Source organism: Tellurirhabdus rosea, assembly GCF_026278345.1.
GTDB classification, from domain to species: Bacteria; Bacteroidota; Bacteroidia; order Cytophagales; family Spirosomataceae; genus Tellurirhabdus; species Tellurirhabdus rosea.
In genome coordinates this window covers 2,042,486-2,098,794 of sequence record NZ_CP111085.1, presented here as the reverse complement: position 1 = coordinate 2,098,794, position 56,309 = coordinate 2,042,486, and the positions used below count along the sequence as shown (strand labels likewise).

At 56.3% G+C, this 56,309-nt stretch carries 50 protein-coding genes (2 of these 50 running past the window's edge); 24 read left to right on the top strand and 26 right to left on the bottom strand.

What is annotated here, in order from left to right; all coding sequences use genetic code 11:
- The 6 genes from ORG26_RS08755 to rplU all read right to left on the bottom strand — a co-directional run.
- Positions 1-895: the 5' portion of an OmpA family protein gene (locus ORG26_RS08755; protein ID WP_266368507.1), read on the bottom strand. Its footprint begins 473 nt before the window's first position; 895 of the gene's 1,368 nt are visible here — the first part of the coding sequence; the start codon lies at positions 893-895; its stop codon lies off the left edge, out of view.
- A gap of 96 nt (positions 896-991) precedes the next feature.
- Complete coding sequence (locus ORG26_RS08750) at positions 992-2,323, bottom strand: OmpA family protein (RefSeq protein WP_266368506.1); 1,332 nt, start codon at positions 2,321-2,323, stop codon at positions 992-994.
- 56 nt (positions 2,324-2,379) lie between these two features.
- Positions 2,380-3,816: a DUF5723 family protein gene (locus ORG26_RS08745; protein ID WP_266368504.1), complete on the bottom strand. Its 1,437-nt coding sequence runs from the start codon at positions 3,814-3,816 to the stop codon at positions 2,380-2,382.
- A 182-nt stretch (positions 3,817-3,998) separates the two neighbouring features.
- A complete protein-coding gene (locus tag ORG26_RS08740; RefSeq protein ID WP_266368502.1) occupies positions 3,999-4,601 on the bottom strand; it encodes a NifU family protein in 603 nt (200 codons plus the stop codon).
- A 173-nt stretch (positions 4,602-4,774) separates the two neighbouring features.
- Complete coding sequence (gene rpmA, locus ORG26_RS08735) at positions 4,775-5,062, bottom strand: 50S ribosomal protein L27 (protein WP_266368501.1); 288 nt, start codon at positions 5,060-5,062, stop codon at positions 4,775-4,777.
- A gap of 91 nt (positions 5,063-5,153) precedes the next feature.
- Entirely contained in the window at positions 5,154-5,465 is a 312-nt protein-coding gene (gene rplU, locus ORG26_RS08730; protein WP_266368499.1) for a 50S ribosomal protein L21, read from the bottom strand.
- A 332-nt stretch (positions 5,466-5,797) separates the two neighbouring features.
- On the opposite strand from rplU, the gene ORG26_RS08725 reads away from it, so the two are divergent.
- The 4 genes from ORG26_RS08725 to ORG26_RS08710 all read left to right on the top strand — a co-directional run bounded on the left by ORG26_RS08725 (position 5,798) and on the right by ORG26_RS08710 (position 9,480).
- Positions 5,798-6,433, top strand: coding sequence for a thioredoxin family protein (locus ORG26_RS08725; RefSeq protein ID WP_266368497.1), 636 nt, complete (start codon positions 5,798-5,800; stop codon positions 6,431-6,433).
- Positions 6,434-6,587: 154 nt separating this feature from the next.
- Positions 6,588-7,142 (top strand): sll1863 family stress response protein, encoded by a 555-nt coding sequence (locus tag ORG26_RS08720; protein ID WP_266368495.1) that lies wholly within the window; start codon positions 6,588-6,590, stop codon positions 7,140-7,142.
- A gap of 229 nt (positions 7,143-7,371) precedes the next feature.
- Entirely contained in the window at positions 7,372-8,706 is a 1,335-nt protein-coding gene (nhaA, locus tag ORG26_RS08715; RefSeq protein WP_266368493.1) for a Na+/H+ antiporter NhaA, read from the top strand.
- Between the two features lie 66 nt (positions 8,707-8,772).
- Positions 8,773-9,480, top strand: a complete 708-nt coding sequence (locus ORG26_RS08710; RefSeq protein ID WP_266368492.1) for a DUF3291 domain-containing protein — start codon at positions 8,773-8,775, stop codon at positions 9,478-9,480.
- A gap of 362 nt (positions 9,481-9,842) precedes the next feature.
- Here ORG26_RS08710 and ORG26_RS08705 read toward each other — a convergent pair whose 3' ends face one another.
- From ORG26_RS08705 to ORG26_RS08690, 4 genes are all read right to left on the bottom strand, one after another.
- On the bottom strand, positions 9,843-10,622 hold the full coding sequence (locus ORG26_RS08705; RefSeq protein ID WP_266368490.1) for a 3-hydroxyacyl-CoA dehydrogenase: 780 nt from the start codon (positions 10,620-10,622) through the stop codon (positions 9,843-9,845).
- Positions 10,623-10,727: 105 nt separating this feature from the next.
- The gene (locus tag ORG26_RS08700) at positions 10,728-12,707 is read right to left on the bottom strand and encodes an FAD-dependent oxidoreductase (RefSeq protein ID WP_266368488.1); all 1,980 of its coding nucleotides are present in this window, start codon (positions 12,705-12,707) and stop codon (positions 10,728-10,730) included.
- A 38-nt stretch (positions 12,708-12,745) separates the two neighbouring features.
- Positions 12,746-13,438 (bottom strand): YjjG family noncanonical pyrimidine nucleotidase, encoded by a 693-nt coding sequence (locus ORG26_RS08695; RefSeq protein WP_266368486.1) that lies wholly within the window; start codon positions 13,436-13,438, stop codon positions 12,746-12,748.
- A 115-nt stretch (positions 13,439-13,553) separates the two neighbouring features.
- The gene (locus tag ORG26_RS08690) at positions 13,554-13,859 is read right to left on the bottom strand and encodes a (2Fe-2S) ferredoxin domain-containing protein (protein WP_266368485.1); all 306 of its coding nucleotides are present in this window, start codon (positions 13,857-13,859) and stop codon (positions 13,554-13,556) included.
- A gap of 416 nt (positions 13,860-14,275) precedes the next feature.
- Here ORG26_RS08690 and ORG26_RS08685 point away from each other — a divergent pair, with 416 nt between their 5' ends.
- The 3 genes from ORG26_RS08685 (at position 14,276) to nth (ending at position 15,871) form a co-directional block, all read left to right on the top strand.
- Positions 14,276-14,872, top strand: a complete 597-nt coding sequence (locus ORG26_RS08685) for an RNA polymerase sigma factor (protein WP_266368483.1) — start codon at positions 14,276-14,278, stop codon at positions 14,870-14,872.
- On the top strand, positions 14,850-15,086 hold the full coding sequence (locus ORG26_RS08680; protein ID WP_266368482.1) for a hypothetical protein: 237 nt from the start codon (positions 14,850-14,852) through the stop codon (positions 15,084-15,086). Before ORG26_RS08685 ends, ORG26_RS08680 begins: the two co-directional genes overlap by 23 nt.
- 113 nt (positions 15,087-15,199) lie before the next feature.
- Positions 15,200-15,871 (top strand): endonuclease III, encoded by a 672-nt coding sequence (nth, locus tag ORG26_RS08675; protein WP_266368481.1) that lies wholly within the window; start codon positions 15,200-15,202, stop codon positions 15,869-15,871.
- 111 nt (positions 15,872-15,982) lie between these two features.
- Here the strand turns inward: nth and ORG26_RS08670 are convergent, their stop codons facing one another.
- A complete protein-coding gene (locus ORG26_RS08670; RefSeq protein ID WP_266368480.1) occupies positions 15,983-16,402 on the bottom strand; it encodes a nucleoside-diphosphate kinase in 420 nt (139 codons plus the stop codon).
- A 192-nt stretch (positions 16,403-16,594) separates the two neighbouring features.
- Here ORG26_RS08670 and ORG26_RS08665 point away from each other — a divergent pair, with 192 nt between their 5' ends.
- The 4 genes from ORG26_RS08665 to rdgB all read left to right on the top strand — a co-directional run bounded on the left by ORG26_RS08665 (position 16,595) and on the right by rdgB (position 20,392).
- Complete coding sequence (locus tag ORG26_RS08665) at positions 16,595-17,608, top strand: DHH family phosphoesterase (protein WP_266368479.1); 1,014 nt, start codon at positions 16,595-16,597, stop codon at positions 17,606-17,608.
- A 122-nt stretch (positions 17,609-17,730) separates the two neighbouring features.
- A complete protein-coding gene (locus ORG26_RS08660; RefSeq protein ID WP_266368478.1) occupies positions 17,731-18,636 on the top strand; it encodes an FKBP-type peptidyl-prolyl cis-trans isomerase in 906 nt (301 codons plus the stop codon).
- Positions 18,637-18,790: 154 nt separating this feature from the next.
- Positions 18,791-19,708: an FKBP-type peptidyl-prolyl cis-trans isomerase gene (locus ORG26_RS08655; protein WP_266368476.1), complete on the top strand. Its 918-nt coding sequence runs from the start codon at positions 18,791-18,793 to the stop codon at positions 19,706-19,708.
- 72 nt (positions 19,709-19,780) lie between these two features.
- Positions 19,781-20,392: an RdgB/HAM1 family non-canonical purine NTP pyrophosphatase gene (gene rdgB / locus ORG26_RS08650; RefSeq protein WP_266368475.1), complete on the top strand. Its 612-nt coding sequence runs from the start codon at positions 19,781-19,783 to the stop codon at positions 20,390-20,392.
- Between the two features lie 151 nt (positions 20,393-20,543).
- On the opposite strand, the gene ORG26_RS08645 is transcribed toward rdgB, so the two are convergent.
- From ORG26_RS08645 to ORG26_RS08625, 5 genes are all read right to left on the bottom strand, one after another.
- Positions 20,544-22,655 carry a peptidylprolyl isomerase gene (locus ORG26_RS08645; protein ID WP_266368474.1) on the bottom strand — a complete coding sequence of 704 codons (2,112 nt, stop codon included), beginning with the start codon at positions 22,653-22,655 and terminating at the stop codon, positions 20,544-20,546.
- A 197-nt stretch (positions 22,656-22,852) separates the two neighbouring features.
- A complete protein-coding gene (locus ORG26_RS08640) occupies positions 22,853-25,636 on the bottom strand; it encodes a TonB-dependent receptor (RefSeq protein ID WP_266368473.1) in 2,784 nt (927 codons plus the stop codon).
- 95 nt (positions 25,637-25,731) lie between these two features.
- Positions 25,732-26,538 (bottom strand): MBL fold metallo-hydrolase, encoded by an 807-nt coding sequence (locus tag ORG26_RS08635; RefSeq protein ID WP_266368471.1) that lies wholly within the window; start codon positions 26,536-26,538, stop codon positions 25,732-25,734.
- Positions 26,539-26,622: 84 nt separating this feature from the next.
- Positions 26,623-27,549: an FKBP-type peptidyl-prolyl cis-trans isomerase gene (locus ORG26_RS08630; RefSeq protein WP_266368469.1), complete on the bottom strand. Its 927-nt coding sequence runs from the start codon at positions 27,547-27,549 to the stop codon at positions 26,623-26,625.
- Between the two features lie 205 nt (positions 27,550-27,754).
- Positions 27,755-28,726 carry a fasciclin domain-containing protein gene (locus ORG26_RS08625; protein WP_266368467.1) on the bottom strand — a complete coding sequence of 324 codons (972 nt, stop codon included), beginning with the start codon at positions 28,724-28,726 and terminating at the stop codon, positions 27,755-27,757.
- A gap of 221 nt (positions 28,727-28,947) precedes the next feature.
- Between ORG26_RS08625 and ORG26_RS08620 the strand changes: the two genes are divergently transcribed.
- The gene (locus tag ORG26_RS08620) at positions 28,948-29,505 is read left to right on the top strand and encodes a 3-keto-disaccharide hydrolase (protein ID WP_266369349.1); all 558 of its coding nucleotides are present in this window, start codon (positions 28,948-28,950) and stop codon (positions 29,503-29,505) included.
- Positions 29,506-29,616: 111 nt separating this feature from the next.
- On the opposite strand, the gene ORG26_RS08615 is transcribed toward ORG26_RS08620, so the two are convergent.
- Positions 29,617-29,898 (bottom strand): hypothetical protein, encoded by a 282-nt coding sequence (locus ORG26_RS08615; RefSeq protein WP_266368465.1) that lies wholly within the window; start codon positions 29,896-29,898, stop codon positions 29,617-29,619.
- A 360-nt stretch (positions 29,899-30,258) separates the two neighbouring features.
- On the opposite strand from ORG26_RS08615, the gene ORG26_RS08610 reads away from it, so the two are divergent.
- The 4 genes from ORG26_RS08610 (at position 30,259) to ORG26_RS08595 (ending at position 35,212) form a co-directional block, all read left to right on the top strand.
- Positions 30,259-32,445 (top strand): TonB-dependent receptor, encoded by a 2,187-nt coding sequence (locus tag ORG26_RS08610; RefSeq protein ID WP_266368463.1) that lies wholly within the window; start codon positions 30,259-30,261, stop codon positions 32,443-32,445.
- Positions 32,446-32,486: 41 nt separating this feature from the next.
- Positions 32,487-33,137 (top strand): hypothetical protein, encoded by a 651-nt coding sequence (locus ORG26_RS08605; protein ID WP_266368462.1) that lies wholly within the window; start codon positions 32,487-32,489, stop codon positions 33,135-33,137.
- A 10-nt stretch (positions 33,138-33,147) separates the two neighbouring features.
- Positions 33,148-34,323 (top strand): sensor histidine kinase, encoded by a 1,176-nt coding sequence (locus ORG26_RS08600; protein ID WP_266368460.1) that lies wholly within the window; start codon positions 33,148-33,150, stop codon positions 34,321-34,323.
- A gap of 127 nt (positions 34,324-34,450) precedes the next feature.
- Positions 34,451-35,212: a LytR/AlgR family response regulator transcription factor gene (locus tag ORG26_RS08595; protein WP_266368458.1), complete on the top strand. Its 762-nt coding sequence runs from the start codon at positions 34,451-34,453 to the stop codon at positions 35,210-35,212.
- Position 35,213: 1 nt separating this feature from the next.
- Here ORG26_RS08595 and ORG26_RS08590 read toward each other — a convergent pair whose 3' ends face one another.
- A complete protein-coding gene (locus tag ORG26_RS08590) occupies positions 35,214-35,765 on the bottom strand; it encodes a GNAT family N-acetyltransferase (RefSeq protein ID WP_266368457.1) in 552 nt (183 codons plus the stop codon).
- A 220-nt stretch (positions 35,766-35,985) separates the two neighbouring features.
- On the opposite strand from ORG26_RS08590, the gene ORG26_RS08585 reads away from it, so the two are divergent.
- From ORG26_RS08585 to ORG26_RS08565, 5 genes are all read left to right on the top strand, one after another.
- Positions 35,986-36,726 carry an isoprenyl transferase gene (locus ORG26_RS08585; protein WP_266368455.1) on the top strand — a complete coding sequence of 247 codons (741 nt, stop codon included), beginning with the start codon at positions 35,986-35,988 and terminating at the stop codon, positions 36,724-36,726.
- A gap of 98 nt (positions 36,727-36,824) precedes the next feature.
- A complete protein-coding gene (gene bamA / locus ORG26_RS08580) occupies positions 36,825-39,485 on the top strand; it encodes an outer membrane protein assembly factor BamA (protein WP_407704819.1) in 2,661 nt (886 codons plus the stop codon).
- Between the two features lie 298 nt (positions 39,486-39,783).
- Positions 39,784-40,407, top strand: a complete 624-nt coding sequence (locus ORG26_RS08575) for an OmpH/Skp family outer membrane protein (RefSeq protein WP_266368453.1) — start codon at positions 39,784-39,786, stop codon at positions 40,405-40,407.
- A 12-nt stretch (positions 40,408-40,419) separates the two neighbouring features.
- Entirely contained in the window at positions 40,420-41,097 is a 678-nt protein-coding gene (locus ORG26_RS08570; RefSeq protein WP_266368451.1) for an OmpH/Skp family outer membrane protein, read from the top strand.
- A gap of 201 nt (positions 41,098-41,298) precedes the next feature.
- Entirely contained in the window at positions 41,299-42,885 is a 1,587-nt protein-coding gene (locus ORG26_RS08565; protein WP_266368449.1) for a hypothetical protein, read from the top strand.
- 66 nt (positions 42,886-42,951) lie between these two features.
- Here the strand turns inward: ORG26_RS08565 and ORG26_RS08560 are convergent, their stop codons facing one another.
- Both ORG26_RS08560 and ORG26_RS08555 read right to left on the bottom strand, forming a co-directional pair.
- The gene (locus ORG26_RS08560; protein WP_266368447.1) at positions 42,952-43,692 is read right to left on the bottom strand and encodes a lipoprotein signal peptidase; all 741 of its coding nucleotides are present in this window, start codon (positions 43,690-43,692) and stop codon (positions 42,952-42,954) included.
- A gap of 130 nt (positions 43,693-43,822) precedes the next feature.
- Positions 43,823-45,028 carry a proline dehydrogenase family protein gene (locus ORG26_RS08555; protein WP_266368445.1) on the bottom strand — a complete coding sequence of 402 codons (1,206 nt, stop codon included), beginning with the start codon at positions 45,026-45,028 and terminating at the stop codon, positions 43,823-43,825.
- A gap of 243 nt (positions 45,029-45,271) precedes the next feature.
- Between ORG26_RS08555 and ORG26_RS08550 the strand changes: the two genes are divergently transcribed.
- Positions 45,272-46,375 carry a chorismate mutase gene (locus ORG26_RS08550; protein ID WP_266368443.1) on the top strand — a complete coding sequence of 368 codons (1,104 nt, stop codon included), beginning with the start codon at positions 45,272-45,274 and terminating at the stop codon, positions 46,373-46,375.
- Between the two features lie 58 nt (positions 46,376-46,433).
- Here ORG26_RS08550 and ORG26_RS08545 read toward each other — a convergent pair whose 3' ends face one another.
- The gene (locus tag ORG26_RS08545) at positions 46,434-47,357 is read right to left on the bottom strand and encodes a DUF4249 domain-containing protein (RefSeq protein WP_266368441.1); all 924 of its coding nucleotides are present in this window, start codon (positions 47,355-47,357) and stop codon (positions 46,434-46,436) included.
- Between the two features lie 5 nt (positions 47,358-47,362).
- Positions 47,363-49,774 (bottom strand): TonB-dependent receptor, encoded by a 2,412-nt coding sequence (locus ORG26_RS08540; RefSeq protein WP_266368439.1) that lies wholly within the window; start codon positions 49,772-49,774, stop codon positions 47,363-47,365.
- A gap of 190 nt (positions 49,775-49,964) precedes the next feature.
- On the opposite strand from ORG26_RS08540, the gene ORG26_RS08535 reads away from it, so the two are divergent.
- Positions 49,965-51,314, top strand: a complete 1,350-nt coding sequence (locus ORG26_RS08535) for an NAD(P)/FAD-dependent oxidoreductase (RefSeq protein WP_266368438.1) — start codon at positions 49,965-49,967, stop codon at positions 51,312-51,314.
- A gap of 87 nt (positions 51,315-51,401) precedes the next feature.
- Entirely contained in the window at positions 51,402-53,486 is a 2,085-nt protein-coding gene (locus ORG26_RS08530; RefSeq protein ID WP_266368436.1) for a S46 family peptidase, read from the top strand.
- Between the two features lie 48 nt (positions 53,487-53,534).
- On the opposite strand, the gene ORG26_RS08525 is transcribed toward ORG26_RS08530, so the two are convergent.
- The 4 genes from ORG26_RS08525 to ORG26_RS08510 form a co-directional block, all read right to left on the bottom strand.
- Positions 53,535-53,966: a hypothetical protein gene (locus tag ORG26_RS08525; protein ID WP_266368435.1), complete on the bottom strand. Its 432-nt coding sequence runs from the start codon at positions 53,964-53,966 to the stop codon at positions 53,535-53,537.
- An 88-nt stretch (positions 53,967-54,054) separates the two neighbouring features.
- Positions 54,055-54,840, bottom strand: coding sequence for a DUF4476 domain-containing protein (locus tag ORG26_RS08520; RefSeq protein WP_266368434.1), 786 nt, complete (start codon positions 54,838-54,840; stop codon positions 54,055-54,057).
- 173 nt (positions 54,841-55,013) lie between these two features.
- Positions 55,014-55,766: a DUF4397 domain-containing protein gene (locus tag ORG26_RS08515; protein ID WP_266368433.1), complete on the bottom strand. Its 753-nt coding sequence runs from the start codon at positions 55,764-55,766 to the stop codon at positions 55,014-55,016.
- Positions 55,767-55,845: 79 nt separating this feature from the next.
- Positions 55,846-56,309, bottom strand: the 3' end of a protein-coding gene (locus ORG26_RS08510; protein ID WP_266368431.1) for a SusD/RagB family nutrient-binding outer membrane lipoprotein. It continues 1,075 nt past the right edge of the window; the window shows 464 of its 1,539 coding nt (coding positions 1,076-1,539); its start codon lies beyond the right edge, outside the window — the gene reads right to left on this strand; it ends in the stop codon at positions 55,846-55,848.

Here is a 56,309-nt window from a genome sequence, read left to right as displayed (position 1 = left end):
CCTCGACCGAGGCCGGTCTGGGAATATCGCGGTACATAACGACCAGAATCAGCGACTGCGGCGGCCGGGTCAGCGGACCCTGGTGGGTGATGAATCCCTGCGCCTTTACTTCGATGTTGTAGGAAACATCGTCTTCCAGCAGCACCCGCCAGTCGCCCGTATAGCGGTCGTTGGTGACTGTGACGGGCCGGTTCTGCTGGTCCCAAATCCGGATGTCGCAGCGGGGCAGCACATAGCGGTAATCGCCGTCCATAACCCGGATGTCGTAGGGCCGGATGGTGGCTTCCTGCTGTTTGCGAAGCTTGACAATCACGTCTTTGGGTTCCCGCACATCCGCGACCTGATGCTCGTGCGAATGATAGCCGCGCGCCCGGACAATGAACTGGAACGGCTTTTCGGGACTGGCTTCCAGCGTAACGGACGGCTCGGTGATGATGCGTGAATCCGCGGCCTGCTCGTCGGCATCCGCGCCCATCTGCACCATAAACCCTTCCTTGATAGGCTGCCCGGTTTCGGCGTCGAGCACGACGATGGTCACCGGCGTTTTGTGGGTTCCCAGCACCAGCACGAGGGTCTGTTCCATCACCGAATTATCGGTCGGAACCTCCAGCCGTACATTCTGGCGGACGGGCGGGAAGCCCGCTGCGCTGGCTTCGAACTGATAGGTGTCGCCGCCCGGAAGCTGAAACGTGAAGCTGTCGCCTTTGAGCGTTCGGCGGCGGACGGTCTTATTTTTTACGCCGGTCACGGTCACGGTAGCCGTGATCGACTGGCCCTGCTGATTCTGTACTTCAACTTTGATTTTGTAATCGCCCGGCCCGGTCAGGACAGTTGCCGACAGCCCGAACGGCATTAGCCCGAGGCATATGACCAGAATGTATAACCAGCGTTGCATGAGACAGAGAAGTGGCGTAAGAGTTACAAAATAACGCAATTCTCCCGTTCGTCAAGCAAAAACCGAAAATCGTTGATTGAACGTTGCCGGACGGTGTTATTCGGACAGGACGCGAACTTCCACCCGGCGGTTCTTCCGTTTGTTCTCCTCCGAATCGTTCGGGGCCACTGGCTGCTGGGAGCCATAACCCCGAAACCGAATCCGGCCCGCTTCAATGCCTTTTCCGGTCAGATAATTGGTAATGACCCGGGCGCGGTTTTCCGAAAGGGCCTGATTCAAACGAGGGTCTCCCACATTGTCGGTATGGCCCGCGATTTCAATCCGCAGCGTCGGGCGGTTCTTCAACTGGTCGGCCAGCAGATCGAGCTGGGCGTGCGACTCGGGTCGCAGCTGGTAACTGCTCTGGTCGAAGAAAACGTTGTCGAGGGTGGTGGCCCGCGTGCGGGCGGTCAGTTCGGGCAGCGTGGCCGGAGCCGGGGCGATGGGGCGGGCCGTCACCACCTGTTCTTCCGGTTTTGCCGGAACAGGCGTTTCGGCGGCTTTCCGCATGGGCAGCAGAATCAACGGGCCTGCCGGGCGCGGCAGGGGCAGGGCCAGCGGCTCGTAGCCCGTGGCTCGCACGGTCAGGCGGTAGGAGGTGCTGTCGTCCAGCGCCGCGAGCCACTCGCCCGGGTCACGGTCCTGTTTCAGTTCGACGGCCTGTTCGTATTGGCTGATGAGCTGAATGTCGGCCGTGCGAATCCGGGCTTGGGACGCTTCATCGACCAGCCGCAGGGTGTACGTTTTGGGCGTCCGGCCCGCTTCCCGGCGCAGCGGAATGATGATGTCGTTGCGCATCCGGGCTTCTGATTCGTAGCGATAAGGCTGAAAGCCGTTGGCTTTGACCACAAACCGAAAGCGGTGCAGCGGTTGCGTGCGGAAGGTTACCGTGTTCTTGCTGGCCGTAATGAGCTGAATGGTTTGTCCGCGGGTCAGGTCTTCTACCCGGATGTCAAAACCTTCGTTGAGGGGGCGGCCGCTGGTTCCGTCGATGATGCGGACCGTCACGGCTGTCTGAGCGGTTTCCTGCCGGGGCTGTCGGGGCAGCATGGTCAGTTCGACGGTTTCGCGGGCAAGAGCCGGATCGCGGACAACGCCCAGCACCAGTTTCTTGCGGACCGTCCGGTATTCCTCGTGGTTGGCTTCAATTTCGTACGTCGCACCGGCCTTCAGCGAAACGGTATAGCTTCCGTTCCGAAGGGTGCCTTTCTGGGAAAGACCCGTTGACTCCGAAGTAATCGTCAGCGTGGCCGGGACCAGCTCGCCCTGAGCGTTTTTGGCCTGTATCTGGACGACAAATTCGGTCACCGGCGACTGGGCCGCCGCCCTGCCGAAGCAAAGGGCCAGAAAGAGGATGTTTAACAGAAACAGGCGTTGGCGGGTACTCATGGGCAAGCTAATTCGGTAATGCGGAAGCCGTTCAGCAGCTTCCGGGAATGATAAATTTACGGTTTTCGTCGCAGCCCTGCAATGTTCAGCCCGGCGTACACATCCGCGCCGCGGGGTTGAAGGGCATTGCCGCTGCTGGCAATCAGGCCGATGAGGTTGTCGGTACCGACAAACACCGGTCCCAGCCGGAAACTGGCCCCGGCCGTGAACGTACGATTCAGGTACAATAACGGAATGGCAACGCCCAGCGCGCCCGTTTCAAGCCGGGGCGTAATGGCCAGCAACGTCGGCTGGTGCATCGCAATGGCGTTTTTGCCGCGGAGGTCACGCAGGTACGTCGCGGTCAGGTACAGGTCGCCCGTCATCTGAAAATCCGCGTTCAGGCTGAGGGCGGCGGGCAGACCCGACGAATAGGCCCGCAGGTTCTGCGACTCGTCGGTCAGCTGGTCGCGAAGGACCCGGGCCGCGTCGTCTATATCCCGGACGTCCCGAAAATCGTCCTCGTCGAGCCGACGGGCCGTTTCCCGGATCGAATACCGCTGGATGTACTGGCTGCTCTGGTACCGGATGGAGCCGAGGTCCGTCAGGGCCGCTCCGAGCCGGAAGCGGTAGCGGGTCGGGTCTTCTTCGTCCAGCATCTGGTACGAAAAGCCGACATCAGCTCCCCAGCCCTTGCCCGGATTGTTGGCGTCGAACAGCTGCCGCAGCGTGACCGAACGGCCCCGGTCGCCCAGATAGGTCGAATAGCCCAGCTCCGCGTTGACCTGGTCGATTTGCAGATAAGCGTCGTTGATGTTGTTCGAGTTCAGCACGATGCGGTAATCCAGACCGCGGTTGATCAGAAAGCCGGAAGTCAGGCCCTGCAGCCGTTTGACGGTGGCCCCGAAGCTCAGCCGCTGGTAGCCATCATCGAGCAGCGTGGCGGCCAGCGTCAGACCGGCTTCGGCGTACGTCGTAGTATGGGTGCTGAACTGGTTGTTGCGGTTGGGAATGTTGTACAGGGCGTCGTTTTCCAGTCCGGCCCGAAAGACCGACAGGATTTCCTCCGAAGCGTTGGAAAACTGGGCCGAGGAGCGGAGCCGGGTGGTCAGCCCGAGCGCGGCGCGGTCGCCGAGCCGGAACAGGGCGGAAGGGCCGCGCAGGTCTGTCCAGGCCGTCCCGGATTTGGCTTTGCCATCCAGAATTTCGCCGGTATACTCCGTGCGGAATTCAACCGAGCCGTCGGGCCGTTTGTACTGAGCCGGAACCCGCCCGGTGGCGAGCTGAAACAGGGAGAACGGCGCCTGATAACGAACGTAGTTGTTGCTGATGTGCGCGTTGCCGGCCAGCCCGTTCAGGTAAAAACTGTGGCGGGAGTCGGCCGCAAAAGCCGGATTCAGATACAGGCTCTGCGTCCCGCCGTACGGGCTTGACGAAACACCCAGCATATTCTGCGCTCCGGCCGAACTTGCCAGAACCAGACTCACCAAAAGAGAAAAAAGGATTTTTTTCATGCACCGAAGCAGCCGGAAACCAGCCACGAATGTTGGTAGGAACAGATAGATAACGCCCGTAAAGCGTTATTTCGGTGCAAAAATGATTAAACGGAAGGAAAATTGAATGAATAATGAAAAATGAAGAATGAACCGCCCGCCCCGATCCGGCAAAGCTTCATTCTTCATTTTTCATTTCGGAATCAAACGCCCTGCGCCTCGACGGTCCGGACTTCCGGAACGAGGCGGGTCAGCAGGTTCTCGATGCCTGCCTTGAGGGTCAGTGTGGACGAGGGGCAGCCGCTGCACGATCCCTGCAGCAGAACTTTGACCAGGCCGGTTTCTTCGTCGAACGAATAGAACGTGATGGCTCCTCCGTCGGATTCCACGGCCGGACGGACATACTGGTCGAGGGCCGCTTTGATTTTCTGCACCGCGGGCGAATCGGCTTCGACCACGGTCGAGTTAGCTTCCACGGTCCGCTGGGTAAAGACGGGCTGGTCTTCGTCCAGGTATTTTTTCAGGAACGGCTTTACTTCGAAAAGCACTTCGCCCCAGTCGGTGTCCTCGTCCTTGGTCAGGGTGACGTAGTTGCGGGAAATAAACACGCGCCGGACGTATTCAAAGCCAAACAGGGCCACGGCCAGCGGGGAGGATTTGCCGTCGAGCAGGGCATCGGACGGAGCGGCGTAATCGAAGGACAGCCCCTCCGGGACGAGTTCGCGGTTGACCACAAACTTCATCGAGTTCGGGTTCGGACTCATCTCCGTATACAGCATCACGGGCGGGCGGAGTGCAGCGTTCATATCTTTGGGAATCGTTTAACGTGTAAGGTTCAACGGGTAACGTACGTTGCCGGGCCGAATACCCCGAACGTTGAACCATCTACCTAACAGCATTCGTACGGCTTTCAGTTTCCGGACATAAAAAAACCTGTCAGCCCTAGGGCTGACAGGTTTTTACGGGTGCTTTGGAGCAATTAAGCTTCTGCCGGAGCTTCAGCGGCCGGAGCAGCAATCGGCTGGATGCTCACGAATGAGCGGCCGTCTTTGCCTTTCCGGAACTGAACCGTTCCGTCTACCAGAGCGAACAGGGTGTGGTCTCGGCCGATACCCACGTTCTTGTCCGGGTGATGTTTGGTGCCGCGCTGGCGAACGATGATGTTCCCTGCGATGGCCGACTGGCCGCCGAAGAGCTTCACGCCCAAGCGTTTGCTATGCGAGTCACGGCCGTTTTTGGAGCTACCTACGCCTTTCTTGTGTGCCATTTTTCAACTAGTTTCTAGTTTATGGTTTATGGTCTATAGTTTGACGGCTCAGGTTGACTGAACTCGAAACGATAAACTTTAAACTCTAAACTTAAATTGTGATATCTTCAATCAGGACTTTGGTCAGATACTGACGGTGGCCGTTTTTCTTCCGGTACCCTTTCCGGCGCTTCTTCTTGAAGACGATCACTTTTTCGCCTTTCAGATGCTCCAGAATTTTGCCAGATACTGATGCGCCTGCGACGGTCGGGGCGCCTACCGAAATCGTACCGTCATTGTCAACAAGCAGAACCTTGTCGAATACAAGCGCAGCGTCCGTATCGCCTTCCAACCGATGGGTGTAGACGTAACGGCCCTTCTCAACTTTAAATTGCTGGCCTGCAATTTCTACGATTGCGTACATGATTAATTAGGATAAATCGAATGTTCCTGAAAATGAGGTGCAAATATAGGAGATTCTGCGCAAAAGAAAAATAGTTGCCCCGTGTTAATCTTATCCCTTATTCCGGTATCTAAGGATCGTCGGAAAGATTTACTTCGACATACACACAACCAGTTTATATTTTGCTTATTATCGGACGCCGATCGACAAGGAGGGTCATGCACACCGGACCTGTCCATCTCCGCCAGTTACCCGCAACTCTGCACGATATTTGCTCTACTTCAGACAACACCGTGAACGCGCAGGAGACAGGCGCAGGGCATGTTCTTAACGAACTGGTTATCAGTACTTACATGAGAGAGAAACAAGTATTTGGATGGATGGTTGTCGGGCTGGTTCTGCTGCTAACGGGCTTCCGGCCCGCCGCGGAACCGCAAAACGTGCTGTCCTATACCGTCGGGGACGTCGTGGCCGACTTTCGGCTGCGAAACGTGGACGGCCGGATGGTAGCTTTATCAGACTACAAAACGGGTCGGGGCGTGCTGGTGGTCTTCACCGCCAACCACTGCCCGTTTGCCAAAGCCTACGAAGACCGGATCATTGCGCTCGACCGTCGCTATGCGGCCCAGGGATACCCGGTGCTGGCCATCCAGCCCAACGACCCGTCGGCGTACGAAGACGACTCGTTTGATAACATGAAACTGCGGGCCGCCCAGCGGAGCTACCCGTTTCCGTACCTGCTCGACGAAACGCAGGACGTGGCGCGGGCGTTCGGCGTGACCCGAACGCCGCAGGTGTATATCCTCCGGCGGTCGGGCGAAAAGTTTACGGTGGAGTACGTGGGTGCCATCGACGACAGCCCGCAGGATGCGACCGGCGTCAAAAGACGCTACGTAGATGAGGCCCTCGGCAACCTGCTTACCGATAAGCCCGTCGTGACCACCACGACCAAAGCCGTGGGCTGCGCGATCAAGTGGAAGGGAATGTGAAAAAAGGTAGTAAGGCGGTAAGGCGATAAGTTGGTAAGTGCGCTGCCTCCATTGAAAAGCGGCGGAGCCACTAACAACTTACTGCCTTACTGCCTTTTTGGTCCGGCATGAGATTTGCGAAAGACGTTTCTGCAAACAATAACTCCACACTGGTATGAAAAAGATACAAATGGTAGTCAAGCAGATTCGTTTATTCGCCGGGGCATTTATGGTTGTCGCCTCGATGTCGCTGGTAGCCTGTGATAATAATAAGAACGATGCCCAGACCGACGACGCGCTGGAGCAGACGGGTGAAGCGATTGAAAATGATGCAGAGAAAGCCGGTGACGAAATAGGCCAGGAAACCCGCGAAGCCGGGGCTGAAGCCGAAGCCGCCGGAGACCGCGCAGCCGCCAATTTTGAGGAGGAGCGCAAGGAAGCAGTGGCTGAAATCAACGCACGGACCGAAAAACTGGACCGTCGCATTGATGAACTGCAGGCCAAAATGAAGCGCGAAGGCCGCGAAGCCAAAGCCGAAAGCAAAGAAGAACTGGCCGAACTGGAAGCCGAGCGCAAGGAGTTAGGTCAGGACCTGGACCGGGCCCAAAACGCTACTGCCGCCGCCTGGCAGGATGTGAAAACGGGTTTCAAACGGGCCGGTAAAAACATCGGACGTGCCTTTGATAAAGCCGAGGATAAAGTCGATCCGGATGGCAAAGATGATAATTAAGAACAGGTAGGACGAGGGGAGGTAGGTGTCCGGTCGCTGCAAGGCGACCGGACTTTTTTGTGGAACTTCGTCTACAACTTGTCAGAAGGTTTCAACAAAAAGCTTTTGATGAGCTTTTGGTAACGGCCGCTTCCGAAAAATTCTTTTGGGCCAACTTTGTAGAAACAATTCAGAGCCGGGCTAATTATATACGGTATCCGGGCTTCACGGCCGCAAAACATTTCTCCCCATGCAAGAGAGCGTATTGGCAAAAATCCTCCGGCCGCTTGTCCGACCTTTTGCCGAGTTTATCAGGACGGAAACGTCCAGCGGAATCATCCTCCTTTTCAGTAGTATCCTGGCGCTCCTGCTGGCCAACATCAACGAGGGCATCGCCGCCTATTTTCCCTTTATCTGGGAAAGCCAGCTAACGTTTTCCGTCAACGATTTTGTGCTGTCGAAAACGCTTTCCCACTGGATCAACGACGGGCTGATGGCGCTGTTTTTCCTCATTGTCGGTCTGGAAATCAAGCGGGAAGTGCTGGAGGGAGAACTGTCGACGGTGCAGAAAGCGGCATTGCCGCTGGTGTGCGCTCTAGGAGGCATGGTGGTTCCGGCGAGCCTGTTTCTCCTGCTGAATACGGGGACGCCTACCGCGGGCGGCTGGGGAATTCCGATGGCTACCGACATTGCCTTCGCGCTCGCCATTGTTCTGCTGCTGGGCGACCGGGTGCCGCTTTCCCTGAAAGTCTTTCTGACGGCGCTGGCCATTGTCGACGACCTGGGCGCGGTGCTGGTTATCGCGTTTTTTTACACGGAAGAAATCCAGATGTCGTACCTGTACTCCGCGGCGGGCGTCTTCGCCGGACTGCTGCTCTTAAACCGTCTGCAGGTTAGGGCGCTGCCGGTTTATCTGCTTCTAGGGCTGGTTTTGTGGTATTTTACCCTTAAGTCGGGAATTCACGCGACTCTGGCGGGTGTGCTGCTGGCCGCCGCCATTCCGTTCCGGATTCGCTACAGCCGGGAGGAAGTGACCCGGCTCATCGACGACCGCCTGCTGGTGATCAATGAATCGATGACCGTCGGCGACGTGCATCCGCGCGACATCAGCGAAGAACTGGAAGACCTGAACAACACCATCAGTTCCCCCGCCCAGCGGCTCGAAAATCAGATGCATGGTCTGGTGGCTTTTTTTGTGATTCCCCTGTTTGCTTTCTGCAACACGAGCCTGGTCATCGAACTCGGCGGCCTGAGCGAACTGGGCAGTCCACTGGCGCTGGGCATTCTGACGGGTCTGGCCCTTGGCAAACCGCTGGGCATTGCGCTGTTTGCGTGGCTGTCGGTGCGCTTCGGCCTCGCTGCCCTGCCGACGGGCGTTGCGTGGCGGCAGTTGATCGGCGTGTCGGCACTGGCCGGCATCGGCTTTACAATGTCCATTTTTATCACGCTGCTGGCTTTCCCCAACAACCCGGAGGCGCAGACAACGGCAAAGCTGGCCATTCTCCTGGCCTCGCTTCTTTCGGGAATCATTGGGTATGGACTGCTGCGCATGAGTGGCGGCTCGTCCGCCGCTGCCCCACGCTAAGGAAATTAACGGGTTATGAACAAAGCCGGTAGACGAACACTTACAGCAGGGTAGTCTATCCTGAAAATGTTCGTTACGTTTACGCTTCTAAAGTACGCACCGGGCCGTCATTACCGGGCATTTGCCAACATGGGCCGCTGGATGATGAACCCATTCAAAAGCCGTGGGCTGCAGTTTCAGAAAATGATGGGCAGCGGCAGGCAGTTTGGCCTCATGCCCAACTGGTCAACCTATGTTTTTCTGGCGGTATGGGATACGGAGAAAGACGCCGCCGCCTTTTTTGAGTCCCCAGCCTGGAGCCGGTACATTAACGGAACGGAGGGTACCGGAACTTTGTGGCTTCGTCCCTACCGGTCGCACGGGAAATGGGACGGCCAGAATCCCTTCACGGATGATTCGGTTGAGCACGAAAGGCTGGAAGACAGGCCGGTAGCCGTTCTGACGAGGGCAACCATCCGGTTCCGGGCGCTGCTGGATTTCTGGCGGCATGTTCCCCAAGCCCGCAAACGTCTTCAATCCCTGACCGGAGACCTTCTTTTTTCCATCGGCGTGGGCGAAAAGCCTGTGGTACAGCAATGTACGTTCAGCGTGTGGCGGGATGAGAAGGCGGTCGAGCAGTTTGCCTACCGGCAGGCCGGGCATCGGGAGGTGGTTCGGCGAACCCGGCAGAAGCAGTGGTATCGCGAGGAGTTGTTTGCCCGAATGAGCGTCTGGAAGGCCGACGGGCTGTTTTCGGAGCTTCTGGCTGCCCAGAAACAAACAACCCCGCCGTAGCGGGGTTGCCAAACAAATTTACCAGACTCGGAGCCAGGGCATTCCGCTGCGTATGTATTTATCTAACGGCTTCTGGGCAAGGAGATTGAATCGTTCTTCCAGGGCTTCGGTACGCGGAGACTTATTTTTTTTGGATTTCTCTTTGTACAATTCGTCACCCATCAGGCACGTAATCAGGAAATAGCGATCGTAGTTCATAAGGAATAGAGGTGGCGCGTGTTAGGGATGTGTTAAGTACTGTGCAAAGGTGCAAAGCGTTCGCAAATCCTGCAACCATGTAACCTTACTTTAATTGCCTTTTAACCGGCATTTAACAGACAAAGCATCAGGAGGTTATCCTTAATCAAAATTTAATTTTGCGATTACTTTGGTGCCATCCGGATGGCACCGTCGAGCCGGATGACCTCGCCGTTCAGCATCGGATTTTCGACGATCGACTTGGCCAGCAGGGCATACTCCTGCGGGCGGCCCAGGCGGGAAGGAAACGGCACCTGTTGCCCGAGCGACAGGCGGGCTTCTTCGGGCAGGCCCATCAGCAGCGGCGTCTCAAAAAGGCCCGGTGCGATGGTCATCACCCGGATGCCGGTCCGTGCCAGATCCCGCGCAATGGGGAGCGTCATGCCCACAATGCCGCCTTTTGAAGCCGAATAGGCCGCCTGACCGATTTGCCCGTCATAGGCCGCCACCGAAGCCGTGTTGATGATGACGCCGCGTTCGCCCTCTTCGTTCGGACTGTTCTTTTCCATCGCAAACGCCGCCAGACGGATGACGTTGAATGTCCCGATGAGATTGATTTTTACGGTTTTCTCAAAAGCCGCCAGCGAGTGCGGACCATAGGTGTCTCCGGTCTTGCCGATCGTCTTACGAGCCTCGGCAATGCCTGCGCAATTAACCGTAATTGTCAGTCCGCCGAATTCGGAAAGAGCCAGGTCAACAGCGGCCTGTACATCCGGTTCACTGGTGACATCCGTGCGAATGAACCGGGCCCGTTCGCCCAGTTCGCCGGCCAGCGTATGTCCTCGTTCTTCGTTCAGGTCAACGATGACCACATGGGCCCCCATTTGGTGAAAGAGCCGGACCGTTGCCTCTCCCAGACCGGAGGCCCCGCCGGTGACGAGTGCGGTAGAAGTAGAAAGCTGCATAGGAATAGGTTGATTGAGTGTCGAATGATTGAATGATTGATTGACTGAATGACTGATCGGTAGTCTGCTGCCGCTCAAAATTGAACCAATCAATCATTCAATCATTCAGTTAACCGGCTGGAAAAGAACGGCATCCGCGACCGTCAGGCCCGTAGCGTTAAGGCCGGATACCCAGACGGCGTTTTGGCGGCCTTTCTGGAGCGTGTACTCGCCCAGCAGCACCCAGTCGTTGGCCGCTTCGCGCGTATCGAGCGTCAGCACGGTTTTCTGCGCGCCGGCTTTCACCCCGACGGCAGTTTTGGGCGACTGCCCGTTGATGTTCAGATTATAGAAGTAAATGCGGTACTTCCCGGTTTTGGGAATCATCGGAGAGAACTCAACCACCGGAGCGGCCAGTTCGCCCGCCGGAGCCACCAGATAGGAGCGCCCGAAGCGGCCGTGAACCGATTGGCTGTCCCGCTTCCAGAGGCCGTTGGTCACGATCTGGGTCGTGTCCGCATCGTCGAGCAGAATCTCCGGCTGGCGGTAGTCCATCAGCGGATTGTCCCGCAGGATGCTCTGGACCAGTTTAACGTCTACATCCTGCACGGCCTGATTGCGGTTAACGGCCAGGCAGGCCGCCACTGCCGCCGACTGGGCGAGGACCATGAACACCGGCTCCATGCGAATCGACCCGTAAGCAATGTGCGTGGCCGACAGACAGACGGGCACCAGCAGATTGGAGCATTCCGCCCGCTTGGGCACCAGCGCCCGGTAGCTCACCGGATACGGCGGAAAACCGCCCACCTGCACGTCGCCTTCATTTTTAACCATACCGTCGACCACAATCCGCTGACAGTTGTGTGAATCCATGGTGTAGGCCGCCATGCCGACACCGTCGTCCACGATGACCCGGCTTTCGCAGTTGGCCTGCGCCATGACGTATTCGCCAATCATCCGGCGGGCTTCGCGGACGTACAACTGGGGCGAGAAATTGCCGTTGTCCGTGTATTCGTCTTTCGGATAACCCCACTGCCGCATTTCCACCCGCAGGTGTTCCGGCACGCGCGGGTCGTTGCCCAGAAAATACAGGAAGCTTTTGGTATAGTGTTCGTGTTCGCGAATGATCTGGGCGCGGCGCTCATAGCTGGCCTCCGGGTAATCGTAGTTCGCGCCGATCATATCCGTCGAAAACGGGCCGCTGTTGTTGATGTCCGTCTTCTGGTTCGGCATGGGCTGAATATGCATCAGCAGCCAGTTCAGTTCGTTCGGCTTCCGTTTCTCGATGTAACGCAGCAGCAATTCGAATTTTGTCGAATCGTAGCCCTGCGGGCGGGTGATCGGAATGCGGTTGGCGGGGTTGTTGGTCAGGCAGAGGCGGAAGTTGTACGCCTGAAGTTTCTGGTCGCCCGTACCGTTTGGGGCCAGCCGTTCCGGACTGATGCCCCACAGCAGGCCGCTTTCGGGCTTGCCGGGAAGTCTGTAGGGGTCAATGCCCTCCGGAAACTGGTGTTTGTCCTTCAACTGCACGCCGTTGTACGATTCGCCGTAGAGACTGGCCGCTTCCCGCCCGACGGCATAACTGACACCGGCTTTGACCATCAGATCCCCTTCGTAGGAGCAGTCGATGAAGACCTTCGCCCGCACCGTGCGGCTGCCCTGCACCCGACCGGAGGCCGGTTCGAGCGTGATCCAGGCCAGACGGTCCTTTAATTTTTCGGCCGTAGCAATCCGGTAGTCGTACCAGACCGGCACGCCGGCCTCTTTGATGTACTGGTTGAAAATCCGTTCGGCGACCGACGGCTCAAACGTCCACTGCTCCAGGCGGCCGTAGTGGCGGCCGATGCGGCGGTAAAAATCGCGGGACAGGCCCGAAATGGCGTATTTGTTGCCGATGTCCGTTTGTCCGAGTCCGCCGGAACTCATGCCGCCAAGGTGGCGGCCCGGCTCGATCAGCAACACGGATTTGCCCGCTTTTTTGGCGGTATAGGCCGCAATAACGCCCGCCGAAGTGCCCCCGTAAACGCATACGTCGACCGTCAGCGGCTGGGCCTGCAGGGGAAGGAAAAAGAAAGTGGAAAGTAAGGTAAGGACAAGGTACTTCATACTGAATCCGGACAGGGGTTTCCTACGAATCAGCAATACTACAACATTGTCATCAATTCTTTCAAATGCGCAATCTCGTAAGTGGGTTTCCCTGAGGGAATGGGTAATCCGGCCGGATTGTAATACACCACATCCATGTCGGCGTTCTGGGCGCCCTGCACGTCGGCTTCAAAATTATCGCCGATCATGAGGCTTTCCCGCAGCCTGGCCCCGGTTACAGCGAGAGCAAATTCGAAAATGCGCGGGTCGGGTTTCTTGGCCTCCGCGATGTTATTGGTAATGACGTGTTCGAAGTAATCCGTCAGGCCGGCGCTGGCCATTTTGAGGGCCTGAATTTCGTCGAAGCCGTTGGTGATGATGTGCATCCGGTAGCGGCCCCGCAGGTGGTCCAGTACGTCCAGAGTCGATTCGATGAGGTGGGCTTTCCGGGGCAGCAGGTGGAGGTATGCTTCGTTCAGGGCGTCGCAGACCGAATGGTCGTCGAGCCCCATCGCCTCCAGCACCATCCGGAACCGGCGCTGCCGGATTTCGGTATGCGTCAGCCGGTTGTGGTTAAACTCGGACCAGAGGTGCAGGTTGATCGTGACAAAATGCCGGTTGAATTCTTCCACCGAAGCCACGCCGTGGTCCACCAGTTTGAAGGTTTCGTACACTTCGCCGATCGCCTCCGCCGAGTTGCGATCAAAATCCCAAAGGGTGTGGTCAAGGTCAAAAAACAGGTGTTGGTACATGAGCAAGGGATCAGTCAAAAAGATAGCCCGGGACTTCAGCCCCGGATCAAGGGTATCCGGGCCGTAACGTGCCAGCCTGTTCCCGGCAATAACGGGGCTGAAGCCCCGGGCTACATTAGAAATTCAGTTTCAGCCGCTCGACTTCTTCGCCGCCAACCAAGTGTTTTTCAACCAGTTCTTCCACATCCGACAGCTGAACGTTGCCGTAGTAAGTTCCTTCCGGGTAAACGACCAGCGCGGGTCCGAAGGCGCAGGCGTCCAGGCAGCCGGCCCGCTGCGCGCGGATTTCTTTTTGTAAACCCCGTTTGGTCAGTTCCTGTTTGAAGGCTTCCACCAGGGCGGCACCGTGCTCGCTGCCGCAGCATTTTTTTGGGGCTTCCTTCTGGTTCGTACAAATGAAAACGTGTTTGGTAAATTTCATAAAATAAGAGAGTGATGTTCGGTATAACGACGGACTATCCTGCAAAGTTGAAACAAACCCTCCAGAAGTCCTGCCTGCCAGCCGGGCCGGTTAAAAAATTTCTTCAGGTATTTAAACTTAATACCTGTAGTTTTAGTCTACTATGAGCTAAAGGTAACCTGGGGGTTAGTTTGACGAGTCCAACTTATTCTTTGGATAATAAAAAACAGGATTTCCGGGGCGGTAATGGCCATAAACTGGGAAAATCAGTAAAAAAGTATAGTTAGGGGTCAAAAATTGCAATAAAAATTTCACAGCCACTTGCGAAAGACAGCGGAAATATCGTACTTTGAAATAAGCTAGAATCTCACTTAAAAAATCACGGAGGCAATACACTATCGAAACACTCTTCTACGTTACCTTAATACATTCTCAAAATGGAAAAATTGCAGGTAAGCGACAGTGAGCTTATATCCCTGTATATCCGTGGTAACGAAAAAGCCTTCGAGAAACTGGTTCAGCGCCATAAGTCAAAAGTATACACGACCATCTATCTGATTGTTAAGGATCAATATGTGGCCGAGGACCTGACGCAGGACACGTTTATTAAAGCGGTAGAAACGTTAAAGTCGGGTCGGTATAACGAAGAAGGTAAATTCCTGCCCTGGGTCATCCGGATTGCTCACAACCTCGCTATCGATTATTTCAGAAGAGATAAACGCTACCCCAATGTAGTGTTCGAAGATGGTAGCAGTGTGTTCAATACGCTGGAATTTGCCGAGGATTCGATCGAGTCGCTGCAAATCCGCAAGGAAACACACGAGCACTTACGTGAACTGATTCAACGTCTGCCCGAACAGCAGCGTCAGGTTCTGATTATGCGGCATTACGAGGAAATGAGTTTCCAGGAAATTGCCGATGCAACCGGAGTCAGCATCAATACAGCATTGGGGAGAATGCGTTATGCTTTAATCAATTTGCGGAAGCAATTAAGCAAACGTTCGCCCTATTATGATAAAAACTTTTACCAATGATGATGTGATTCGGTATGTCTACGAGGAAACTACCTCCGAAGAGAATCACCTGATTGAAGACGCCCTGATGGCGGAACCGGACCTGATGCTTTTTTATCTCGACACGCTGGAGATAAAGATGCTCATGAACAAAATCGAGCGCCAGCCCTCCGAGCGCACCCTGCAAAACATTTTCGAGTTTTCCCGGAATTATTCCGGTAGCCCATCCGCCTGAGGTCAAGAGGTGCGATGGGTTTATTTTTGGAAAAAAGAGGTTAGAGAAAGGAAGAAAGACTGCTCACAAGGTCTTTTCTCTTTTCTCTGGCTTCTTTTCTCTTATAATTACTCATGCAAAAGAAAGAGCGGTTTCGCCATTTCCTCGATTACTTCACCCACCATTTTCCCGAGCCGAAGACCGAACTGAACTTTGGCAATCCGTATGAACTGCTGGTGGCGGTGATTCTGTCGGCGCAGTGTACCGACAAGCGCATCAACCAGATTACCCCCGCGCTCTTTGCCCGTTTTCCCGAGCCGGAGTCGCTGGCCGCGGCTTCGGTGGACGAGGTGTTTTCGTACATCCGGTCGGTTTCGTACCCCAACAACAAGGCGAAACACCTGGTCGGGATGGCCAGAATTCTGATGGACGAATTTGGGGGAGAAGTGCCGGGCACGGTCGAAGAACTGACCCGCATGCCGGGGGTAGGTCGCAAAACGGCGCACGTGATCCTGTCGATTGTCTACAACCAGCCCACGATGGCCGTCGATACGCACGTGTTCCGGGTGTCGCACCGGCTCGGGCTGGCTCCGCTCACGGCCACCACGCCGCTGGCGGTCGAAAAAGCCTTAACGGCCTACATCCCCCTCCAGTACGTGCCGAAAGCGCACCACTGGCTGATCCTCCACGGCCGCTACATCTGCGTAGCCCGCACCCCCAAATGCCTGGAGTGCCCGCTGACGCATTTCTGTAAATACTACGAGAGGATTCGTCTTGCACCCGGATTACGCAAACCGAAGGAGTAACTTTGCTGTCTTTGAACCTGGATTACACAGAGTAAAGGATGCACTGTGATGTTTTGCTTTTTGCGGAGCATCCAGTGCATCCTTTACTCTGTGTAATCCAGGTTCAGAAGATTAAAACTGCTCCACGCCGGCGAAGAAGAAGTCGCCTTCGATGTTGGCGTTTTCGTCGGAATCCGAGCCGTGGATGGCGTTGGCTTCGATGGACTTGGCAAACTGCTTGCGGATGGTGCCTTCGGCGGCCTGCGCCGGGTTGGTCGCCCCGATCAGCGTGCGGAAATCCGTGACGGCGTTGTCCTTCTCCAGAATCATCGGAACAATCGGGCCGGACGACATGTACTTGCACAGGTCGTTGTAGAACGGACGCTCTTTATGAACGGCGTAAAACTGTCCGGCGCGCTCCGCCGTCAGCTGAACTTTCTTCAGGGCGACGATCCGGAACCCGGCTTCTTCGATCATTTTGATAATAGCACCCGTATGGCCGTCGGCAACAGCGTCCGGCTTGATCATCGTAAATGTGCGGTTCGTGGTCATTCGTTTATTGTGAAATAGTGAGCGGAATTCCTGCATTCCGCGCGCAAAAGTACAGACTTTCAAGCATAAACCACAGGCACCCGCCGTTATTACTTCGCCGGGCCGGTGACATTAACCGGCACAATTTCCCAAAATCTTTGTACTTTTGAGGATGCAATCCGGGCAAGGTGTGTCCGGACTGCCATAGAAGCAATGCAAGAACTGGAGGCCATCCGTCAATTCATTCAAACCCCGCAGACGATTTTTATTACCACGCATCAGAATCCTGATGCCGACGCCATGGGGTCGTCGCTGGGACTGGCCGGATACCTGAAAAAACGGGGCCACCGCGTGACCGTCGTCACACCGACGGACTACCCCGAGAACCTGAAGTGGATGAGCGGCACCGACGAGGTGATCGTCTTTGAGGAGAAGAATCGGGTGGCCGTTACCAGACTGCTCGACGAAACTGATCTGATTTTCTGCCTGGATTTTTCGGCCATGGCCCGCATCCGCGACCTCGAACCGCTGGTTCGGCAGGCTCGGGCGCGGAAGATCCTCATCGATCACCACCTGGAACCGGAAGGCTTTGCCGATGCCATGTTCTGGGACAGCAAAGCGGCCGCTACCGCCGAACTGATTTACCGCCTCATCAGCCAGCTGGGCGATGCCGAACTGATTGATAAACCGATTGCGGAGTGTCTGTACGCGGGCATCATGACCGATACCGGCTCGTTCCGGCATGCCAGCACGACGGGCGATGTGCACCGGGTGGCGGCGGCCCTCCACGATGTCGGCATTGAGGTCAACACGATTCACCGCCGGATTTTTGATAACGTGTCGGTCGATAAGCTGCGTTTTCTGGGGTACGTCCTGAACGAAAAACTGGTCGTCTTGCCGGAGTATAAGGCCGCTTACATCACCATCACGTCGGACGAACTGAAACGTTTCCGCTCCAAAAGCGGGGATACCGAAGGCATGGTCAATTATGCCTTGTCGGTGGAGGGCGTCGTGATGGCGGCTATTCTCATCGATCGGGGCGACGAAATCAAGATGTCTTTCCGGTCGGTCGGCGATTTCTCCGTGCGCGATCTGGCCAGTGAACATTTCAACGGCGGCGGTCACCGCAACGCCTCGGGCGGACGCACCAACCTGTCGCTGGAAGAAACCATCCGGAAGCTGCGCGACGTGCTGCCGCTTTATCAGGAGCAATTAAACGTCGTTTAACGGGCAAAGTTTAAGGTTCAAAGCTGTTCCGCCAGGCGGTAGAGCGTCATCAGACAGAGCAACCTTAAACGTAACGCCTTAAACGTTAGACTGTAAACCTTAAACGTTAAACCATTTTTTCAATGAATTTTAAGTCCATTGCCACGCTGAGTCTGTTGGGTGCTGCTCTGACGGCCTGCAACCAAAACCGCGTACAGGTCACCGAAAGCGGCCTGAAATACCAGATGCACGAAGACAAGGAAGAAACCCGCAAAGCCAAAGTGGGCGATATCCTGACGCTGCAGATGACCGTCAAAAACAGTAAGGACTCGGTGCTGGGAAGTTCATACAAAAACGGTTCGCCCATCATTCAGCAACTGCAGGTGCCCTCCTTCAAAGGCAGCCTGGAAGAAGGTCTGGCCATGCTGAGCAAAGGCGACAGCGCCACCATTTTCGTTTCTTCCGATTCGCTGGCGGCCCGTTCGGGTCAGCCGCTGCCGGCTTTCATTCCGAAAGGCTCGGACCTGTCCTATACCATCCGGGTGGTCGAAGTCCAGTCGGAAGAGGAATTCCAGAAGGCGCAGGCTTCCCAGCGGGATAAGCAGAAAGGCGTTGACGACAAACTGATTGCGGCTTATATCGCCAAAAATAGCCTGAGTGCGAAGAAAACTCCTTCGGGCGTGTACTACGTGGTGAGCCAGCCGGGTGCCGGTGCCGTACCGAGCCGGGGCGACGTGGTGAAAGTGAAATACACGGGCAAAACCCTCGACGGCAAGGTGTTCGACAGCTCGAACAACCAGCCGCAGACGGCCGGCGGCATTGATTTCCCGCTGGGCATGGGTGCCGCTATCCCGGGTTGGGAAGACGGCCTGATGCAGCTTCCGAAAGGCAGCAAGGCTACGCTGATTATCCCCTCGACGATGGCTTACGGCCAGCAGGGTGCCGGTGACGCCATCAAGCCGAACACGGTGATCTCGTTCGACGTTGAGGTGGTAGACATCAAGAAAGGCGCAGCGGCCCGCGGCGGCGGCATGCCGGGCGGCAACTAAAATTTGTGCAGAAGCAGCGAACCCGATACCGAATTTTGTATCGGGTTCGTTTGTTTTAGGATAGAATACCGTTCAGAGTTCAGGGTTTATGGTTTATAGTTGAGGAAACGCGAACTATAAACCATAAACCCTGAACCATAAACTTTAAACTACGATGGCACTACAAAAAGCAAAGTCGGCGCTCCGAAACGCCATGACAGTAGGTCTGGCGGCCGGTTTCGCATTCCTGCAGTGGAGTTGCCAGCCAGAAGAGGGTGAAGCGTACAGCACGCGCAAGCTTACCGAAAACAAAGCCGATATCGAGGCCTACCTGCAACGGCAGGGACTGACCGCCCAGCGGACCGAAAACGATCTGTATTATGTCGTTTCGACGACCAATCCCAACGGCCAGAAGCCGCAGACGGGGGATGAAATCCGGTTTCAGTATGTGAAGTACCGCCTGGATGGTATCGTGGTAGACAGCACCACGACCGCCAGTCCGGCCCGGCTCATTTATGATGCCTATGGTTATACGCTGGCTCCGGGTATCATCGAAGGCGTTCAGCTTCTGAAAGAAGGAGAAACCGCCACGCTGTTTTTGCCCTACAACCTGCAAAACACTAACCAGGGAACCCTGCTGTTGCCCGCTTTTTCTCCGGCGCGCTACGTGGTTCGCGTAACCAGCGTACGGACGGAAACCGAGCAGATCACCGATTACCTGACGGCCAACAAACTGACCGATAAGTTTGAAACGACCAGCTCCGGGCTGCGTTTTTACCGGACGGCCACCTATGCCGATTCGGCGCAGGTGAAGACGGGACAAACCGTTACCATGAAGTATACGGGTAAGCTCCTCGACGGCACTCAATTTGACTCTTCTACCAATTTCAACTTCAAACCCGGTGAAGGGCAGGTTGTAAAGGGATATGAGGAGGCTGCCTTGAAAATGCGGGTCGGCGAGAAGGCAACCGTTATCATGCCTTCCGCGGTTGCGTATGGAGTGCAGGGGAGCTTCAATCAGAACACCCGTCAGTACACCATTCCGCCTTATACACCGCTGGTGTTTGATATTGAGATTGTCAGTTCGAAATAATCTTGTTCTTTTTAAGTGAAAAGCCGCTTCGATTGAGGCGGCTTTTTCATTTTTGCAGAAAATCGAAAGGATATGACACTTTGCTTCGCGACCAATAACCCGCACAAACGGGAAGAAATTGCCGCCCTGCTGGGCGATGAATTTGTCCTGAAAACCCTGGCTGAAATCGGCTGTACGGACGAACTGCCCGAAACCCAGCCGACCATCGCCGGAAACGCCCGTCAGAAAGCTGCCTACGTCTGGGACCATTTTGGCGTTTCCTGTTTTGCCGATGATACGGGTCTGGAAGTCGATGCGCTGAACGGCGAACCCGGCGTGTACTCGGCCCGCTACGCCGGCGAACCCGCCGACTCCGTGCGCAACGTGGCCAAATTACTGCAAAATCTGGAAGGCCAAACCGACCGACGCGCCCGCTTCCGGACGGTGATTACGCTGGTCCTCGACGGGCAGTACCACGATTTTGAAGGCGTTGTCGAAGGCGAAATTCTGACCGGACAGCGGGGAACGGGCGGCTTTGGCTACGATCCGGTTTTCCAGCCGCAGGGCGCCGAACAGACCTTTGCCGAAATGCCGATGGACCAGAAAGGAGCCATCAGCCACCGCGGCCGGGCGTTCCGGAAACTGGTGGAGTTTTTGAAGAATAGACAAGAGAGAATAGACAAGAGACAAGAGACGAGAGATTAGAGAAAAGAGACGAGAGATTGGAGAAAAGAAACAAGAGATTAGAGAAAAGAGACAGGAGAGGAGTGAGGATGGATGGGTAAAAGAAAAAGGCTGGCGGATGTGCATCCGGCCAGCCTTTTGTATGTCAAGAGTCTTTCGTCTCTTGTCTAAATCAATAAAACTTCGCGCGGCGGTCTTTGATGTTCGCCTTTTCACGAATGGCTTCGTTGACGAAGAAGCCCGCCCGTGACGACTGGTTCTGCTGGAGCAAGTTTTTGTACAGCGAGTAATCGGCAATGGCCGGAGCCGGAGTCACTTTCGACGTTTCCACGATCAGGATACCGGTTTCGCCCGCGAACGGTTTGCTGCGCTTACCGGGCTTCAGACCGAAGGCCTTTCCGACCGCGACCGGATCAACCCCTGCGGACTTGAGAAAGCCGTTGGCCAGGTTTACGTCCGTCACCGTTTCGACAATGGCACCGGCGCCGTACTTGGCAGCAATCGTTTCCAGCGCGCCGGAAGGCGTACCCATCTTCTGCATGATCTGCTCGGCTTTCAGCTGGTTGCGTACTTTCTGAGTCAGTTCCTGGCGGTAATCGTCCACCGTTACTTTTTCTTCGCTGGTTTTGCCCGTCACCGTAGCGACTACGTACTGGTCGCCGATTTCGATGGCTTTCGATACGTCACCGGCTTTGGTGTCCTCGTCAAAGGCCCAGCGGACCAGTTCACGGGCATCCGTCAGTGCGTTGACCATCGACGCTTCTTCCGTAATCCGCTCGGCGGTGGCTACCACCAGCGTTTTGTCTTCTTTGGCGTTCTTGTCAAAATCTTCCTTCGACTTGCTGCCGTTGGCAAACTCGTCGGCTCTGCGGTACACTTCATCGCGGGTAGCCTGGCTCGGGGCAATTTCCTTACCGATGGCGGCCACGCGGTACAGCGTATTCGTTTTGGGCTCCGTCACTTTGATGATGTGGAAACCGAAGTCCGTCTCCACCACGCGCGGAATCAGGCCCGTGCCGTTGAAGCCGAAAATAGCCTGTTCGAAGGGCTTCACCATCTGGCCGTTGTTCTTGAAGTAACCGAGGTCACCGCCCACCTGCGCCGAACCGTCGGCGCTGTTGGCACGGGCGAGGGCCGCAAAATCGGCACCGCCCTGAATCTGGCGGAGCAGGTCTTCAGCCCGCTGACGAGCCTGAGCTTTGGCCGAGTCGCCCTGTCCGTTCGGACGAATCAGGATGTGGCTGGCGCGGGCCGTAAAGTTGGTATCGCGCTTGGTGCCGCCGTATTTGTAGATGAAATAGGTGGTTCCTTCGCGGAAAGGACCGTACACGCCGCCCTGCGTAAAGGTCGGGATGGCGGCACGCAGCTGCTCAGGCATTTCGCCGGCCGTCAGGTACAGCGGCACGCGCACGTCGGAGTTCATCTGCGCGTACGACGAGTCGTTGGTGGCCGAAGCGAGGCCGCGGGCCAGTTTCTTGATCTGGTCGTAGAGCGCCGCGCTGTCTTCTTTCGAAGACGCGATCGAGAACGTTACGTACTGGATCGTCCGGCTGTCGAAGCCTTTGTATTCGTCCTTATGCTTGTCGAGGTAGTCCTGCAGCTGGCTGTCCGTTACTTTCACGGTGGTGTCCGCGATGGTGTAGTAAGGAACGTACAGCATTTTCAGGTCTGCGCGGGTGTTCTGCGCTTCGTACTCGCGCTTGGCTTCCGCCGTGGTGGCGTAGACCGACTGCCGCATCAGGCTTTCGTATTTGGTCCGCATCCGGTCGGCGCTGAGGTTCTTTTCGAAGTTAGCCCAGGCGCGCTGCTGTTCCGGCGGCAGGTTTTTCAGATTTTTGAGGTAGTTGATCACGACGTTCTTGTCGAAAACGCCGGTCTGCGGATTCGTGAACGTCTGGCGGATGGCGGGGCTGATGTAGTTACCCTGGACCATGTCCACCAGTTCGGCAGGCGTTACACCCAGACCGAGAGCTTCGTATTCGTTCTGGTAGGCAATGTCCAGAATGAACTGATTCCAGGCCTGGTCGCGGATTTGCGCCATGTCCTGCTCGGTTGCCGGACGACCGGTCTGCTGCTCGAAGGCCGCGCGGGCTTCGTCCACTTTGGCGTTAAATTCCTGGTACGAAATCTTCTGCCCGGCAATCTCGCCCACATTCTGGTCACGACCTCCAAACAGAGCACCGTTACCCAGCAAATCACCTCCTACAATGAATAAAATCAAACTGATGGCAATGACCGCCACCGCAACGCCTGACTTTTCTCTAATCTTGTTGATTAACGCCATATTTGTTTACGGAAAATCGAACCGCAAAGTAACAATTTTTCTCACTCGAATACAAGGAAAAGGAAGTCATAAGTCGATCAGTCGTAAGTCGGTCAGTCATAAGTCGGTTAGTCGTAAGTCGTAAGTCAGTAAGTCGTAAGAGCTCCGCCAGATTCTCACACCGGCGGAGCTCTTACGACTTATGACTGACCGACTATTTAAAAGTTCGCCGCCACCGTCAGGAAGTAATAACCTCCGTTAAATCCGAACTGCGTGGCCGACCGGCTGTAGACAAACCGCCCGAACGACGTATTGTCCAGCCCTTCAGAAGCGAGACGCGTCGGCGTTGGGTATCCGGTTTTCTGGAGCTTGTCCGGATAAACGTCGAACAGGTTGTTGGCCCCGGCAATGAGCTGAATAGCCGGTGTCAGACGGTAGGAGAGGCTCAGATCGGTTACGAATTTCGGCGAAAAGCGTTCGTCCAGATTCGGATTGGTCGCATCCAGGGTTTCTACCTCGCCGAAACGGGTGACGCGGGCAATGACGCCGAGTTTTTCCAGCCGGTAGTTGGCCGACAGCAGGATTTTGTTGCGCGGCTGGGCCAGTTCAAGCCGTCCGCGTTCCTGCCGGTTAAACAGCAGATTGCCGAAAACGGGGTCGTTGGGAATATTGGTCGGACGCTGAATATCGCCGAACACCGTCGTCCGGTTGAAGTTGGCGGCCAGCGTCAGGTCCAGCGAGCCTTTTCCCAGACGCTGGTTGGTAGCGGCGACCACGTCCAGACCGCGGGTTCGGGTGTTGACGGCATTGGTGAAAAACGCCGCCGCGTTGATTTCCGGATACGGCGCAAGCAGGGTGTTCACGACGGCATTGCTGCGCGGAAACTGACCCGTCAGAATGATGCGGTCGCGGATTTCGATCTGGTAGGCATCCACCGTGATGCTCACCGACGAAACGGGCCGGGACGTAACGCCCAGACTGTAGTTCAACGACCGCTCGGCCGTCAGCGACGGAATGCCAAAGGCCCGGGCCACGTCGCTGTCGTTGCGGAACGTACCCAGCTGCCGCGGCACCAGCCCTTCACCTGGTACGGTCACAAACTGCGTCGCCACCGAACTGTAGTACCGCTGGTGGATGGAAGGAGCCCGGAAGCCGTTGCTGAGAGTCCCGCGCAGGGAGAACGCTTCCGCGAACTTGTACCGGAAAGAAAGCTTCCCGGCCACATTTCCGCCAAAATCGCTGTAATTTTCAAACCGCACCGCCGTGTTGACCAGCAAGCGGGCCGTGATGTCGCTTTCCAGGTCCAGATAAGCACCGGCAACGCTACGGCTGGCGTTCACTTCGTTAACGGGCTGAAAACCGGGGAAGACCTGCGCCCCGCCGGGCCGACCGGAGTTCGGCGCGTAGTTGGTATAAGACGCTTCTTCGCCCGCTTCGATCCGGAAGGCATCGCCCCGCAGTTCGATTCCGGCCGCCACGTTGAACGAACGCAGTCCAAGCTGCCGCCCGAAATCCTTGGCGGCTCCGGCATTGAACGTATTCTGGCCAAACGACAGAGTTCCGGCGTAAAACTCCCGCGGAGCGGCGGCACCCAAAGCAAACTGGGAAGCATTGTTGGAATTGGAAACATCGTACCGGAACGCATTGCCGCCCAGCACGTTGCTGATGTCCCAGCGCCAGCCCGCAGATTCGCCCCGTACGCCCAGCAGCAGCGACACGTCGCCGATGGCCGTTTCGATGTTTGGTAAAAAACCGTTCGGATAAAGCTCGGGAATGATCTGCGTTGTCTGGAACGGGTAGCGGTAAAGCCCCGCCGCTTTGCCCGCCCGGCTGTTGATTCCGGCCGAGCCGTAGAACTCCGTACGGCCCCGGCCGATGGGCAGTCGGGTGTTCAGAAACAGGCCCAGGTTATCGACCTGCGAGTTGCCGACCTGAATGTTCCGTGCCAGACTGAAGCCGTTTTGCTGGATCAATTGCTGGTCCTGCGCGTACAGGGCCTGCCGTCGGGCATCAAGAGCCGGGCGATCTTCCCCCGCAGCGGCGTTTACGTTCCAGTTGACATAAACCGGCCCCGTGTAATCCCCAGCCCGGTTGGTCGCGCCCCGGTGGCGAAATTCACCCGTTACGCTCAGAATCCCCCGCCGACCGAGCCGGAAGCCGTGGTTCACGCCGATCTGGGCCACTTCGCCGTCTCCGGCATACTGCTGGCCCAGCTGCGCCGTTACCGAGGTACCCACCCGGTCTTTCAACACGATGTTGATCACGCCGGCAATGGCGTCGGAGCCGTATTGCGAGGCCGCCCCTTCCCGCAGCACCTCGATGCGCTCGATGGCCGCCGCCGGAAAAGCGTTCAGGTCCGTCCCGACCGAGCCGCGCCCGACGGTACCGTTGACGTTGATGAGCGCCTGGTTGTGGCGGCGCTTGCCGTTGAGGAGCACCAGCACCTGGTCGGGACCGAGGCCGCGCAGCGTGGCCGGGTCGATGTGGTCGGTGCCGTCGGCAATGGTCTGACGCGCAGAGTTAAACGACGGGGCGGCAAAGTTCAGCTGCTGGGTGGGTTCTACCTGCCCGGTTGCCACCAGGTCGCGGGACTGAATGACGTCAACGGGCGAAACGGTTTCGGTGCTGGTCCGGGTCTGGGCCGAGCGGGAACCGACCACCACAATTTCGCCCAGACTGGCCGTGTTTTCGCTGAGCGAGGCATCCACCGTGACAAAATCCGTGCCCTGCACCTGCACCGGCACCGTGCGCGTCTCGTAACCCACAAAACTGAAACGGAGTGTATAACTGCCGGGGTCCAGGCGCAGCGTGTAACCTCCCTCCGCGTCGGCCGTGGTGCCGATGGAGGTCCCGGTAACCAGTACGGTCGCGCCGGGAATGGCGGCATTGCCCCCGGCATCGGTGATCCGGCCGCGCACACCCTGTGCCCAGGTCCAGAAACTTAATAACAGAAAAGCCCCGGTGAGTACCGAGGCCCTGCCTGATTGATAAAGATAGCTCATACGTTAGTAAATAAAGTTCGGCACCTCTTCCTCGATGTGATTAGGTTAACGCCCTTTTATTACAAAAGTTTGTCTGTAGACTAGAAAGTGATTTTTCAGCTACGCAGCGCGGCTTCGATCATGAGATCGACTCCGACATCGTTGAAGGTGAAAATTTTGAGCAGGTAATTTTCGCTCAGCCGCATCCGTCGCCGGATTTCCGGCAGGGAGAGTCCCTGGCCGTGAAAATGCCGGGCCCGTTCCCGAAACGCTTCCAGATACTCGATTTTGCGCAGGATGGCGGCTTTGCCGTTGGTCAGAACGGGGTTATGACCGCAGAAGAGGGTGTCGAAATCGCAGGCGAGGAGTCGGCGGGCGGAGTCGATATGCTGCTGGAAGTTCTCCCCGCGCCGGAAAATTTTCAGATTCCCGATGTAGAAATCACCCGCAAAGAGCCATCCCTCGTTTGCTTCCAGAAAGACGTAGTGATCGTCGGAATGACCGGGGGTGTGGATGGGCTGGAGCCGGTACCGGTTCGTCTCGACGACCTCGGGCAGAGGCTGAATGCCGGGGCAGGGCTCGATTCGGCCAAACCAGAACTGTTCGTACGGAAGGACCGGAAACCCTGCACCGACCCGCCGGGCGGTCAGTTCCCCGGCGAAAACCGGGACCCCGAAACGCCGGTGAAGCGCCAGGACATTGCCGGAATGGTCCTCGTGGAAGTGCGTCAGGACAATCTGCTGAAGCGGGCGGTCGGCCAGCGTCCGGAGGACATCCGCCTGCCGATGGCGCTGGGCGGTATCGATCAGCAGCCCGTCGAGAAAGTAACAGTACACCGGCACCACCGGCACGTAGGGAATGGGCGCATACCCAAACCGGAATCCCTCGACGGGACCGTGCCGCAGGTGACGGGTTGTTTTCATGGCCGAAATTTACGAAAAAGCGGAAAGGCTGCGAAAACGGCAACCTGTCCGCTTTCCCAGCCTTTCCGCTTTTGCTAAAATAGATTACTGTACGTCTACCACTTCGACGTCGAAGCGCAATACGGCATAGGGAGGAATGACATACACACCCGTCGAAGAGTTGTAGCTGCCCTGAGCGCCGTAGGCCACCGTTGAGGGAATAAGCAGCGTTGCTTTTTCGCCTTTTTTCATGTTCAGAATCCCTTCGTTGAAGCCCGGGATGATCGTGTTGCCGTTAAGCGTAAAGCGGAAGGTGCCTTTGTCGTTTTTGTCAAATTCCTTGCCCGTCCGCAGCAGTTTGCCGGAGTAGTTGACCGTTACGGTCTGGCCGCCCCGCAGAGCATCGCCCGCTCCGGGAGTCGCGGAATTGCGCACCAGCCGCAGCCCGCTCGCAAAACGTTCCACCTTGTTGGTACCGAACGGATTGGTTGCCAGGTAGTCTTCAATCTGCTGGTCTTCCGAGCGGGAGCGGAGCAACTGAACGTCGAACCGGACGGGCGTATAAGCCGGTACGGTCACGCGGCCCGTCGAATCCTTGCGGTCAGCGTTGCCGAATGCGAGGTAATACGGCAGCAGCAGGGTCGCCTTTTCGCCTTCCTTCATCAGGCTCAGACCTTCTTCCAGACCCGGCACCACGGCACCTACTCCAAAAGGCATCTGAACCGGGCGAGTGACCGTAACGCTGTCTACTCTCTGACCATTCAGCAGCGAGAGCACATAAGCAAACGAAACCTCTTCACCCAACCGGGGCGATTTGGCCGCTGTATTGCTGACCGGGGCCGTGATATAATAATAAAGGCCCGACGTAGTGGGCTTCGCTTTGTCCGTCAGGTTATTCTTGGTGACGTATTCCTTGATGGTTGCGTCGTTTTCGTCCGCCTTACCGGCATCCGGATCTACGTTATTGAGACAGGAGGTAAGCGTCAGGGAAAGGAGAGCAATTCCTGCTGCCCAGTAATTCTTCAGTAACATACTTCAGATTTGAGTGAATAATACCGTAACGTTTCCTAGACCCCAAAAGGTGCGCGGCCGTTGCAAGTGGAACAAAAAATACGGAAAATTCACGCGGAATGAAAAATGACTGAATGACTGATTGACCGAATGACTGAACCGCTCCGTAAGTCTAAAATTAGCGCAGCAATCAGTCATTCAGTCAATCAATCATTCAGTCATTCTATCACGGCACCAGCACCCGGTCGATCACGTGGACGACGCCGTTGGTGCCGGTCTGGTTGGCGCGGGTGACGTTGGCGGCGGTGGGAATGCCGTTGCTTTTTACGGTGACACCGCTGCCGCCGACGGTTACGGCCAGCGTGCCATTGCCGGCAGACGTGACGTTACCCGTGCTGAGGTTGTTCGAGTAGATGCGGCCCGGCACTACGTGGTTGAGCAGGATTCTCTGCAAGGCGTCAATAGGAGCGGTACTAATTGCGGAGGCGTTGGCATAACCAGCCGCCTGAAAAGCAGCGTCGTTCGGGGCAAAAACGGTGAACTGCTGGGTGGTCAGGGCCGTTGCCAGGGCGGCATTGGCCGGAACGGCGGCAACGCGGGCGATGGCGGCGGTCACCAGGGTCATGTTCGGCAGGCTGGCGATAACACCCAGAATGTTACCGTTCTGAGCCGCCGGGGGAGGAGCCAGCACCTGATTGATGACGTGAATGACGCCGTTGGAAGCCTGAATGTCGGCCTGGGTCACCTGAGCGCCGTTCACAAACACGTTGGTGCCGGTTTTGGTGATGTACACGTCCTGGTTGCTCAGCGTCCGCGTGGCCGTGTTGCTGGCATTGGCCGGAATGTCGGCGGCCGCAACCCGGCTGTTGAGGACGTGATATTGCAGAATACCGCGCACGGCATCGACCGGCAGGGCGGCCACGGCGGCGGCATCCGCCACACCATAGGCCCGGAAGGCCGCATCGGTCGGCGCGAAGACTGTCAGGGTGCCGGAGCGAAGCGCATCGCCCAGACCGGCGCGGATAACGGCCGCTTCCAGAATCGAGAAGTTGGCGTCTTCTACGACAATGTCCGTAATGGCTTTGGGCGTTGCATCATCATCGTTGTCGCATCCGGTAACGGAGAGGAAAGCTAAAACCGTGGCTGTCGCCAGTGCGACCTTACGCAGCGTAGCCAGGACTGAAAAACGATTTTTCATGGAGGGTGATTAGTTGGATGGTGACAATTGGCTTTTATAAATTGAGCAAAAACCGGATAGCTTTGCTGCTTATCAAACGCACAAAAGTAAACTTTGTTTAATGAAATTTAAATTTCATTAAACAAAGTTTAGGTCCTCGTTTCTGGTTTTCAAAGAAAAAAACAAGCACTAACCCCACAAAAATGAAAAAAGCATTGGTTGTTGTCGGTCTGCTGGCTTTCATGAGCTTTACCGCGCCCATGGCCAAAGTAAAACTTTTCAACGGAAAAGATTTGACAGGCTGGAAGGTTTACGGCACGGAGAAATGGTATGTCGAAGAGGGCGAACTGCTCTGCGAGAGCGGGCCGGACAAAGGCTACGGCTATCTGGCGACCGACAAGTTTTACAAAGATTTTGATCTTTCCCTGCAGTTCAAACAGGAGGCCAACGGAAACAGCGGCGTGTTTTTCCGCTCCACCATCGAAGGGACGAAAATCAGCGGCTGGCAGGTCGAGGTAGCTCCGCAGGGAAAGGACACCGGCGGAATCTACGAATCGTATGGCCGCGGCTGGATGGTGCAGATACCCGACGAAAAAGAAAAATTCCTGAAGCCGGGCGACTGGAACACCCTGCGCATCCGGGTGGAAGGCGACCACGTGCAGACCTGGCTGAACGGCAATGCCATGGTGGATTTGCACGACGCGAAAATCGGGGCGGCCAACGGGTCTGTGGCGCTGCAGATTCACGATGGGGGCGGAATCAAGGTCCGGTGGAAGAAACTGGTGTTGAAGGAGCTTTAACGAGTTGTGGCACGACGGTCGGTCGTGCCACAACGTTTCTGGCCCAAAAAGAACTTTCAGGCCCTGGCATTTTCTTCGTGGCACGACCCTATAGTCGTGCCACGATTCATTTTAAGCGGCAAGCAGTGCGCTGAGGTTAATGCTGTCGAGGTACTTGTCGAAACAGTCGGTCTGGTGCGACCGCTCCGAAAGGAGATTGATCGTTTGAATCTCCCAAAGGCCAAATGAATAGTTATGATTGATGCGGTAGTGTAACTCCGCCAGATCGCCATCCAGATGATATAAAGAAACCGCTGAGTCGGCGTCCGAAGTCGTCGAAATAAGCGATCCGTGTTCGAAAACGTAGTGTAACTGCTCCTTGAGCGTTAACGTATGAAAATTCTCCGCAACCATTATCTATATTCTTTTAAGAAGTGTAACGCTAAATTTTAAACGAATATATTGTTTAAATGTTTAACTATAAAAATAGTTTACAAAAATTGACTTAAAAAATATTTAGCGGCTAAAAACTATATTTATAGTTCTATTATGTAACTAAACTGATACGATTTTTACGGATTTGGTCCGTCATTTCCGGATTTTGACATGGAGGGAAACGCGAAAAGGAGTTTTCGTCGGGTCGATTCACTTTATTTTTATCCGCTTTTTTTTGAAGTCTGCCCCAATTAAACCCCGCTTTCGTCGGAAAGAACTGTCTGTTTGCCTGCCTGCCGGATACTTTTGAAGCATCCGAACAGTAAACAGCTCTTATCGATGCAACGGTTACTCCTTCTGCTCCTGCTTGGTCAGGCCGCCTACGCCCAAACCACCGTAAGCGGGCGCGTCACCGACAGCCGGGGCCGCGCCCTGCCGGGAGCCAACGTCTTTCTCAAAGGTACCTACGACGGCGCCAATGCCGACAGCACCGGAATCTTCCGCTTCCGGACCACCCGCCGCGACACCTCTACGCTGGTCGTGACGTTCGTGGGCTACGAACCCCATACCCGGAAACTCACGCTCACTCCGCCGGAGACAGTTGTCAGCGTCCGGCTGGAGGAAGTGGCCAGCGAACTGAACACGGTCGTGATCACGGCGGGCGCCTTCGAAGCTAGCGACGAACGGAAAATGACCATGCTCAAGCCGCTCGACATCGTCACGACGGCCGGAGCGCAGGCCGACATCACCGCCGCCATGAATCTGCTGCCGGGTGCCCAGCGGGTGGGCGAACAGGAAGGGCTGTTTGTCCGGGGCGGCTCCGGTCTGGAAACGAAGGTGGTTATCGACGGCATGATTGTGCAGAATCCGTTTTTCAGCTCCCTGCCGGATGTCCAGCAGCGCGGACGCTTTCAGCCATTTATGTTCAAGGGAACGTCGTTCAGTACGGGCGGCTACTCGGCCCAGTACGGGCAGGCGCTGTCGTCGGTGCTGCTGCTGAATACGGTGGACAAAACGAATAACAACGGCTTGAGCCTCAGCCTGAACCTGGCGAGCGCCGCACTGAGCTACGACCATGCCGGGGAAAAAGCCTCCGTATCCGGTTCGCTGTACTACGGAAATCTGAGGCCGCTCTTTGCGCTGGTCCGGCAAAATGTCGTCTGGACCCGGGAGCCGGAGTTCACGGGCTCGTCGCTGACCTACCGGCTCAGGCCGACCCGCAACGGGCTGCTGAAGTTTTACGGCATGTATTCCGGCAGTCATCTGGGAATGGTGTTTCGGGACCCTTCCGCCGAGTCGAATCGCACGGAAATCGACCAGCGGAACGGGAATGCGTTTGCGACCAGCACGTACACCGATAGCTGGGACGAAGGCCGCTGGCTGCTGAGCACGGGCCTTTCCTACAGCCGCAACACGGACGACATGACTTTCAGCGGCCAGGATGTCGGCCGTTTCGACGAGCGGACGCAGGGCCGTTTGGTACTGACGCGCCTGCTGCCGGGCAACCATTCGCTCCTGTTTGGAGCCGAAATGCACCAGCTGAAGCTGGAGTCGGCCGTCGGCGGCACCCGGTACGCCCTGCGCGAAACCTACGGGGCGTCGTTTGTGGAATCGGACATTTACCTGAGCCGAAAACTGGCGGGGCGGCTGGGCGTGCGGGCCGAGTATTCGTCGCTTCTGGGTCGGCTGAATCTGGCTCCCCGGCTTTCGCTGGCCTACAAAACCGGAGCTTTCAGCCAGGTTTCCCTCGCCGCCGGACGGTTTTACCAGACACCCGATTACCGCTATCTGTACCGCAACACAGCCCTGAACTACGAGAAGGCCGACCACCTGATTCTGAATTTTCAGGTGATCAAAAACGGCCGGACGTTCCGCATTGAATCGTTTTACAAAGAATATAACCAGCTGGTCCGGGAGTTTACGGCCCGGCCGGGCGAAGAAGCCGGGTTCGACGCCAATCCGTACCGCTTTCCCTGGGGGCGCACCGACAATTCCGGCTTCGGCTACGCCAAAGGGTTTGACCTGTTCTGGCGGGATCAGAAAACCGTGAAGGGGCTGGATTACTGGGTTACGTACAGTTTTGTGGACACCCGGCGGCTTTTCAGCCAGTACCTCGAACCGGCGACCCCGACCTTTGCCTCGAAGCACAACCTGAGCGTCATCGGAAAGCGGTTTTTCACCAAAATCCAGACCAGCATGGGCCTGACGTACACCTTCACGAGCGGACGGCCCTACTACAATCCGAACCACGACCGCTTTCTGGCCGACCGGACGCCCGCCGTGCATAACCTCAGTTTCTCGGCCAGTCACCTTACCCGGCTGGGCGGCAATCTGCTGGTGCTGTACGCCTCGGTCGACAACCTGCTCAATACCCGCAACGTGTTCACCTACCGGTTTGCGCCCGATGCGGAGGGGCGGCCGGGTAAAATCCGGTACGCCGTCGGGCCGCAATCGTACCGCAGTTTCTTCGTCGGTGGTATGATCATGCTGTCGAAAAAAGCAAAGCTGAACACCAACGACCTCTAATTCAACCATCCAACTATTCAGCCATTCAATCCATCAAAACCATGAAAACCATCCTGCTCTTCGCCGCCCTGCTGCTGGCAACTCCTTCGCTTTTCGCCCAGTCGGCGGCCTACAAAGAGGCCATGACTGCCGCTCTCGAAACCATGAAAACCCAGAGTCAGAAGACGCCCCTGCCGGAAATGCTGGCGACGGCCAACCAGTTTGAGCGCATTGCCCAGGCCGAAGCGAAGGAATGGCTGCCGCGCTATTACGCCGGTCTGCTGTATGTTTATGCCGGATTTATGGGAAAAGATGCCGCCGAGAAAGACCGTTATCTGGACCAGGCCGACCGGTTTCTGAAAGAGGCGGAAGGCATTTCGCCCAAAAACGACGAACTGAGTGTCCTGAAGGCCTACATCGCCCAGGCCCGGATGGTGGTGGACCCCATGAACCGCTGGCAGACCTACGGCCCGGCCTTCGAGGAGGCGATTGGAGAAGCCAAAGCCCTGAATCCTGCCAATCCGCGGCCTTACGTGCTGCACGGCTCGTCGCTTTACCATACGCCCGAACAGTTCGGCGGTGGGCTGTCGGCGGCCTGTCCGCTGCTGACTCAGGCCAGCGAAAAATTTGCTACCTTTAAGCCTGCCAGCGAACTGCATCCGAACTGGGGACAGAAAAACATAGAACCCCTCTTGGGCAAGTGCGCGAAATAAGCCTGCACTGATGAACCGCAACGCGAATAAAAATAACCAGCCGGACCCCCTGACGCTGACGCAATTGCTGCGTCAGCGTACCGGGCCGGGTGTGCTGATGGCCATGCTGTTTGGTGCGCTGATCATGTACGGCACCAGCGGCGTCATCTATTTCAGCAATCAGATCATGACAATGAAGGAGCCGCTGCTGGTCCAGATGAACACGTACATCGTGCAGCAGAACCTTGTCGCCGGGGCCGCTTCGGCGCTCCTGACGAGTCTGCTCAGTCCGTGGCTGAACCGGGTGAGCAAGGGCGTTCTCAAACGGCACCTGATCCTGTCGGGCCTGATCGTGCTGGCCTGGATGACGCTGCAAACGGTCGTATTTCTGGCGATAGGGGGCCGTGAGCTGATCGGCGAAATCCGGAGCAAGTATCCGGATTACAACCAGACCGACGCGCCCTGGATGCTGTACATGATCGGCCCTCTGATTGTCTGCAATCTGTTTTATTACTTTCAGCGGCAGGGCCAGCAGATTGATACGAAACTCACCGAGCAGGAATTCCGGCTGATTCAGCTGGAACAGCTCAAGACCCGGGCGGAACTGGACGCCCTGCAGGCCCGGATCAACCCGCATTTTCTGTACAACGCCCTCAACTCCATCGCCAGCCTCGTGCACGACGAACCCGACCGGGCCGAACGCATGGTGCTGCTGCTTTCCAAACTGTTCCGGTACACAACCGGGGTCAAGAACCAGTATTTCAATTCCATCGAAAACGAACTGGAAATGGTGCGGACCTATCTGGACGTGGAGCAGGTCCGTTTCGGCGACCGCCTGACCTACCGCATTGACTTGACGGACGACCGCCTCAAAACCTGCCCCATTCCCCAGTTTCTGCTTCAGCCGCTGGTTGAAAACGCCATCAAGCACGGCATCTCCAAACTGGCCGGACCGGGCGGAATCATCCTGCGCATCGGGCGGGAAGACGGCTGGCTGGCCCTTTGCATTCATGACAACGGACCGCTTTTTCCGGAGCAGCTGGTGGCGGGCTACGGGCTACAGAGCATCCAGGACAAACTGCGCCTGCTGTACGGCGACGACGCCCGTCTGGAAGTGCACAACCAGCCCAAAAAAGAAATTAGTATCAAAATCAAAGCCGACCGGCTGGAGGAGGTAAGCGGCCAGAAAGTCGCTTATGCCGACTAGTTCAGACCCGCCCGTCCGGCCAAAGCCGGATGCATCACTTCGGTTATTAAATCCTTAACAGTCAGCTCAGGCTGACAAATCCTGATTAATCCCTGAATCTGTGTAATTCCGGTTCAGAAATCCACTCATGGAAACCCCACTACGCACCCTTCTCGTCGACGACGAGCCGCTGGCCATCAGTCGGCTGCGGCGTTTGCTGTCGGCTTACCCGGATACCTTTACCATTGTCGGCGAGGCGGCCAACGGGGCCGAGGGGCTGACGGCCGTGGAATCGCTGCGGCCGGAACTGGTCTTTCTGGACATCGAAATGCCGGGGCTGAACGGCTTCGAAATGCTTTCGAAACTGACGTACCTGCCGATGGTCGTTTTCGCAACGGCTTACGACGAGTACGCCGTGCGGGCGTTTGAGGAAAATTCGGTGGATTACCTGCTCAAGCCCATCGAGCCCGAACGACTGGCAAAAACCATTGAACGCATTCGCCACTCCCGGCAGGCCCCGGCGACAGTGACGCCCGACCTCCGCCACCTGCTCGAACTGCTTAAACCCAAAAAAGAACTGCAATCGATTTCGGTCAAGTCCGGCGACCGCATCCTGATCATTCCGCTGACCGACATTGCCTATTTTGAAGCGGAAGACAAATACGTGCTGCTGCACACGACGGACGGGCAGCAGTACTTGACCACCTACACCATCACGACCCTGGAGGAAAAACTGCCGGACACGTTTCTGCGCATCAGCCGTTCCACGCTCATCAACAGCCGCCAGGTCCGGGAAATTCAGCGGTATTTCAACGGCAAATATCTAGTCGGTCTGCGGGACAAAAAGAACACGCAGTTACAGACCGGTAGCGCCTACCATGACAACCTGAAAACGCTGCTGGAGCTGTAGCTCAGGCACTTTTAAGAGCGAGTGCGCCGATGGGCACCGGCGGCGCCGGGCTGGGCGGGTAAGGCTGCAGGACCAGCTGAAACCACGCTACGCTGTGCCAGGCCCCGAACTTGAAGCCGGTATTGCTATACGTGCCGATACGTTCGAAGCCCATCGACTGGTGAAAGGCTTCGCTCTTTTCGTTCGGGAGGGTAATCCCGGCAAACGCGTTGCAGTACCCCTGCGCCCGCAGCAGGTCGAGCAGCCGGGCGTACAGGGTCCGGGCGATGCCCCGGCGGTGCCAGTCCTGATGGATGTACACCGAGGTGTTGGCCGACCATTGGTAGGCGCTCCGTTCGTTATGCCGGGCCGCGTAGGCATACCCGAGCAACCGCCCTTCCGATTCGGCGACCAGATAAGGAAACTGCTGCCGGATGGCCTCGATCCGGCCGGTAAAGTCGGCCAGGTCCGGCACCTCGTACTCAAACGAAATGATAGAATCGGTGATGTAAGGCGCATAAATGGCCAGCAGGGCCGGTGCGTCCTCGGGGGTCGCGAATCGAATGGTTATCATACCCGTCAAAATAGGAAAAAACCGCTGGGGGAAGCCGGACCACCCGTTGACGAATGGTTTTCAAAAAAAAGATAATTCGAATAAATTTCCGAAAGAACGCCGGCCCCCCAATCCGCTGGTCCTTCAATCCCTATTTTTTCGTAACTTGCAGTCTGATTCTGAACGGCCCTGCCAGAGCGGGCCTATTTTGTTAATTTTTGTTAAAAACGAATCCGGCTGAATGAAAGAACTCATTGACCTGAGCAATCTGCCCCGACACATTGCCGTTATTATGGACGGAAACGGACGCTGGGCAAAACAAAAGGGCGCTGCGCGGGTATTTGGTCACCGGAATGCCATTAAGGCCGTCAGGGAAGTTACAGAGGGCTGTGCGGAACTGGGCGTGAAACACCTGACGCTCTACACTTTTTCAACCGAAAACTGGGGTCGTCCGAAGCTGGAGATCGACGCCCTGATGCAACTGCTGGTGCATACCATCCGGGCCGAAATCCCGACGCTGATGGAAAACAACGTGCGCCTGTCGACCATCGGTGATACCAAGACACTGCCGGGCTCGTGCCGCAATGAACTCGACGAGGCCATGCGGCTGACGGAGAACAACACGGGGCTGAACCTGATTCTGGCGCTGAGCTACAGCGGAAAATGGGACCTCGTGGAGGCCACGCGCAAAATCGCCGCGCAGGTAAAAGCCGGCCTGCTGTCGCCCGAGCAGATTGACGAAGACACCATCAACCAGGCGCTGGCTACCGAAGGCATTCCCGACGTGGATCTGATGATCCGGACGGGCGGCGACCATCGCATCAGCAACTTTATGCTCTGGCAACTGGCGTATGCCGAGTTGTACATCATCAACGACGTGTTCTGGCCGGATTTCCGGAAACCGCACCTCTGGGAGGCCGTACTGACCTATCAGGGCCGTGAACGGCGGTTTGGCAAAATCAGCGAACAGTTGGTCAAGTAATCCGCAACGTTTCCCGGAAGAATCCCGTCCTTTACGGGGTACGATTTGCAACCCTTTGCGGGAACCAGGGGTCTTCTGTTCCGAGTTACAGGGTAAATATGAAACCGATAGGTAATCCTTTGAAAAACATCTTTTTATCAGGTATTCGCCGAACCACCGCAACGGGTCTTTTCCTTGCGGTTGTTCTGGCTTCGGTTACCCTGCAGGCGCAGGTTCGGCCGGGCATCGGCGTAGGAGTCGGCGCGGGAAGCACACCGGCTCCGGCTACTGAGGTTTTCGACCCGGCAAACCCGAAAGAATACGAAATCGCCGGCCTGACGGTCACAGGCAACAAATACCTGGACCCCAACTCGCTGCTTTCGCTGACCGGCCTGAAGGTGGGCGACAAAATCCGGATTCCGGGCGAGGCCGTGGCGAGTGCCATCAACAAACTCATGCGGTCGGGCCTGCTCGAAACCGCCGAATTCCTCGCCACCCGCATCGACGGCAGCCAGGTCTTCCTGAACGTGGAAATCCGCGAACAGCCGCGCCTCTACAAAGTTGAATTTCTGGGTATCCGGAAAGGCGAACAGGACGCCCTGAAAGACAAGGTCAAACTGAACCTCGGCCGTCTGGTATCCAGCACGATCATCAAGAACACCCAGCTTAGTGTCCGGAAGTTCTTTGTCGAAAAAGGCTACCTGAACACGAAGGTCCGCATCAATACCGTCTCCACTGACAGCGCCCGCAACTACGCGACGATGCGGGTGCTCATCGACAAAGGCTCGAAAGTAAAGATTAACGACATCGACATCCGGGGCCGTGAGCAACTGGAAGAGGACAAAGTCCGGATGAAGATGAAAGGCACCAAGGAGTCCCGCTTCGGCCGCCTGTTTACGCCTTCCAAGTTTATCCCGAAAAAGTTCGAGGAAGACAAACAGAAGGTGCTTGACTTCTACAACAAGGAAGGCTACCGCGACGCCACCATCACCTTCGACTCGGTGTATGCACACGACAGCAAGAGCGTGAACATCATCATGAACATCGAGGAAGGACCGAAATACTACGTGCGTTCCATCGACTGGGAGGGCAACTACCTTTACACCGACGAGCAGCTGACGCAGATTCTGGGTCTTAAGAAAGGCGATATCTACAGCAAGGAAGATATCGAAAAGAAAAAGAACGGCAACCCGGGTGGTGACCTGAGTTCGGCGTACATGGACCGCGGTTACCTGTACTTCAGCGCTGATGATGTCATCAAGAGCGTCGAAGGCGATTCCATCGACATCGAGTTCCGGATTTTCGAAGGAAAGCAGGCGACCATCAACCGCATCATCCTGAACGGCAACACGAAGACGAGTGACCACGTCGTGCTCCGGGAAATCCGGACGCTGCCGGGGCAGAAGTTCAGCAAAACGGACATCATCCGGACGCAGCGCGAACTGGCCACGCTCGGCTACTTTGACCCCGAAAAAATCGGCATCAACCCGGTTCCGCAGCCGGACGGAACGGTGGACATCGAGTACACGGTGGAAGAAAAACCGTCGGACCAGATTGAGCTTTCCGGTGGCTGGGGTGGTTTCGTCGGCTTCGTCGGGACGCTGGGTCTGGTGTTCAACAACTTCTCGGCCAAGAACATTGGCAACCTGAGCGCGTGGAAACCGCTGCCGGCGGGCGACGGGCAGAAACTGGCCCTGCGCTTCCAGGCAAACGGTCGGCAGTTCCAGACGTATTCGCTGACGTTTACGGAGCCCTGGCTGGGCGGCCGTCGGCCGAACGCCTTCTCGGTTGCGCTGAGCCATACCGTATTCCAGCAGTTCAACCAGTTCGACATTTACTCGCGGGGAAGTTCGCTCCGGAACGCAACGGCTTTCGGGTCGTACTCCAACACGATGATGTCGCTGTCACTGGGTCGCCGCCTGCGGTTCCCCGACGACTACTTCACGCTGAGCCACGCGCTGACGTTCCAGCGCTACGGGCTGAACAACCTGAACCTGTTCTACATCTCCGATCCAGAAACGGGCCAGGAGTTCAACAACGGGATTTCAAACAGCTTCCTGTTCAACACGACCCTGTCGCGGAACAGCATCGACAATCCACAGTTCCCGCGGGGTGGTTCGTCGTTCTCGCTGAGCGGGTCGCTGACGCCGCCGTACTCCCTGTTCCGGAATGGTCCGCAGCCGACCGACCTCAACAAGCGTTTCCGCTGGGTAGAATACCACAAGTGGATGTTTGATGCGAGCTGGTTTGCAACCGTAACGGGTAAACTGGTGCTGAACGCCCGCGCCCACATGGGCTTCCTCGGCCGCTACGGCCCGAGTACGGATTTCAGCCCGTTCGAGCGTTTTGTGCTGGGTGGTTCCGGTCTGGCCGGTACGGGGATGTTTGCCCTGGCGCAGGACATCATCGGTCTCCGCGGCTACGACGACCGCAGCGTATACACGGGCCGTCCGGGCATTCTGCCCTCGGCTAACGAGCGCCAGCGGGGCGGTATCGCCTATAACAAATACGTGATGGAACTGCGATACCCGGTATCGCTGAACCCGTCGGCGACGATCTTTGTCCTGGGCTTCCTCGAAGCCGGAAACAACTGGGGCAGCTTCAAGAATTTCAACCCGTTTGATCTGAAGCGGTCGGCCGGTTTCGGAGCCCGGATTTTCATGCCTGCGTTCGGTCTGATCGGGATTGACTACGGCTACGGTTTCGACCCGAATCCGGGTGCGCAGCGGAACCAGCCAGGCGGTCAGTTCCACTTCACGATTGGTCAGCAGATTCGTTAAAAAAACCGGCCGGTGTTTAAACCCACCGGCCGGTTTTTGTTCCAAGAAACGACTCTCGGCCACGGCTTCACCCTGTCAGCGGCAACAAGCTCTGACAGGATTCGGATAGCCTGAATCTGGTACGGAAAACCCTGTCAGGGCCTGCAGCCGGTGACGGGGGGGAGGGCCGATTTAAGCACAATTTAATACGAACCGGGGCCTCTTTTCGTTGTAAGCGGGAACGCCGCGACTCAGAAAGACGTTATTGATTATCAGACGATTGTTCTCCCTGGCTTTGCGGAAAAACCAACCGGCTAATATGAAGAAACTGTTGTTTTTAGTAACTTTGTGTTTCCTTACCGTAGTGGGACCGGCACAGGCCCAGAAGTTTGGGTACGTCGACACAGAGTTTATCACCGGAAAGATGCCCGCGTACCAGAAGGCGTTGACGGAAGTAGACCGGTTTGCGGATAAATGGTCGAAGGACATTCAGGATAAGTACACGGAGATCGACCGGCTGCAGAAAGCCTACCAGGCGGAAGAAATCCTGCTGACCGACGAGATGAAGCGGGAACGCCTCCGGGTCCTTTCGGACAAAGAGCGTGAAGCACGCGAATATAACAACAAGGTCTTTGGGTACGAAGGCCTGTTGTTTCAGAAGAAAAAGGAATTGATGAAGCCCGTAATGGACGAAGTCAACCGGGCTATCGAGAAAGTAGCTATCCTGAAGAAGCTGAACTTTATGTTTGATAAAGCCAGTGATTTTGTGATGCTCTATACCGACCCCCGTCACGATTATACGGATTATGTGATGGAGGAGCTTGGTCTGGGAACGGACCAGAGACAACGAAGCAGTACGGCAGACGCGGCGGCCAGTGCCCCAACGGCAACAACCGACAACGCTCCGAAACCGAACACAAAAACAACGCAAAAACCTAAATAACTTACGAATCGAATGAAGAATAAACTCATTCTGGCTGCCCTGGCAGCAGGGTTGATGGTAGGAGCAGGCAACGCGCAGGCACAGGCTCAACAGCCGGTTTCTGCCGCTACACCCGCCGCGACTGCAATTAAGATTGGCTACACCAATATTGATTATATCCTGGGTAACATGCCGGAAAGCAAGGACATTCAGAACCAGCTCGGCATCCAGCGCACCCAACTGGAGAACGCATACAATGCTAAAGTGAAGGAATTCCAGGACAAACTGGCTACGTACGAGAAAGGTGCTGCTACCATGACCGACGTAATCCGGGCGGACCGCGAAAAAGAGTTGCAAAACCTGCAGCAGCAGATTCAGGAGTTCCAGCGTAATTCGGAAGAGTCGCTGCAGAAGAAGTACACCCAGCTGGTGAACCCAGTGCTGCAGAAAATCCAGACGAACATTGATGCCGTTGCCAAAGAGAACGGGTACACGCACGTCTTCAATCTGGACGCGGGTACGGGCACCACGCCGATCCTGCTGTACGCAACCAAGGAGTCGGATATTACCGAACTGGTGTTCAAGAAAATGGGTGTGACGCCGCCGTCGGCTCAGCCCGCTGCCGCGGCTCCGGCCCAGCAGGGTGGAGCGGCCAACCGGCCCGCCGCCCCCGCTCCCAAGACCGGGGCAACGACGCCGAAGAAGAACTAATCATGAACTGAATGTTTGTGAGAGAGCCGCCCGTATACCGGGTGGCTCTTTTGTTTTGATAATATGTTAAGTGAGAAAAGTGCAACTTTTTTAGCCTCTCTGTTGGCATTATCAGACATTCTAACGGCATAGTACAGATTTCATAAAATCTATCCCTTACTTTTACGTTACCATTTTAAATCAACGGTTAGCTTACTCATCATGCGGAAAGCGATAGGAATAGGCATTGCTGCAGGGCTATTATTATTGGGAAACACAAGTAACGCACAGGAAACAAAAGGACTTCAGATTGTTTTACCGCAGCAGGCCGGCTGGACAACCGTGTCGGAAGGGCGTACCATTGACGTGCATCTGAAAGCGGTCGGTGCCAAGACAGATTCATTGAGTTATAGCATTGCGGAAGGTCGCGTGGAAGGCATGAATCTCGATTCGACCGGGCATTTCGTCTGGACTCCCAGCTACGACCTGGCCGAGCGTCCCAACACCACAAAGACCATCGGGATACTTTTTGAGGTCCGCAATACGCAGGGAGACAGGGCTACCCAGCAGGTGGAGTTCAAAGTCCAGCACGTCAACCGCCCGCCCATAGTTGGCGAGTTGCGGCCCTTCTACGTCCGTTACAAAACGCTGAACACCTACAAAATGGACCCGGCGCTGGTAAAGGACGAAGACGGTGACCCGCTGGTGTTCATTCCCATCACGGACCAGATGCCGGAAGGCTCCAAGCTTTCGGCCCAGGGGGAACTGACCTGGCAATTGTCCCTCAACCAGTTCAACAAACTGAAAAGCCAGCCGCTTTACATTGAGTTCTGGGTCGAAGACCAACCCGCCAAAGCCCGGACCAAAGGACGGCTGAAGGTCGAGGTGACGTCCATGGACCTGCCGCCTGAAATTTCCCTCATTCCAAAAGATACCCGCATCCGCATCAAGGAAAACGGCACCGTTAACCTCAAATTCTACCTGACCGACCCCAACGGCGACGACGATATTTCCGCCTTCGATCTGGTGTCGGAAGACCAGCGCGTGCCCAAATCCGCCTTGGTGAAGAACACCCAGAATCAGTATGAGTTTATCTGGACGCCTGGCTACGATTTTGTAAAAGACCCGCTGGATACGCTCAGCTTTCAGATGGTGTTTTTTGCCCTGGACAAGGCGCAGAACCGCGAAGAAAAGCGGCTCACGTTTACCATCCAGAATACGATAAACGACATGGAGCGCGACCGCTATCTGTACGGGCAGTACCGGCAGGCGATCGTCAGCGCCTGGAACCTGCTGACCCAGCTTCAGGAAAAAGAAGAAGAACTAAAAAAGAGTTACCGCAAGGCCAAAAAGGGCAAGCGGAACCGCTCGATGGTCAACGCTTCGCTGGGCGCCGTGACGGGCGTGGCTCCTACCATTGCGGCCAACAACAAGAATACGAACGTGCAGACGAATCTGCGCTACGTCTCGGCCGTTGGCGGCACGGCCGTTATGACCATGGGCACTCTCGAAGCGACGGAGGTTATCGGCAAATCCATGAAAGACCTGCTCGACCGCTTTAATTACGTAATGAACAAAAAGAGCGAGATTCAGAACAAAGGCGATTTCTTTGCCCGTGAATTTGCCCTCCGCTCCGCCCGCCGTGACCGCGAGTTTATCCGGAAACTGGACGAGTTCAAACAATCGCTGAGCCTGTCGGGACTCGTTGCTTTGGAACTGGACGCCGGCTGGGAGAACAAGAAAGAAGCCACCGATAAGGCCATCAAGCGGACATTCAAGGATTTTGCGCCGCTGGAAGAAACCCAGTAGGCCTGCGACTTAACCAAAAAAGCCCGCCGGTTCAAACCGGCGGGCTTTTTTGTTGTTTGAGACCGCTTAAAAACGCGGGTTATTTTCCAGACCGGTGTTGGGGTCCGCTTCCGGAGTGCTGCTGGTGTTTTCGTTCGGCTGGTCGGCCGGGAATTCGGCGTCCATCTCCGCGGCGGGCAGCACAGCCGCTTCGTTGGCGTTCGGCTCATCCTGCAGCAACCCTTCGTCCTCGTGTTCTTCGTGGAAAAAGCGGCTCTGGAAAAAGAGAATAATGCAAACGCCGACAAAAATGCAGGAGTCGGCAATGTTGAAAATCGGCATCGAAAAATAACTGCCTCCGAAGACCGGCAGCCAGTCGGGCAGTATGCCTTCCCACAGATCGAAATAGATCATGTCGATCACCTGTCCGTGGAACCAGGGCGTTGGGGCGTCGTAAGGAGCATTGTTGAGCAGCACGCCGTAGAACGTACTGTCGATGACGTTACCGACTGCGCCCGCCAGAATCATGGACATGGCCCAGAGCAGTCCGTCCGGCGCGCCGCGCCGGGCCAGATGGACGAGGTACCAGGTGATACCGCCCATTGCCAGCAGCCGGAACATGCTCAGCATCAGCTTTCCGTATTCGTGGCCCAGCTGCATGCCGAAGGCCATCCCGGGATTCAATACATACTGCAGTTTCAGCCAGTTGCCAATCAGGCCGATGATGTTAGGCTGGACATAAAAATGCATCCAGAGCTTAACGGCCTGGTCCAGCAGGATAAGCGCCAGACAGAGTACGAAAAATTTCAGCGGACTTTTCTTAACCATATTCTGCAAAAATAGCAAAAAGCCCGGTTGGTCATACTGTCAGGGGACCAACCGGGCTGCTTCCTTTATCGGAACCGGCACTTTTATTGACTAACTGCCTGAATTAAATTTTGTTGCCATGCGCAGCCGACTAACATCCCCGGCGGCGTTTCAGCTCACTGCGAACCAGCAGAAACTCGCGGCTCGTCTGCCCGGCGATCGACTTGTTTTCGTCAGCCCGGCGGAACAGATACGGCATAACCGCCTCTACCGGGCCGTAGGGGACGTATTTGGCCACATTGTAACCGGCGCTGGCCAGATTGAACGAAATGTTATCACTCATGCCCAGCAGCTGCGCAAACCAGATGTGCGGATCGTTGGGAGCAATACTCAGCTTTTTCATCTGTTCGGTGCAGTACTGACAGCTGTATTCGTTGTGCGTTCCCAGACAAATCGAAACGACGTCCCGGTTTTCCAGACAGAAATCGATGGCCAGGTTGAAATCGCGGTCCGTATCTTCCTTGGTCGGGTGAATGGGGTCCTGGTATTCTTCCTCGTGCGAACGGATGCGTTCCTTTTCGATGTAGGCGCCCCGGACGAGCTTGGCCCCGAGCAGATAACCGTTTTTGCGGGCGTTCTCCGTTTCGGTCTTCAGGTGAATCAGGCTTTCCCAGCGGTAAAGCTGGTAGGTGTTGTAGACGATACACCGCTGCCGATTGTAGCGGGCCATCATTTCGTAAGTCAGGGAGTCGATGGTGTCCTGGAACCAGCTTTCCTCGGCGTCCACAAAAATGCGGACATTCCGGTCGTGGGCGTGGCGGCAGAGCTTATCCATCCGCTGGCGTACGCGTTCGTAAGCGGCCTTGTCTTCGTCCGTCAGGCTGTTGCTGCTCTGGACCCGCTCCAGCAGGTCCGCCGAGCCGATTCCCGTTACTTTGAAAACGGAGAACGGAATTTCGGTAGCTCCTTTGGCCCGGTCGATGGTCCGGAGAATTTCGGTAACGGTCAGGTCAAAACTCTTCTCGTCATCTTCGCCTTCCACCGAGTAATCGAGGATGGTTCCGATATGCGCTTTGTCGAGAGACTTGATTGTTTTTTCGCAATCCTCAATGGTCTCGCCGCCGCAGAATTGTTCGAAAATTGTGCCTTTTATGATTTTTTTGATTGGCAGATGGAGGCGAAGGGCCAATTTTATAAAAAAAGTCCCTATATTTACCAGCCATCCTTGATTCATCAACGCAAACAGCCAATACGTTTTACGAAGTTTCCGGTCTGACTGGGAAGCGAAGGCAATGGACGTGTCCTCAAAAGAGACGGAAGCTGACTTGGCAGCAGTCCGTGGGTCGGACGTAATCATAGAAGATTTGCTTCGGTTTGACATGGTTAGCGTCTGGGCACCGACGTAAGTGGCCGAAAGTTATCGATTGTTTTCGGAAAACAGTCCACAATCTATAAACTTGTTTAGCAACTGGTTTGTTGTGGTGCAATTCAGGGGCGCAAATTTAGCTGTAATTCAGCAATTTCCCCCCAGAGAATACCAAAAAAAGTGTACAAATAGTTCCCTATAGATTTTTAGTAGTAACCTGAATTACGTACGCCTATGAAGCCGAGTTTGGATGTCCTGCCGCTGAATAGCTGGATTGAGACCAATGGCAAGCCTCTGATTATCGCAGGACCGTGCAGCGCCGAGACGGAGGAGCAATTAGTGGAAACGGCCCGCCAACTGGCACAGCTGAATGCCGTGCACGTCATCCGGGCGGGTGTCTGGAAACCGCGCACCCGGCCGGGCAGCTTTGAAGGAATGGGAGAGAAGGCTCTGCCCTGGATTCAGCGGGCCAAGGAAGAAACCGGTCTGCCGTTTGCCGTAGAAGTCGCTACCCCCGAGCATATTGAACTGGCCCTGAAATACGGAGTGGATATCCTGTGGGTTGGTGCCCGCACGACCGTAAACCCGTTTAACGTTCAGGAAATCGCCGATGCCCTCCGGGGTGTAGATGTGCCCGTGCTGGTGAAAAACCCCGTGAATCCGGACCTGGCCCTCTGGGTCGGTGCCTTTGAGCGGATTGCCGGATCCGGTATTTCCAAGCTGGGAGCTATTCACCGGGGCTTCTCAACGGGTGAAGCGAGCAAGTACCGCAACATCCCGATGTGGCAGATGGCCATCGAACTGAAAGATATGTTCCCGAACCTGCCGATCATCGGCGACCCGAGCCACATGGCCGGGAAACGGGCATACCTGCAGGAACTGGCCCAGATGTCGATGGACCTCAACTACGACGGCCTCATTGTCGAATCGCATATCGATCCGGACAACGCCTGGAGCGACGCGGCCCAGCAGTTGACGCCCGCCGCGTTCGGCGAAATGCTCGACCACCTCCAGATTCGCCACGTTGATTCGGCCAACCTGGAATTCAAAGGCGCCCTGGAGCAGATCCGTCAGAAAATCGACAACGTAGACCGTCAGCTGATCGAAATGCTCGGTGCCCGGATGGCGCTGGTCGAAAAACTGGCCGAGTACAAGCGCGACAACAACGTGACTGTTTTCCAGCCCGAGCGTTGGAAAGAGGTTCACGAAAGCCGCGCCAAACTGGGCAAGAAAATGGGCCTGTACCCCGAACTCGTGGAGGAGATCTACAAAATCATCCACATGGAATCGATCCGGAAGCAGACCGAAGTCATGAACAGCAACACGCAGAGCGCGTAGTGTGATAGAAGCCGAAAAGCAAGGCCGTGGGTGTTCAGACGCTCACGGCCTTGCTGTTTTATTTCAGCCTCAACGGCAGATTGGTCCGGTTGTAGGAGCCAAAACAGCCCAGCCCTCCGTTGATACTGCTCGGAATCAGGACCGGCTCGGCAAAAGGATTGCCGCCCGTCTGGTTCTGCCGCGTCACCGCTTCGTGATACCGGTAATAGTTCTCGTCCGTGTGGAGCAGGTCAACCGAAAAGGAAGCCTCCCGAAACGTATCCAGAATCTGCCGGAAAGTAGTTGACGTGCCGGTTGTTCCCATCAGGAAAAAGCCCCGGCTGGAAATCAGCAGCTGGCCGTCGTTCTGCCGGTCGTCCACGAGATCGCGGGTTTCCTCGTTCCGGGAGAAGTTAATCAGGTTCTCCGCGCGTGCGGCCTGCGCCGGACTGGCGGGCCGGTAACGAAACAGACCGGCGACCCGGTAATAATTGGCGCTTCCGGTCGGGTCATTCCACCGCAGCCGCACAAAATACTCTTTGCTTCGCCGCCCATCCCGGAAAGTCTGCGTCGAGTCCAGCAGCAGGTCCTGCGGAGTTACCGGAGCCGGAACCGTCGTGCGGGCCGTCACCTGGCGGCCGTCGGGTGCCCGGACCGTGAGGGTGTAGGTCCGCCCCGCCTGAATCGGGAAGTCTTTGGTCCGAACAAAATAAAACAGCTGGGCCGCATTCTGGCTGGAATTCTGCTGGAACGTCGCTTCCCGGCTGCCGTCGGAAATCGTCAGGGTCGCGTTGGCGACAAACCGAAAGCCGTTTGATTCTTCTCCCAATACGGGCCGGGAAAGGGAAACGACCGCCCTCAGCATCGTATCCTGCGGCGAAATAAAGCTCATCACGACCAGTTTTTCTGGCTCTTTGGTCAGATAACTGGGGTCCACTTCCTGCCGGAGGCTGTCGCAGGCTCCCAGCAGAAGCACCAAAAGAGGATAAATATACTTTTTCATCGGAATCAGAACTTAAAGAGGTAGCTAAGCGAAGGCACGACGGGGAAAACCGAATACCGGTACAGAACCGTCTTCAACGGCTGGTTGGCCCCCTGTTCCTTTAGGTCGAGGTCATAGAAGAACGGATTGCGGCGGTTGTACAGGTTATACACGCTCAGTTCCCAGGTGCGCTCGTGGTATTTTTTCTTTTTATGAAACTGAATGCTCAGGTCCATGCGGTGATAAGGTTCGGCCCGGAAGCTGTTTTTCTGCGTGCCGTATTCGTTGACCTGATCGCCATTATCCAGGCCGGGAGCAGGCGAGCCGCCGAAATACGGGTCCCGAAGCGGCAGGTGCCGGTAGGCCCGAAACTGCCCGGTCGGAACGGTCAGGGCCTGTCCGGTGCCGTACACCCAGGTCCCGGAAAGCGTAATGCGCGGGCTTAGTTCGTAAATACCCACCAGCGAAATGTCGTGGCGGCGGTCGTAGCGCGGATAAAACTTCTGGCCGAAATTCAGCTCCGGAAACTGCCACTGCGTCCAGGAAAGCGTGTAGCCGGCCCAGCCCGAAAACCGGCCCACTTTCTTCTGCAGCAGCATTTCGGCGCCATACGACCAGCCGCGACCCGTCGTGACGTTGTCTTCCCAGCTTACTTTGTCGGCAGAATTCGGGTCGTTGATCAGCAGAAAACTGGCGCCTTCCCGGTAGTTGATGATGTTGTTCATTGTCTTGTAATAACCTTCCACCGTCAGCGTCAGGCCGCTTTTGGTAAAGTCTTTGGCCAGCCCGGCGGCGAGCTGCTCCGATTGCTGGGGCTTGATGCGGTCTGTGGTCGGGACCCAAAGGTCCGTCGGCAGGCCGATGCCGGTGTTCGACAGCAGGTGTACGTACTGGTTCATCAGCGCGTAAGAAGCCTTCAGCGACAGGTCCGGGTTGAGCCGAAAGGCCCCCGACAACCGGGGCTCAGGCCGGAAGTAGTTGACGTTCCGGTGCACAAAATGGCTCAGGCGAAGCCCGCCGTTGAAGCGCCAGCGGTCCGTCGGTTTCCAGGTATCCTCGGCGTAGATGCCCGATTCCAGCACGTTGATGGCGTCGATAGCCGTCCGAAACTGGTTGATGTCCGTATTTTTCAGCACAATGGCGCTGGGCGTAAACCGGTGGTAAAGGCTTTGCACCCCGAAGCGCAGCGAGTGCTGCGGGCTGGGGTAGAAATCCACATCGTACTTCAGGGAAAAATCACGGATGCCGGACGAGTACCGCAGCGAAAACGCATCCTGGCCGAGGCCGTTCTGCTCATCCGATTCAATGCCAAATTTGTAATCACTGAAAATCAGGGATAGGTTCGAAAACAGCCGCTGCGAAAACAGGTGATTCCAGCGAAGCGTGCCGGTAGCGTTGCCCCAGTTGATGCCGATGTTGACTCCTTCCTGCCGGTCGCGGACGTAAAACCGGTCGCGGCCGAAATACCCGCTGAGGTAGAGTTTGTTCTTCGGGCCAAAGTCGTAATTGACCTTGGCATTGAGATCGTAGAAGTAATAACCCGCCAGCACCTGCCCGTCGGACTGCTTTTTGATGATCGGCCGGGCGACAAAGTCGAGGTACGTCCGGCGGCCGGAGATGAGGAACGAAGACCGGGCGGGCTGCCCTTTTTTGAAACGCAACGGCCCTTCCAGCGTCAGCCGGGAGGCAATCAGTCCGCCGCCGCCTTCGCCATGCAGGCGTTCCTTGTTGCCGTCTTTCAGGTTCAGTTCTATCACCGACGAAAGCCGTCCGCCAAACCGGGCCGGGAAGCCGCCTTTGGTCAGTTCGACGCTTTTGAGGGCATCTCCGTTGAAAACCGAGAAAAAGCCAAACAGATGGTTGGCGTTGTAGACAATGGCGTCGTCGAGAATAATCAGGTTCTGGTCGGGTCCGCCGCCGCGCACATAGATGCCGGTACTGCCTTCCGAGCCTTTCTGCACACCGGGCATCAGTTGCAGGACTTTAAGAACGTCTTTTTCGCCCATCAGCGCCGGAATCTTCCGGATTTGCGCCACCGGCACGTCAATCTGGCTCATCTGCGGCGTTTCGCTGACCTTTTCCTCGTTGCGGCTCCCGCTCACGACCACCTCCGTCAGCACCCGCCCCGCCGTCAGGTGAACGGACAACTCCCGGTTTTTTTGCAGAGAAAGCGATTGCAGGACCGTTTCGTACCCTACAAACGAAAACGCCAGCGTCAGACTGTCGCGGGCGGGCAGCGTCAGGGAATAAAAGCCATAGGTATTGGTCGTGGTCCCGATGGAAGTGCCCGGAATCCGGACGCTGACGCCGATGAGGGCCTCTTCACTACTGGTCTCGCGCACGTACCCGCTGACGGTAAAACGCTGTCCGGGAGGCTGGGCACGGGCGTTATCAGGAATAAAGAAAAGAAAAAGGGCAAGCAGGAAAAGATACTTCATAAAAGGGAGCGAGGCTTCGGATATGGTACGAGTAAAGAGCTCAATTCGTATGTAAGGGTTGGAAAATAGACCGCCCGGACCCCTTTTTATTACTTTTTTGGATAAACGGTCAATGTCCTGAAACAAAAGCGGATAAATCGGGTAAATAGGTAAGGAAACAAGTTTCTATCCGCATTATTGGTCTGCCATTATGCTCAAATTCGATAAACTTTCACTGAATATACCCGAAACCAACAAACCCCGGGTCGTCATCATCGGCGGCGGGTTTGGCGGAATCAACCTGGCCAAACGGCTCAACGGCCGCGATTTTCAGGTGGTTATGTTTGACAAACAGAACTACCACGGCTTCTGGCCGCTGCTCTATCAGGTCGCAACCGCGGGCCTCGAACCGGACGCCATTGCCGAACCTCTCCGGAAGATGTTCGACGAGGACTACGAAGATTTCCATTTCCGCCTCGTGCGGGTGACGGGCGTGAATCCGGCGGCGAAAACGGTCCAGACCCTGATCGGGGAACTGCGGTACGATCACCTGGTCATCGCGACCGGTACCAAGCCGAACTTCTTCGGAAACAAGGAAGTGCAGAAATACTCATTTCCGCTGAAGACCGTTCCGGAGGCGCTGAATCTGCGGTCGCAGCTGCTGCAATCGTTCGAGCAGGCCAGCATCACCAAAGACCCGGATACCCGGCAAAGCCTCCTGAATTTCGTCATTGTCGGGGCCGGTCCGACGGGCGTGGAACTGGCGGGGTCGCTGGCCGAGATGCGCAAGCACGTACTGCCGGGCGATTATCCGGGTCTGGATTTCAGCAAAATGAACATCTACCTCATTGAGGGAATGGACCGGGTGCTGCCGCCGATGTCGCCCGAAGCCAGTGAAAAAACGCACAAGTACCTCGACAGCATGGGAATCGCCATTAAGCTCAAAACGCTGGTGGACACCTACGACGGGCAGCTCGTCAAGCTGAAAACCGGGGAAACCATTCCGGCCCACACGCTCATCTGGGCGGCGGGCGTCTCGGGTGCGCTGGTGGAAGGCATTCCCGCCGAAACGGTCGAACGGGGCCGGATTCTGGTCAACGAATTCAATCAGGTGAAGGGCTATCCGGAGATTTATGCCATCGGCGACGTGGCGATGATGAAAACCGAGAAATTCCCGAACGGGCATCCGGGCGTAGCCCAGCCGGCGATTCAGCAGGGAAAGCACCTCGCCAAAAACCTGCGTCGCCTGCTGAAGAACGAAAAAATGGAGCCGTTCGAGTACCTCGACAAAGGCTCGCTGGCCATCATCGGCCGCAACCGGGCCGTGGCCGACCTGCCCGGTAACATCCATCTGGGCGGGTTTCTGGCCTGGGTTATCTGGCTGTTTATCCACATTTATTACCTGATCGGCTTCCGCAGCAAGCTGATCGTACTCAGCAACTGGATTTACCGTTTCTTCACTTACGAACGGGGCACGCGCCTCATCATTCGGCCGTTTGTCCGAAAGGAGGAACCGGAAAAAGAGCCGACACAATATGTGGTGGGAAACGAAATGGGCTGATTCAAATCGAAAAACAAATGCCATTTCTCCGAGAAATGGCATTTGTTTTTCGATTTGAATAGTATTGTTAAAAACTACCGACCCTGCATGAAAAGAATTCTGCTTGCTGTTCTGCTACTCGGAGCGGTGCCGCTCGGCTGGGCGCAGACCAACGCCACACCCAACGCGGATACCGTCAAAGCCGGCCCCTACGACATGGGCAAGATGTGGACCTTCGACAACCCGCCGAAGGACTATTTCCGCAGGACCTACAACTTCACCCCCGACGACAAATGGTTTGAAGAATCCCGGCTGGCCTCGCTGCGGTTCGCTTCCTACTGCTCCGCCTCGTTTGTCTCGCCCGACGGACTGGTGATGACCAACCACCACTGCGCCCGGGAATCCGGTACGGGTGTGCAGCGAAAAGGCGAAGACCTCAACAATAGCGGCTTTTACGCCAAAACCCTCGCCGAGGAGCGCAAGGTACCCGGTCTGTACGTGGACCAACTGTTGCGGCTGGAGGACATCACCGCCCGGGTGCAGACGGCCATGGGCACCGGTTCGGAAGCCGAGCAACTGGGCCGCCGGGAGCAGGAATTTGAAAAAATCAAAGCCGAATACGCTAACCGGGAAGGCTGGAAGGGGCTGGAATTGCAGACGATCACGTTCTATAACGGTGGCCGCTATTCGCTCTATGGCTTCAAGCGGTACAACGACGTGCGGCTGGTATTCATGCCCGAACTGCAGCTCGGCTTCTTCGGCGGTGATTACGATAACTTCACGTATCCGCGTTACAACCTCGACTGCTCGTTTTTCCGGGTGTACGACAACGGCAAGCCGCTTCGGACGACGCACTACTTCAAATTCAATACGAACGGGCTGAAGGAAGGCGACCCGATTTTTGTCATCGGCAATCCGGGCAGCACGGAGCGGCTGAAAACGGTGGCCGAACTGGAATTCGACCGGGATTTGTCCATTCCGTATCAGGTACAGGTGTACCGCAACCGGGCCGACGCGCTGGCGGCCTACAATGCCACGGCTAAAAACGACAGCATTCAAAATCAGATATTCAGTCTGGAAAACAGCCTCAAAGCCACGCAGGGTCAACTCGACGGTTTGCGCGACCCGTATCTGATGGCCCGAAAAGCCGCCTTTGAACGTCAGTTCAGGATGGATGTCCGGGCCAAGAACCTGACCGACCGGCTGCGTCTCTGGGACGACATTGCCGCCAACGTAACCAACCAGCGGAAGTATTTCCGGGATGCTTCCCTGTTCAATCCGACCGGAATTGTGCGGGGCGAATTGCTGGCATTTGCTCAGCTGATGCAGTTGTATGCCCAGTCGGCGGCCACCAACCCGGCGCAGGCGGACCGCATCCGGGGGCTGCTGGAAGTGCCGAAGCTGATGTCACGTTCGCTGGAAGAAGCTTTTCTGGCCGCCCATCTGACAGAAGCACGAGCCGCGCTGGGGCCGGACGATGCCTACGTAAAAGCGGCGCTGAACGGTCGAAATCCCCGCGAAGCCGCCGCTTACCTGATGCAGAACACCAAATTAATGGACGCCGCTGTGGTCAGCGATCTGCTAACCAAAGGCGCAACGGGCATTGCCGCCAGCAACGACCCGCTGCTGCAACTGGCCCGGATTGCGGCCCCGCGTTTTCAGGAAGCCGCCGGAAATTTACAGGGAGGTGAGGAGCAGCTTGAAGTCCTGCGGGGCAATCTGGGGCGGCTGTTGTACGATGTGTACGGCACCACCATCCCTCCCGACGCTACCTTCTCGCTCCGCATCAACGACGGCATTGTCCGCAGTTATCCGTACAACGGCACCATCGCGCCGATTCAGACGACCTTTGCCGGCATGTACGAGCGGAATTATTCGTTTAGCGACCGGTATCCGTGGAATCTGCCCGCCCGCTGGAAAAATCCGCCGTTGTCGCTGCTGCGCCAGCCGATGAATTTCATTTCGACAAACGATATTATTGGAGGAAACTCCGGGAGTCCGATGATCAACCGCAACCGGGAGGCCGTGGGTCTGGTCTTTGACGGGAATATGGAGAGCCTGCCCGGCAGCTTTATTTTTGTCCCGGACCGCAACCGGGCCATTTCGGTCCATACCGGCGCGATGGTGGCGGCCATGCGGTACATTTACAAAGCCGACCGGCTGGTAAAGGAACTGGTAGGCGTTGTAAAATAAAAGCCTTTTATTTTATCCGTCCAGCTCATTGGAGCGGACGGATAATTTTTATAGAATGTTTTTGTCCAGTAGAGCCTGATGGTGTTTCATCAGCAGTTGGGTCATCGCCCGGTACGCTTCCTGCTGTTCCAGGGAAGTGAGGTGCATCGCTTCCGAGCGGCTCATCAGTTCGGCAATAGCTTCATTGTGCGTCCCAAGTCCGTCCCCGTACTTTTCTAACTTTTCCCTGTGTAGCTGAAGTTCGGAAACCAGCATGTTGCTGTTTTCCTGCTGCATGGAAAGCAGGTGAGCCTGTTGTTCCAGCGACTGGCCCTGCTGTTTCAGCGACCGGCCCTGCTGTTCCAGCGACCGGCCCTGCTGTTCCAGTCTCAGATTGTGCTGTTTTTGTTCCTGGCTCATTTCTTCCAGTCGTTTCTGCTGAATGTCGATGCGCTGAAGGGTTTCGGCCAGAAGTTCCAGAATGCGGTCTTCGTTCTTCATAATCTAAAGATAGTAAAATGCCCTGTAAACAGTAAGACGTACCTGACCGGAGTTAGGTACGTCTTTGTTTGAAATTTATTTTCGGCACTCAGTTCAGGCGCCAGCCGATGTGCTGTTTCAGGTCCCGCCGCGAACTTTCGAAAGAAAAAGTATCGAAGGTGGCGTAGTAGTTATTCCGGTCGGAGACGCACTCCCAGCCGACCTTGGCCGCTTCGAGGCGGTATTTATCGAAGGAGAACATCCGCAGAAGCTCGCACATCTGGGCGGTTGAAACCGGCTGGCCGGGCAGTACATTCCGCAGAAATTCGAACTTGCGCTCGTCGAACGATTCACGGCTGATGCCCTGTCGGATGCGGTCAAAATCACGCGGATTCATTTCGTAAGGGCGGTTGTTGCCCCAGTTGCCATTCCCGTTCCCCGGTCGGCCGGACCCCGGTAGGCCGGACCCCGGTCGGTTGTTCCAGTTGTCGGGGCGGCCGTTGCCCGGACGGCCGTAATCCGGGCGGTTACTGGCGTAAGGCTGGTCCCAGTTCGGGCCGCAGTACATGCCGTTGTCGAAGAGCGGAAACTGGGTTAGCAGGCGCAGGCCGCGGCGGGGGTGAAACTCAGCGACCGTCCGGCTGTCGGGGCGCAAATCGATCCAGTCCTGAAAGACCGGGTAATTGTTCCGGAGAATCGCCACCCGGTTGCGGCCCGCGGGCAGTTCAAAAAAACGGAAACGACCGGTGTTAAGCGTGATCGACTGTTCGTCAATCACGACGGTGTAGCGCCCGCCATCATCAATTTTCAGGAAAAACTCCACATCGGCGCGGGCAACTACGGCACTCATCAGACTCAGCGTCAGGCCCAGCAGGAAAGCATATGTGCGGCTCATAACAGGCGGGTATTTTTGTTGTTTATGCCGGTAAGATGCTCATACGTACGTATAGGTTTAAACGGATTCGGTAACTTTTCATAAATAAAAAAAGCGGTCGTACTGACCGCTTTTCTAAGTAAACGCATGCTGCCCTAATGGTGACGCGGCCCCCGGCTGGAAGCCGAACGAAACTACCGGTTTACGTAGCCTCCCAGACGCGGAGCAACGGCTCCGGTCCGACCGGGAAGACCCTGGGCGATGAGCGTCACGACCCGACCGGCGGCGTTGCTGGTGAAGGCAAAACCCGTTCCGATGTTGGTGGTCGTGCCGGCGGCCCGCAGGTCAAACGCTACGTTGCTGTTCACGTCAACAGCCACAAACTGGCTGGCAGTCCCGGCCGTGATGCCCGTAAGCAGTGCACTGCCGCCGCGCAGAATCAAATCGTACGGCTGACCACCGGGAATCAGGTTGACAAACCGAACGTAGAACTTCGAATTGTCCGGACCCGGCAGTTCGTCGTTCAGCAGGACCGTAACGGGCTGGGCCGCCGTGCCGCCCAGCAACAGCGAGTAGTACTTCTCATTCTGTAATTGAATCTGCTGCGTCGAAACAACCGTCTCGCTGGTTGCTGTTCCGCTGGCCGGCGTCGACAGTTTGGCCGTGTACTGACCCGCCGGAACCACCGCGTAGTTGGCTCCTGAGTTGGGGAAGGTCAGACCGTAGGTGATCGGCTGGACGATGGTGGTAGACGTGGGCGTATTGGCCGAAATCTTCTTGTCGTTCAGGAAAAGATTGACCCCGGCCGTTTCCGGAGCGGAGTGAACCAGCTTGATCCGGGCGCCGTCCACGACAGGCTCATCCTGGGCCGGAATGGTATTTTTCTCGCAGGCAACCGTCAGAAGAGCCGCCGCCGAAAGGAGAAAATAAGAAAGTTTCTTTAACATATCGGAAAGCTTTGGGCCGTCGGTCGGCCAGCCGCAGGTTTTGGCAAACGGCTGGCCGACCGACGACGAATGACTTAGTTTATTGTTGCGTGAACCACAGCGGTTTGGTGTGGAAGTCCAGATCCAGGCCACCAATCTTTGTCAGGGCATCCACGTTCCAGACGTATTCCGAGTTGTAACGCGGACGCAGACGCTGGGCAGGTTTGCCGTTGTTGCTGGTAGTAAAGGCGTTCGGTAACTGGAACGAGGTGAAGACGTCGGCGCTGTAGTTGTAGCGGCGCAGGTCCGACCAGGTTTCGAGGAAGCCCCAGCCCCACTGGGCAATGTATTTCTGGAGCATGATCTGATTCAGCGTCAAATCGGCGGCGGTGGCCGGAATGACGGCCGGATTGGCCAGATACGCAGTCCGCTCGGCTGCTGGTGCGTTGACGTACGAAGCCGTCATGTGCGCTTCGATACCCCGGCGATAGGCGGCCAGTGCCGTAGCTTTATCACCTTTGATAAACGCCGCTTCCGCCTTGATAAACTGAAGCTGGGCATACG

What these genes read in the sequence shown, in the direction of transcription:
- ORG26_RS08750 (WP_266368506.1), bottom strand. Translation starts at nt 2,323, where the DNA reads ATGAGTACCCGCCAACGCCTGTTTCTGTTAAACATCCTCTTTCTGGCC.
- ORG26_RS08745 (WP_266368504.1), bottom strand. Translation starts at nt 3,816, where the DNA reads ATGAAAAAAATCCTTTTTTCTCTTTTGGTGAGTCTGGTTCTGGCAAGT.
- ORG26_RS08740 (WP_266368502.1), bottom strand. Translation starts at nt 4,601, where the DNA reads ATGAACGCTGCACTCCGCCCGCCCGTGATGCTGTATACGGAGATGAGT.
- rpmA (WP_266368501.1), bottom strand. Translation starts at nt 5,062, where the DNA reads ATGGCACACAAGAAAGGCGTAGGTAGCTCCAAAAACGGCCGTGACTCG.
- rplU (WP_266368499.1), bottom strand. Translation starts at nt 5,465, where the DNA reads ATGTACGCAATCGTAGAAATTGCAGGCCAGCAATTTAAAGTTGAGAAG.
- ORG26_RS08725 (WP_266368497.1), top strand. Translation starts at nt 5,798, where the DNA reads ATGAGAGAGAAACAAGTATTTGGATGGATGGTTGTCGGGCTGGTTCTG.
- ORG26_RS08720 (WP_266368495.1), top strand. Translation starts at nt 6,588, where the DNA reads ATGAAAAAGATACAAATGGTAGTCAAGCAGATTCGTTTATTCGCCGGG.
- nhaA (WP_266368493.1), top strand. Translation starts at nt 7,372, where the DNA reads ATGCAAGAGAGCGTATTGGCAAAAATCCTCCGGCCGCTTGTCCGACCT.
- ORG26_RS08710 (WP_266368492.1), top strand. Translation starts at nt 8,773, where the DNA reads ATGTTCGTTACGTTTACGCTTCTAAAGTACGCACCGGGCCGTCATTAC.
- ORG26_RS08705 (WP_266368490.1), bottom strand. Translation starts at nt 10,622, where the DNA reads ATGCAGCTTTCTACTTCTACCGCACTCGTCACCGGCGGGGCCTCCGGT.
- ORG26_RS08700 (WP_266368488.1), bottom strand. Translation starts at nt 12,707, where the DNA reads ATGAAGTACCTTGTCCTTACCTTACTTTCCACTTTCTTTTTCCTTCCC.
- ORG26_RS08695 (WP_266368486.1), bottom strand. Translation starts at nt 13,438, where the DNA reads ATGTACCAACACCTGTTTTTTGACCTTGACCACACCCTTTGGGATTTT.
- ORG26_RS08690 (WP_266368485.1), bottom strand. Translation starts at nt 13,859, where the DNA reads ATGAAATTTACCAAACACGTTTTCATTTGTACGAACCAGAAGGAAGCC.
- ORG26_RS08685 (WP_266368483.1), top strand. Translation starts at nt 14,276, where the DNA reads ATGGAAAAATTGCAGGTAAGCGACAGTGAGCTTATATCCCTGTATATC.
- ORG26_RS08680 (WP_266368482.1), top strand. Translation starts at nt 14,850, where the DNA reads ATGATAAAAACTTTTACCAATGATGATGTGATTCGGTATGTCTACGAG.
- nth (WP_266368481.1), top strand. Translation starts at nt 15,200, where the DNA reads ATGCAAAAGAAAGAGCGGTTTCGCCATTTCCTCGATTACTTCACCCAC.
- ORG26_RS08670 (WP_266368480.1), bottom strand. Translation starts at nt 16,402, where the DNA reads ATGACCACGAACCGCACATTTACGATGATCAAGCCGGACGCTGTTGCC.
- ORG26_RS08665 (WP_266368479.1), top strand. Translation starts at nt 16,595, where the DNA reads ATGCAAGAACTGGAGGCCATCCGTCAATTCATTCAAACCCCGCAGACG.
- ORG26_RS08660 (WP_266368478.1), top strand. Translation starts at nt 17,731, where the DNA reads ATGAATTTTAAGTCCATTGCCACGCTGAGTCTGTTGGGTGCTGCTCTG.
- ORG26_RS08655 (WP_266368476.1), top strand. Translation starts at nt 18,791, where the DNA reads ATGGCACTACAAAAAGCAAAGTCGGCGCTCCGAAACGCCATGACAGTA.
- rdgB (WP_266368475.1), top strand. Translation starts at nt 19,781, where the DNA reads ATGACACTTTGCTTCGCGACCAATAACCCGCACAAACGGGAAGAAATT.
- ORG26_RS08645 (WP_266368474.1), bottom strand. Translation starts at nt 22,655, where the DNA reads ATGGCGTTAATCAACAAGATTAGAGAAAAGTCAGGCGTTGCGGTGGCG.
- ORG26_RS08640 (WP_266368473.1), bottom strand. Translation starts at nt 25,636, where the DNA reads ATGAGCTATCTTTATCAATCAGGCAGGGCCTCGGTACTCACCGGGGCT.
- ORG26_RS08635 (WP_266368471.1), bottom strand. Translation starts at nt 26,538, where the DNA reads ATGAAAACAACCCGTCACCTGCGGCACGGTCCCGTCGAGGGATTCCGG.
- ORG26_RS08630 (WP_266368469.1), bottom strand. Translation starts at nt 27,549, where the DNA reads ATGTTACTGAAGAATTACTGGGCAGCAGGAATTGCTCTCCTTTCCCTG.
- ORG26_RS08625 (WP_266368467.1), bottom strand. Translation starts at nt 28,726, where the DNA reads ATGAAAAATCGTTTTTCAGTCCTGGCTACGCTGCGTAAGGTCGCACTG.
- ORG26_RS08620 (WP_266369349.1), top strand. Translation starts at nt 28,948, where the DNA reads ATGAGCTTTACCGCGCCCATGGCCAAAGTAAAACTTTTCAACGGAAAA.
- ORG26_RS08615 (WP_266368465.1), bottom strand. Translation starts at nt 29,898, where the DNA reads ATGGTTGCGGAGAATTTTCATACGTTAACGCTCAAGGAGCAGTTACAC.
- ORG26_RS08610 (WP_266368463.1), top strand. Translation starts at nt 30,259, where the DNA reads ATGCAACGGTTACTCCTTCTGCTCCTGCTTGGTCAGGCCGCCTACGCC.
- ORG26_RS08605 (WP_266368462.1), top strand. Translation starts at nt 32,487, where the DNA reads ATGAAAACCATCCTGCTCTTCGCCGCCCTGCTGCTGGCAACTCCTTCG.
- ORG26_RS08600 (WP_266368460.1), top strand. Translation starts at nt 33,148, where the DNA reads ATGAACCGCAACGCGAATAAAAATAACCAGCCGGACCCCCTGACGCTG.
- ORG26_RS08595 (WP_266368458.1), top strand. Translation starts at nt 34,451, where the DNA reads ATGGAAACCCCACTACGCACCCTTCTCGTCGACGACGAGCCGCTGGCC.
- ORG26_RS08590 (WP_266368457.1), bottom strand. Translation starts at nt 35,765, where the DNA reads ATGATAACCATTCGATTCGCGACCCCCGAGGACGCACCGGCCCTGCTG.
- ORG26_RS08585 (WP_266368455.1), top strand. Translation starts at nt 35,986, where the DNA reads ATGAAAGAACTCATTGACCTGAGCAATCTGCCCCGACACATTGCCGTT.
- bamA (WP_407704819.1), top strand. Translation starts at nt 36,825, where the DNA reads ATGAAACCGATAGGTAATCCTTTGAAAAACATCTTTTTATCAGGTATT.
- ORG26_RS08575 (WP_266368453.1), top strand. Translation starts at nt 39,784, where the DNA reads ATGAAGAAACTGTTGTTTTTAGTAACTTTGTGTTTCCTTACCGTAGTG.
- ORG26_RS08570 (WP_266368451.1), top strand. Translation starts at nt 40,420, where the DNA reads ATGAAGAATAAACTCATTCTGGCTGCCCTGGCAGCAGGGTTGATGGTA.
- ORG26_RS08565 (WP_266368449.1), top strand. Translation starts at nt 41,299, where the DNA reads ATGCGGAAAGCGATAGGAATAGGCATTGCTGCAGGGCTATTATTATTG.
- ORG26_RS08560 (WP_266368447.1), bottom strand. Translation starts at nt 43,692, where the DNA reads ATGGTTAAGAAAAGTCCGCTGAAATTTTTCGTACTCTGTCTGGCGCTT.
- ORG26_RS08555 (WP_266368445.1), bottom strand. Translation starts at nt 45,028, where the DNA reads ATGATTACGTCCGACCCACGGACTGCTGCCAAGTCAGCTTCCGTCTCT.
- ORG26_RS08550 (WP_266368443.1), top strand. Translation starts at nt 45,272, where the DNA reads ATGAAGCCGAGTTTGGATGTCCTGCCGCTGAATAGCTGGATTGAGACC.
- ORG26_RS08545 (WP_266368441.1), bottom strand. Translation starts at nt 47,357, where the DNA reads ATGAAAAAGTATATTTATCCTCTTTTGGTGCTTCTGCTGGGAGCCTGC.
- ORG26_RS08540 (WP_266368439.1), bottom strand. Translation starts at nt 49,774, where the DNA reads ATGAAGTATCTTTTCCTGCTTGCCCTTTTTCTTTTCTTTATTCCTGAT.
- ORG26_RS08535 (WP_266368438.1), top strand. Translation starts at nt 49,965, where the DNA reads ATGCTCAAATTCGATAAACTTTCACTGAATATACCCGAAACCAACAAA.
- ORG26_RS08530 (WP_266368436.1), top strand. Translation starts at nt 51,402, where the DNA reads ATGAAAAGAATTCTGCTTGCTGTTCTGCTACTCGGAGCGGTGCCGCTC.
- ORG26_RS08525 (WP_266368435.1), bottom strand. Translation starts at nt 53,966, where the DNA reads ATGAAGAACGAAGACCGCATTCTGGAACTTCTGGCCGAAACCCTTCAG.
- ORG26_RS08520 (WP_266368434.1), bottom strand. Translation starts at nt 54,840, where the DNA reads ATGAGCCGCACATATGCTTTCCTGCTGGGCCTGACGCTGAGTCTGATG.
- ORG26_RS08515 (WP_266368433.1), bottom strand. Translation starts at nt 55,766, where the DNA reads ATGTTAAAGAAACTTTCTTATTTTCTCCTTTCGGCGGCGGCTCTTCTG.